The organism is Candidatus Enterococcus ikei (genome assembly GCF_017316105.1).
GTDB lineage: Bacteria > Bacillota > Bacilli > Lactobacillales > Enterococcaceae > Enterococcus_L > Enterococcus_L ikei.
The window spans coordinates 1-57,671 of sequence record NZ_JAFLWD010000021.1 but is presented as its reverse complement, the minus strand read 5'-3'; the positions used below and the strand labels follow the sequence as shown (position 1 = coordinate 57,671).

Annotated in this window: 49 protein-coding genes, 1 riboswitch and 1 other annotated feature (1 of these 51 running past the window's edge); of the genes, 13 read left to right on the top strand and 36 right to left on the bottom strand. The window is 35.9% G+C overall.

Translation table 11 applies throughout. The features are described from left to right. The 3 genes from JZO69_RS09705 to citG all read left to right on the top strand — a co-directional run. Positions 1-220: the 3' end of a CitMHS family transporter gene (locus JZO69_RS09705; RefSeq protein WP_207112673.1), read on the top strand. Its footprint begins 1,124 nt before the window's first position; only the last 220 of its 1,344 coding nucleotides appear in the window; its start codon lies beyond the left edge, outside the window; its stop codon occupies positions 218-220. Positions 221-451: 231 nt separating this feature from the next. Next, positions 452-1,156 carry a GntR family transcriptional regulator gene (locus JZO69_RS09700; protein ID WP_207112672.1) on the top strand — a complete coding sequence of 235 codons (705 nt, stop codon included), beginning with the start codon at positions 452-454 and terminating at the stop codon, positions 1,154-1,156. Beyond that, positions 1,140-2,027, top strand: coding sequence for a triphosphoribosyl-dephospho-CoA synthase CitG (citG, locus tag JZO69_RS09695; RefSeq protein ID WP_207112671.1), 888 nt, complete (start codon positions 1,140-1,142; stop codon positions 2,025-2,027). Before JZO69_RS09700 ends, citG begins: the two co-directional genes overlap by 17 nt. An 87-nt stretch (positions 2,028-2,114) precedes the next feature. On the opposite strand, the gene JZO69_RS09690 is transcribed toward citG, so the two are convergent. Next, entirely contained in the window at positions 2,115-2,846 is a 732-nt protein-coding gene (locus JZO69_RS09690) for a response regulator transcription factor (protein ID WP_207112686.1), read from the bottom strand. Between the two features lie 111 nt (positions 2,847-2,957). Here JZO69_RS09690 and JZO69_RS09685 point away from each other — a divergent pair, with 111 nt between their 5' ends. Both JZO69_RS09685 and JZO69_RS09680 read left to right on the top strand, forming a co-directional pair. Continuing rightward, positions 2,958-4,808, top strand: coding sequence for a sensor histidine kinase (locus JZO69_RS09685; protein WP_207112670.1), 1,851 nt, complete (start codon positions 2,958-2,960; stop codon positions 4,806-4,808). A 251-nt stretch (positions 4,809-5,059) separates the two neighbouring features. Continuing rightward, entirely contained in the window at positions 5,060-6,274 is a 1,215-nt protein-coding gene (locus JZO69_RS09680; protein ID WP_207112669.1) for a YdcF family protein, read from the top strand. Positions 6,275-6,432: 158 nt separating this feature from the next. Here the strand turns inward: JZO69_RS09680 and JZO69_RS09675 are convergent, their stop codons facing one another. Further along, positions 6,433-6,774 (bottom strand): hypothetical protein, encoded by a 342-nt coding sequence (locus JZO69_RS09675; RefSeq protein WP_207112668.1) that lies wholly within the window; start codon positions 6,772-6,774, stop codon positions 6,433-6,435. Next, positions 6,771-8,069 (bottom strand): Y-family DNA polymerase, encoded by a 1,299-nt coding sequence (locus JZO69_RS09670; protein ID WP_207112667.1) that lies wholly within the window; start codon positions 8,067-8,069, stop codon positions 6,771-6,773. Before JZO69_RS09670 ends, JZO69_RS09675 begins: the two co-directional genes overlap by 4 nt. A gap of 359 nt (positions 8,070-8,428) precedes the next feature. Between JZO69_RS09670 and JZO69_RS09665 the strand changes: the two genes are divergently transcribed. Next, positions 8,429-9,472, top strand: coding sequence for an AI-2E family transporter (locus JZO69_RS09665; protein ID WP_347401584.1), 1,044 nt, complete (start codon positions 8,429-8,431; stop codon positions 9,470-9,472). A 352-nt stretch (positions 9,473-9,824) separates the two neighbouring features. Here JZO69_RS09665 and JZO69_RS09660 read toward each other — a convergent pair whose 3' ends face one another. After that, positions 9,825-10,343 carry a DUF5067 domain-containing protein gene (locus JZO69_RS09660; protein WP_207112665.1) on the bottom strand — a complete coding sequence of 173 codons (519 nt, stop codon included), beginning with the start codon at positions 10,341-10,343 and terminating at the stop codon, positions 9,825-9,827. 153 nt (positions 10,344-10,496) lie between these two features. Next, on the bottom strand, positions 10,497-11,723 hold the full coding sequence (locus JZO69_RS09655; protein WP_207112664.1) for a serine/threonine protein kinase: 1,227 nt from the start codon (positions 11,721-11,723) through the stop codon (positions 10,497-10,499). A gap of 119 nt (positions 11,724-11,842) precedes the next feature. Here JZO69_RS09655 and JZO69_RS09650 point away from each other — a divergent pair, with 119 nt between their 5' ends. Then, positions 11,843-12,274 (top strand): helix-turn-helix domain-containing protein, encoded by a 432-nt coding sequence (locus JZO69_RS09650; RefSeq protein ID WP_242586688.1) that lies wholly within the window; start codon positions 11,843-11,845, stop codon positions 12,272-12,274. A 60-nt stretch (positions 12,275-12,334) separates the two neighbouring features. On the opposite strand, the gene nhaC is transcribed toward JZO69_RS09650, so the two are convergent. The 3 genes from nhaC to tyrP form a co-directional block, all read right to left on the bottom strand. Continuing rightward, positions 12,335-13,705: a Na+/H+ antiporter NhaC gene (gene nhaC, locus JZO69_RS09645; RefSeq protein WP_207112663.1), complete on the bottom strand. Its 1,371-nt coding sequence runs from the start codon at positions 13,703-13,705 to the stop codon at positions 12,335-12,337. Positions 13,706-13,932: 227 nt separating this feature from the next. Beyond that, on the bottom strand, positions 13,933-15,786 hold the full coding sequence (gene tdc / locus JZO69_RS09640; RefSeq protein WP_207112662.1) for a tyrosine decarboxylase: 1,854 nt from the start codon (positions 15,784-15,786) through the stop codon (positions 13,933-13,935). Positions 15,787-15,849: 63 nt separating this feature from the next. Further along, complete coding sequence (gene tyrP, locus JZO69_RS09635; RefSeq protein WP_207112661.1) at positions 15,850-17,256, bottom strand: tyrosine-tyramine antiporter; 1,407 nt, start codon at positions 17,254-17,256, stop codon at positions 15,850-15,852. Between the two features lie 384 nt (positions 17,257-17,640). Beyond that, positions 17,641-17,843 (top strand) — a binding site (T-box leader). 52 nt (positions 17,844-17,895) lie between these two features. On the opposite strand from tyrP, the gene tyrS reads away from it, so the two are divergent. Further along, the gene (gene tyrS / locus JZO69_RS09630) at positions 17,896-19,164 is read left to right on the top strand and encodes a tyrosine--tRNA ligase (RefSeq protein WP_207112660.1); all 1,269 of its coding nucleotides are present in this window, start codon (positions 17,896-17,898) and stop codon (positions 19,162-19,164) included. A 491-nt stretch (positions 19,165-19,655) separates the two neighbouring features. Next, a complete protein-coding gene (locus tag JZO69_RS09625; protein ID WP_069638713.1) occupies positions 19,656-19,970 on the top strand; it encodes a YerC/YecD family TrpR-related protein in 315 nt (104 codons plus the stop codon). Between the two features lie 158 nt (positions 19,971-20,128). Here the strand turns inward: JZO69_RS09625 and lpdA are convergent, their stop codons facing one another. From lpdA to JZO69_RS09545, 16 genes are all read right to left on the bottom strand, one after another. Further along, complete coding sequence (gene lpdA / locus JZO69_RS09620) at positions 20,129-21,535, bottom strand: dihydrolipoyl dehydrogenase (protein ID WP_010760823.1); 1,407 nt, start codon at positions 21,533-21,535, stop codon at positions 20,129-20,131. A 7-nt stretch (positions 21,536-21,542) separates the two neighbouring features. Beyond that, positions 21,543-23,189 (bottom strand): dihydrolipoyllysine-residue acetyltransferase, encoded by a 1,647-nt coding sequence (locus JZO69_RS09615; RefSeq protein WP_207112659.1) that lies wholly within the window; start codon positions 23,187-23,189, stop codon positions 21,543-21,545. 136 nt (positions 23,190-23,325) lie between these two features. Next, the gene (locus JZO69_RS09610) at positions 23,326-24,303 is read right to left on the bottom strand and encodes an alpha-ketoacid dehydrogenase subunit beta (protein ID WP_010760821.1); all 978 of its coding nucleotides are present in this window, start codon (positions 24,301-24,303) and stop codon (positions 23,326-23,328) included. Positions 24,304-24,305: 2 nt separating this feature from the next. Beyond that, the gene (pdhA, locus tag JZO69_RS09605) at positions 24,306-25,421 is read right to left on the bottom strand and encodes a pyruvate dehydrogenase (acetyl-transferring) E1 component subunit alpha (protein ID WP_025869280.1); all 1,116 of its coding nucleotides are present in this window, start codon (positions 25,419-25,421) and stop codon (positions 24,306-24,308) included. A gap of 557 nt (positions 25,422-25,978) precedes the next feature. Next, a complete protein-coding gene (gene mgtA, locus JZO69_RS09600) occupies positions 25,979-28,591 on the bottom strand; it encodes a magnesium-translocating P-type ATPase (protein WP_207112658.1) in 2,613 nt (870 codons plus the stop codon). Positions 28,592-29,327: 736 nt separating this feature from the next. Beyond that, positions 29,328-29,496: riboswitch (M-box (ykoK) riboswitch) on the bottom strand. 65 nt (positions 29,497-29,561) lie between these two features. Then, on the bottom strand, positions 29,562-29,933 hold the full coding sequence (locus tag JZO69_RS09595; RefSeq protein WP_207112657.1) for a DUF6483 family protein: 372 nt from the start codon (positions 29,931-29,933) through the stop codon (positions 29,562-29,564). Between the two features lie 116 nt (positions 29,934-30,049). Next, positions 30,050-30,442 (bottom strand): DUF1398 family protein, encoded by a 393-nt coding sequence (locus tag JZO69_RS09590; RefSeq protein WP_207112656.1) that lies wholly within the window; start codon positions 30,440-30,442, stop codon positions 30,050-30,052. A gap of 88 nt (positions 30,443-30,530) precedes the next feature. Then, positions 30,531-31,463: a thioredoxin-disulfide reductase gene (gene trxB / locus JZO69_RS09585; protein WP_207112655.1), complete on the bottom strand. Its 933-nt coding sequence runs from the start codon at positions 31,461-31,463 to the stop codon at positions 30,531-30,533. Between the two features lie 392 nt (positions 31,464-31,855). Then, positions 31,856-32,584 (bottom strand): trypsin-like serine peptidase, encoded by a 729-nt coding sequence (locus JZO69_RS09580; RefSeq protein WP_207112654.1) that lies wholly within the window; start codon positions 32,582-32,584, stop codon positions 31,856-31,858. Between the two features lie 136 nt (positions 32,585-32,720). Continuing rightward, positions 32,721-34,064 carry a carbohydrate-binding protein gene (locus tag JZO69_RS09575; protein WP_207112653.1) on the bottom strand — a complete coding sequence of 448 codons (1,344 nt, stop codon included), beginning with the start codon at positions 34,062-34,064 and terminating at the stop codon, positions 32,721-32,723. Positions 34,065-34,336: 272 nt separating this feature from the next. After that, on the bottom strand, positions 34,337-36,121 hold the full coding sequence (locus JZO69_RS09570) for an ABC transporter ATP-binding protein (RefSeq protein ID WP_207112652.1): 1,785 nt from the start codon (positions 36,119-36,121) through the stop codon (positions 34,337-34,339). Beyond that, positions 36,121-37,872 (bottom strand): ABC transporter ATP-binding protein, encoded by a 1,752-nt coding sequence (locus tag JZO69_RS09565; protein ID WP_207112651.1) that lies wholly within the window; start codon positions 37,870-37,872, stop codon positions 36,121-36,123. Before JZO69_RS09565 ends, JZO69_RS09570 begins: the two co-directional genes overlap by 1 nt. A gap of 163 nt (positions 37,873-38,035) precedes the next feature. Next, the gene (locus tag JZO69_RS09560) at positions 38,036-38,257 is read right to left on the bottom strand and encodes a YneF family protein (protein ID WP_010764461.1); all 222 of its coding nucleotides are present in this window, start codon (positions 38,255-38,257) and stop codon (positions 38,036-38,038) included. Between the two features lie 444 nt (positions 38,258-38,701). Beyond that, the gene (locus JZO69_RS09555) at positions 38,702-39,595 is read right to left on the bottom strand and encodes a deoxyribonuclease IV (RefSeq protein WP_207112650.1); all 894 of its coding nucleotides are present in this window, start codon (positions 39,593-39,595) and stop codon (positions 38,702-38,704) included. Positions 39,596-40,057: 462 nt separating this feature from the next. Beyond that, on the bottom strand, positions 40,058-40,510 hold the full coding sequence (locus JZO69_RS09550) for a DUF1801 domain-containing protein (protein ID WP_207112649.1): 453 nt from the start codon (positions 40,508-40,510) through the stop codon (positions 40,058-40,060). Continuing rightward, positions 40,503-41,195 (bottom strand): YdeI/OmpD-associated family protein, encoded by a 693-nt coding sequence (locus tag JZO69_RS09545; protein WP_207112648.1) that lies wholly within the window; start codon positions 41,193-41,195, stop codon positions 40,503-40,505. Before JZO69_RS09545 ends, JZO69_RS09550 begins: the two co-directional genes overlap by 8 nt. 159 nt (positions 41,196-41,354) lie before the next feature. Here JZO69_RS09545 and JZO69_RS09540 point away from each other — a divergent pair, with 159 nt between their 5' ends. Continuing rightward, a complete protein-coding gene (locus tag JZO69_RS09540; protein WP_207112647.1) occupies positions 41,355-41,693 on the top strand; it encodes an iron chaperone in 339 nt (112 codons plus the stop codon). 210 nt (positions 41,694-41,903) lie between these two features. After that, a complete protein-coding gene (locus tag JZO69_RS09535; protein WP_207112646.1) occupies positions 41,904-44,363 on the top strand; it encodes a transglycosylase domain-containing protein in 2,460 nt (819 codons plus the stop codon). Positions 44,364-44,416: 53 nt separating this feature from the next. On the opposite strand, the gene JZO69_RS09530 is transcribed toward JZO69_RS09535, so the two are convergent. Together JZO69_RS09530 and ccpA are read right to left on the bottom strand one after the other, a co-directional pair. Then, the gene (locus JZO69_RS09530; protein WP_207112645.1) at positions 44,417-45,046 is read right to left on the bottom strand and encodes a sugar O-acetyltransferase; all 630 of its coding nucleotides are present in this window, start codon (positions 45,044-45,046) and stop codon (positions 44,417-44,419) included. 147 nt (positions 45,047-45,193) lie between these two features. Further along, on the bottom strand, positions 45,194-46,195 hold the full coding sequence (gene ccpA, locus JZO69_RS09525) for a catabolite control protein A (protein WP_207112644.1): 1,002 nt from the start codon (positions 46,193-46,195) through the stop codon (positions 45,194-45,196). 212 nt (positions 46,196-46,407) lie between these two features. On the opposite strand from ccpA, the gene JZO69_RS09520 reads away from it, so the two are divergent. After that, positions 46,408-47,508, top strand: a complete 1,101-nt coding sequence (locus tag JZO69_RS09520; RefSeq protein ID WP_207112643.1) for an aminopeptidase P family protein — start codon at positions 46,408-46,410, stop codon at positions 47,506-47,508. A 59-nt stretch (positions 47,509-47,567) separates the two neighbouring features. Here the strand turns inward: JZO69_RS09520 and JZO69_RS09515 are convergent, their stop codons facing one another. From JZO69_RS09515 to JZO69_RS09480, 8 genes are all read right to left on the bottom strand, one after another. Further along, positions 47,568-48,158: a YtxH domain-containing protein gene (locus tag JZO69_RS09515; RefSeq protein WP_207112642.1), complete on the bottom strand. Its 591-nt coding sequence runs from the start codon at positions 48,156-48,158 to the stop codon at positions 47,568-47,570. Between the two features lie 23 nt (positions 48,159-48,181). Continuing rightward, complete coding sequence (locus JZO69_RS09510) at positions 48,182-48,622, bottom strand: DUF948 domain-containing protein (protein ID WP_207112641.1); 441 nt, start codon at positions 48,620-48,622, stop codon at positions 48,182-48,184. Between the two features lie 184 nt (positions 48,623-48,806). Continuing rightward, a complete protein-coding gene (gene galU / locus JZO69_RS09505; protein ID WP_207112640.1) occupies positions 48,807-49,709 on the bottom strand; it encodes a UTP--glucose-1-phosphate uridylyltransferase GalU in 903 nt (300 codons plus the stop codon). 20 nt (positions 49,710-49,729) lie between these two features. After that, positions 49,730-50,746 (bottom strand): NAD(P)H-dependent glycerol-3-phosphate dehydrogenase, encoded by a 1,017-nt coding sequence (locus JZO69_RS09500; RefSeq protein WP_207112639.1) that lies wholly within the window; start codon positions 50,744-50,746, stop codon positions 49,730-49,732. Positions 50,747-51,137: 391 nt separating this feature from the next. Then, positions 51,138-51,968 (bottom strand): prolipoprotein diacylglyceryl transferase, encoded by an 831-nt coding sequence (gene lgt, locus JZO69_RS09495; RefSeq protein ID WP_207112638.1) that lies wholly within the window; start codon positions 51,966-51,968, stop codon positions 51,138-51,140. Positions 51,969-52,217: 249 nt separating this feature from the next. Beyond that, positions 52,218-53,156 (bottom strand): HPr(Ser) kinase/phosphatase, encoded by a 939-nt coding sequence (gene hprK, locus JZO69_RS09490; RefSeq protein ID WP_207112684.1) that lies wholly within the window; start codon positions 53,154-53,156, stop codon positions 52,218-52,220. Positions 53,157-53,494: 338 nt separating this feature from the next. Beyond that, the gene (locus JZO69_RS09485) at positions 53,495-54,472 is read right to left on the bottom strand and encodes an ETX/MTX2 family pore-forming toxin (RefSeq protein WP_207112637.1); all 978 of its coding nucleotides are present in this window, start codon (positions 54,470-54,472) and stop codon (positions 53,495-53,497) included. 48 nt (positions 54,473-54,520) lie between these two features. Further along, positions 54,521-55,489 (bottom strand): ETX/MTX2 family pore-forming toxin, encoded by a 969-nt coding sequence (locus JZO69_RS09480; RefSeq protein ID WP_207112636.1) that lies wholly within the window; start codon positions 55,487-55,489, stop codon positions 54,521-54,523. Positions 55,490-55,850: 361 nt separating this feature from the next. Here JZO69_RS09480 and JZO69_RS09475 point away from each other — a divergent pair, with 361 nt between their 5' ends. Beyond that, the gene (locus JZO69_RS09475; RefSeq protein ID WP_207112683.1) at positions 55,851-56,819 is read left to right on the top strand and encodes a GIY-YIG nuclease family protein; all 969 of its coding nucleotides are present in this window, start codon (positions 55,851-55,853) and stop codon (positions 56,817-56,819) included. Positions 56,820-56,858: 39 nt separating this feature from the next. Here the strand turns inward: JZO69_RS09475 and JZO69_RS09470 are convergent, their stop codons facing one another. Continuing rightward, a complete protein-coding gene (locus JZO69_RS09470) occupies positions 56,859-57,218 on the bottom strand; it encodes a phage holin family protein (RefSeq protein ID WP_207112635.1) in 360 nt (119 codons plus the stop codon). Then, a complete protein-coding gene (locus JZO69_RS09465; protein WP_207112634.1) occupies positions 57,218-57,541 on the bottom strand; it encodes a PspC domain-containing protein in 324 nt (107 codons plus the stop codon). The genes JZO69_RS09470 and JZO69_RS09465 overlap by 1 nt, the downstream gene beginning before the upstream one ends. Between the last annotated feature and the right edge of the window lie 130 nt (positions 57,542-57,671).

Here is a 57,671-nt window from a genome sequence, read left to right as displayed (position 1 = left end):
CGGCTTTACCGATATGCAAATGGCATTAGCTTCATTGATGGGACAAGCATTCCACTTGTTAAGTCCATTAGTTGCCTTCATTTATCTATTACTTCGTTTAACAGGTCTAGATATGGGGCAATGGCAGAAAGAATCAGCGAAATGGGCGTTAGGAATCTTTATTATCTTTGTTGTAACAATCGTCCTAACTGGTCATATGCCGCTGTATATTCCACAATAAAACTTAATCCTTGAAGAGGTTGGGACGGAAGTGTTTATTTCCGAAGGTGTTGCTTCTGTTCCCACCGTTTATTCAAATTTTAAGTGAGTGAGACGTGACTCAGAGAGTTTTATCCCACTCACTTCTATTTAAAAAGAAGATTTTCTTATATTTTTTAGCCTATTCTTAGCAATAGTCAATAGAAATATTCAGTAATTTTTCCTACTATTTAATTAGCAGAGGAGTGATCCGATGAGCACAGTATCAGAAGCAGTTGGAAAAAATTTGGATCTAAGCGTAAATGAACCATTAAAGGAACTTGTTTATAAAGCCTTTCGAAAAACAATCATTCTTGGTGAAATTCCAGCGGGACAACGAATCAATGAAAAAGAATTTTCTGAGATAATGAATATCAGCCGTACGCCGATTCGCTATGCTTTACAAAAACTAGTTGAAGAAGGCTTAGTTGATCATGTACCAGGAGTTGGAATTATCGTAAGAGGGATTTCACTTAACGATGCAAATGAAATCTACGCTATTAGAAAATCGCTGGATGTCTTAGCAACAATCACAGCGATGAAAGAAATGTCTTCTGAAGATTTTGAAGAGCTAAAGATACTTTTAGAAGAAACCGAAAAGCTGAATGAACAAAATGAAATCGATCAAGTGCTACAAAAATTTTCCGATTTTAATGAGTTGATCTATGAAAAAAGCAAGATGTTGCGTTTAAAATCAATCGTCATGAAATTACGTGAGTACCTAGTTTACTTCCGCGATATTTCTATACGATCTAAAGATCGCCGAGATAAAGCGTTACATGAACATTGGCTGATTTATAAATGCATGGTGAATCAAGAAGAAGAGCAATTAGAGCTATTGATTACAGAACACCTAGATTATTCGCAAACATTTATCATTAAAGAAATGGAAAAACATTTAAATGAAACAGCTAAATAAACAACCCATTCCACAAGAAATTGGTGCATTTGCTTTACAAGCTTTATTATATGAAGCTGCTCTTTACCCTAAACCTGGTTTGGTCGATCCTGTAAGTTGCGGCGCACATGTAGACATGAATTATTTTACTTTTATTGATAGCAGTGCCGCTCTTGCTCCTTTTTTTACTGAATATGTATCTTTGGGTTTAGCTCATGACGGAACTCCATTTGACTTGTTTAAAAAGGTTCGTTTATTAGGACAACATGCTGAAACAGCAATGCTAAACAAAACCAATGGCATCAATACTCATAAAGGCGCAAATTTTTCTTTTGCTTTGTTATTGAGTGCCACAGGAAAAATCATTCAGGAGAAAAAACGAGTTATCCCCTTTTCAAAAAAAGATACCTCTGAGGTTTTTGACTATGTAAAACAAATGACAAATGGTTTGCTTGCAAAAGATTTTGCTGATCTCTCTCAAAAACCCCAGTTAAGTTATGGCGAGCAGCTTTATTTAAAACATGGCATCCTTGGTATTAGAGGTGAAGCAGAAGCAGGCTATCCTGCGCTTAAAAATACTGCCCTACCATTTTTAAGAAAAAACTGCGAAAATGAACAGCGCACTACCTTTTTATTATTACTGTTGCATTTAATGGCTACGATCGAAGATTCTAACTTGATCAAACGCGGCGGCATCCAAGCTTGGCACAGTGTCAAACAGCAAGCAGCTGAGCTATTACAGGATTTTTCTGCAAACTTTTCCGAAGAAAGACTGGAAAAGGAATTAGTGTTTTTTGACCAAGTACTAATTGAAAAAAATCTCAGTCCTGGCGGATCAGCTGATTTATTAGCATTAAGTTTCTTTTTTGGGCGATTGGAAGGTCTATTTTGAGGTGTTACATAGTTAGTAATACAAAAATAGGGCTGAGATATAACTCTTCACGTTATATCTCAGCCCTTTAAAATATAGTCTTCTTCACTATTCAATACTCGTTCCAGCCTCTTTGCCTTCTGGATTAAATAGATATCCGATCCCCCAAACTGTCTGTAAATATTTTGGTTTTTTAGGGTCATCTTCGATTTTATTTCTTAGATAATTAATATATACAGTGATCAGATTTTTATCCATATCTCCGTCACTCCAGACACTAGCATAAATCTGTTCTTTGCTAAATACTTGATACGGATTCTCCATGAAAAATAAGATCATCATGATTTCTTTAGAGGTCATATTTACAATTTCACCATTTTTACTAAATTGATATTGGTTTTTATCAAACGAAAAAACACCCTCTCTCAGCATTGTTTCTTCACGTTTTTGACTTAGTGTGAGCAATTGCTCTGTTCGATTCAAGGTACTGATGACTTGTGCTCGTAAAACATTCGGCGCAAATGGTTTCGAAAGATACACGTCTCCCCCTGATTCTAGACCACTGATAATATCTTGCTCGCTTTTTTTCCCACTGACAAATATAATCGGTGTCAAAGGTTGCCGTTCCCGAATTAATTGAGCCAAATGATAGCCGTCATTTTCATGTTCCAAGCTCACATCTAATAAAAACAATTGAAACGTCACTCGGTTCATGATATCTATTGTTTTTTCGATCGTATCACTCTGGTACACCAACAATCCCGTTGACTGAAGCGACTTCCAAATCAATCGGCGAATTGCAGGATCATCATCTACCACTAAAATTTTTTCGTTTCGCAACATGCACACCTCATTATTCTTTATACATTATCTATACAATAGCGGAATTATCTTTAAATTTCAACATGAACTTGTTATGATATGAACAGACTTTTAAAAGGAGCTAGACCAATGAAACGAACGACTAGAATTGTGAACATCATGATCGCTGCAATGATTATTTTTATTGTTGTATCCGTTTTCTTTGCGATCCGTGGTTTTTCCGTCATTCGCAAAACCACAACTGCTAGCGGACAAGACTTCTTATTGCAGTCAACAGAGTATGTGGGGAAAGTGATTCAGCTTTCTATGAAAAATCGACACCAAGCGTTAAACTACTTGGCTATAGACGGGAATTTAAAAAATAGTGATGATCCAGCTACTTATTTAAAAACCAGCTATTCTTCACTCAATACGTTTTTTGACTCGCTTAACAATGAAGCAAATGCGCTTTTTTATGTAGAACCAGACGGTACTCCTTTGTACGCCTTTCATTGGGACTCGGAAAAAAAACAGGTATCAATTGCTGATACTCAAACTATTCGTCCATTCATTAGCCATGATTTATCCTTAAAACAACTACTTGACAAGCCAACCGCTCAAAATGGTGATTCTTATTTTATCGATAAAAAAGCCTATATCAATTTTTATCAAGAAATCAGAACAGCATCTGGTGCTATCGATGGTTACTTGATTTTACCGTTAAATTTAGAAGCTTTCTATAAAAATTTTCTACAAGATTTTGAATTAGACTACAAGGGCTATCCTATGATTAAAGATCGCTCGATGACGGTTGTTATGCACCCTGTAAAGCAGCAAGTAGGCTTAGATATCATCAACGACCGTGAAAAGCTCTATCCAGATTTTGATTATTCTGATTTAAAACGATTAGAAAAATACCAGTTAACCCATTCCTCTGGAAAATTAACTTATAAATCCTACTGGTGGGATGAAGATACGCCCTCAGAAGTAGTAAAAATCAGTGCATTTGAATGGATCGATGTTGGCTTAGCACGTTGGGTTGTTGCTCTTAATGCAGATTATAACGAACGAAACGATGATATCATCAACTTCGTCATTGTTTTATCTTTCCTTTTAGTTTTACTGTTACTATTGCTTATCATCTGTTCGCTATTTATTCATAATTTTAGAAAAAAAGAAACGATTGAAGAAGAAAATCGCCGCTTGATCGAAAAGCAAAAGCAACAAAAAATGCAACATCAACTAGAATTAGAACTTTACCAACGAAATAAAATGGAAACAGTCGGTTTACTCACAACTTCGATCGTCCATGATATGAACAATTTCTTAACACCGATTATCGGTAATACACAGTTACTTCTGGAAGAATACACAGATAATCCTGTATTAGAAGCAGATTTAGAAGAAATTTTACATTCTGCCCAAAAAGGAAAACAGCTCTCATCGAATGTACTACGTTTTTCTAAAACCCAAAAAAGTATTCAAGAATGGATGGATATTTCGGCTGCTATCGGAGTGGCAACACATTTGATTGGAGAAATTATTCCTAGAAAAGTCCAACTCTCCCTCTCCATCCAAGAAAATTTAGGCACAACCAAATTGGAAGAAATCGATTTACAGAATTTAATCTATAATTTGATCACTAATGCCTATCAAGCAACAAAAGACAACGCAGACAAACAACAAAAAATTCGAATAACTGTTGCGCCTGCATCAAAAGAACTAACAGATTTGCTTAAAAAAGACAGTCACCGAATGAATCAGGCTGAAGGTTTTGTGACATTGGAGATTTCTGATAATGGTCCAGGAATTCCTGATGAATTAAAAGAAAAAATTTTTGAACCCTTCTTTACCACAAAAACTGCAGATGAAGGTACGGGTCTTGGTTTGTTCGCAGTTGCCTCGATCGTTGCCAAATACGAATGGCATTTGTCATTAGTTTCTGAAAAAGGACAAGGGACAAGTTTTTTCATCACTTTTCCAGTTTGTTCTTTAAAATAATCAGCTTAAGATGAGAGTGTGAGATTGAGATAGAAGTGCTTAATCTCGATAAATAAGCAGGATTGCTTCTGCTCCCACCGTTTATCCGGATTCCACGTGAGTGGTATATGACTCGTAGAGTTATATGACAGCCTCGTTCTCGTTTATTTTTATCCAGTAATAAATAGATCCTATTTATCAGGCTTTATAGTACTTTTTTCTCTCATTTTTCGTTATACTGATAAAGAAATCATTTTTGAAGGAGTTCTATTATGGGCAGTTATTTTAGTATTATTATTGGCATTATTTATCTAGTTGGCATATTTTTAATTCCAAAGTGGCGCAAAAAAAAAGAAGCTCAAGATTGGAAATTCTATGAATTACTTTGGTTTTCACTCTGTTTTATCTTTTATGTTATTTATTTGGAAGTCCAACTTCACACTTATTACTTTTTGATTCCGTCAAGCTTTTTGCTACTTTTTCTTTTCAGTTATTTTAAGGAAAAACGTAGGTTAGTAAACGGGTTATTATTCAACTTATTTCTAGTTGTTGGTATGACTTATTTGGCTTCTTTACTTGTTAGAACCTATAATCCACTATTGATCTTTTTGGCAGGAATCACACTTGTTGTCGTACTTCTGCTTATATTGATTGGACTTTATGCTTTACTTGTTTTCTTGTATTGGAATGCGATTGTTGTGATGCGTAAAGAAGGTCATTCTTTAGCAAACTTATTGACGTTACTTTTAGCAATTGGTTTAACGGTCTTTCTGATTTTCAATCATTATTCAACAAAAATTTTACCAGAGTGGGCTTCTTTATTATTTGGGATTTTACCGGTATCTATGTTATATTTTTCTATCGTTTTCTATAATTTTTTAACGATTTCAGTCATTTATCAATTCAATCAGCCTAAATATAATCAAGATTTCATCATCGTTTTAGGTTCAGGTTTGATTGATGGGAAAACAGTACCGCCACTTTTAGGAAAACGAATTGAAAAAGCGATTCAATTTTACAAAGCTCAGTCCCAAGCTACCTTAAGTCCACCTAAAATTCTTATGTCTGGCGGTAAAGGCGATGATGAACATATCGCTGAAGCTCTTGCAATGAAAAATTACGCACTTGAAAAAGGAATTCCAGAAGAAGATATTTTAGTTGAAACAAATTCAACAAACACTTTAGAGAACATGAAATTTTCTAAAGAAATCATGGAAACAACTTTTGGTGGAACAGACTTTCATGCAATCTTCACTACCAATAATTTCCATCTGTTTCGTGCAGGTCTTTTTGCGAAAATGGCCAATCTTAAGGCAGAAGGAATTGGGGCAAAAACAGCCTTTTACTTTCTGCCAAATGCGTTTTTAAGAGAGTTTGTTGCAATCGTAATGATGCACAAACGTCGCCACTTGATCATGTGCGGCCTAATCACTTTGATGATGATCTTCTTAGCATTAATTCAATACTTTGTAGTCTCACCTCACTAAAATTAAAACAACGAGGATGTGACACAAGCCGTTTAGGTTCGAGCAATTGAACTAAAAACCGCATGTTGCGTTTTATGCAATGTGCGGTTTTTAGTAAATTGTCGAAGATCCTAACTTTTTCACACCATATATCCAAATTTTTGGTGACGTTCTTTTCTTTAATGAAACTGGACATTGCGAATCTCGTCATAGCCAATTTTATGTCCATCCACATAAATCCCTAACTCATCATGTCCTTGAAGCATTCCGATAATATCTGCTCCATAATTCCCTTCACAATCCAATTCTTCTTTTTGAATAATCACCTCAGACTGACGTTGAAAAGCCAGCGCTAAGACTTCATCGATTTCTGCCCAGCTCATTTGTATTTTCTTTTTAGCTGGTTGTATTTTTTTCTCTTGTTCAATAATTGCAGTATGTTCAGATAAATAAAAGCCTGCCCATTTTTTCATTTTTCGATCTTGATACTGTTCAAAATAATAATCTCGTTCTTTACTCATTGTAAGCCCTCCATTCCCCCTGCGTGTCCGCCAACTAATGATGCTCTAGAAATTGCTGTACCACCAGCTGAAACTGAACTTGCATGGACCAAAGAAACATAGCCAAAACGCTGGCGAATTTCATCAATTAGCTGGTCTAATTTTAGTTCCTTCATTTGTTCATCTGGTTCATGAAATAAATCCAATTGTACATAAGTATTGTAATTTAATTTGGAATAAGTAATTCCAATATGTCGTACTTCTTCTCCGTGCCAATGCTGCCTAAAAATTGTCAAACAGTATTCGATCAATAACTTGCTGCTATTAGTTAATGGCACCTTCATTTGTCTTGAAAAGCCTGATCCACCCGACTTACCCGCTTTGGAAAATCCCACAGACAAATGAACGCATTCCGTCTGACAATGTGCTTTTCTAAGGCGCGCTGCCACTTGTTCTGCCATTTCTCTAATCACAACTTCGATCTCATCTTGCCTCAGGTAATCCCGCATCAATATCTGAGAATTGTTATAGGAACGTTCTTCAGGTATATATTTTTCAGATAATCGGCTACGGTCGATGCCATGTGCATGAGCGTATAATTGTTCACCAATGATTCCTAAATTTCTTTTGAGGCTGTTTAGATCTGCATGAGCTAGATCATATACAGAACGAATTCCTAGATTGTTTAAACGTTTGGCTAATCGATGACCGATTCCCCACATATCTGTCATCGATTCAATTGCCCAGACTTTTTCAGAAACATCTTCATAATGCCACTCAGCTAACCGCTCTTCATTGTGTTTCGCTTCGATATCCATTGCTAATTTGGCCAATAAGGGATTATCGCCAATTCCGATCGTAATCGCTAGCCCCGTCTCTTTTTTGATTCTTTGCTGGATGGCTTTAGCTAATTCTCTGGGTGTTTGTCCGAACAATCTCCAACTAGCTGTTACATCTAAAAAAGATTCATCGATAGAATAAATATGTAAATCTTCTTCTGCAACATATTCTTTATAAATTGCATTTATCTTCATATTTTCTTTGATATATTCATTCATCCGAGGCGGCACGATCATTAATTCTGGATGATTAGGCACATCATATTTTCGTGTAACATTGGTGATCCCTAGCACTTCTTTTGCTTTTGGAGAAGATGCCAGAACAAGACCACCAGTATTTTCAGCATGACTCATCACAACCAGCATTTTTTCAAGTGGGTCATATCCTCTAGCAACACATTCGACTGATGCATAAAAGGATTTTACGTCAATACAAAAAAGCACTCTTCTAGGTTCTTTTTCATAATCAAAAATCATAGCTATCCTCTCCTTATTCTATTCCATAACCAATTATACGAACGTACGTTCTTTTTGTAAAGGGGAACAACTTTTTAAATTTTCAGAGTAGATAAAGTAAAAAAATAAATGTTTTTTCTTAATATTTATTACTATAAATCTATTAATAAAGTAGTAAGAGCTATTCTAGCTTTCCAGAATCCATTTTTTTCAACATTTCTAAGAACTTGACTATCAAAAAACAGAAAAAAGGATTATAGTTATCTCATAAGAATTTTTGTGGTTGAAAAATAGTCTTGTTCTAGAAAGCAAACTTATTTTTAAGTAGTTTGAAATTTGACCTAAAAAACTTAGACAATTATCTGTTAGGAGTGATGTGTGTGACACTGTATCAAAAATTTCTCCAGAATGAACGCCTAAGACGTTTTTTTGTTTTAGCTGTTATTATTTTAGTTTTATATCTTGCTAGAAGTATGATCACAATGATTTTATTAACATTTATTTTCACTTTTTTAGCGCTTCATTTCGTGAAATTTGTTCAGCAATTTCTTAAAATCCCAACGTTCATACTAGTTTTGGTTACGTATTCTTTGATTGTTTTCTTTGTCTATCTAGCCATTACAAAATACGTTCCAGTGCTGATTCATCAGTCTGTGCAAATGTATAATTCTGTTGTTCATTTTTATCAAAATCCAACAGATGATCATAACCAATTATTAACGATCATCAATGACTATATCGAAAAATCAAACTTGATGACACAAATTCAAAATGGTGCAAGTATGATTTTACGTTATATTCAAGACCTTGGTTCCCTCGGGCTTTCTTTTGTTCTTTCATTCATTTTAAGTTTCTTCTTTATGATTGAGAAAAAGCAAATGGCTGAGTTTTCTAAGTTATTTTTAAAGAGTGATTTTGACTGGTTCTTTCAAGATATTTACTTTTTTGCAGATAAGTTTGTGAATACCTTTGGTGTCGTCATGGAAGCTCAATTTTTTATTGCTGTCGTTAATACAGGGATCACAACGATTTGTTTGGCTTTGATTGGGTTTCATCAGCTACCGAGTCTAGCAATTATGATTTTTATTTTAAGCTTGATTCCAGTTGCTGGAGTGATTATTTCTTGTATTCCATTAACTTTTATTGCCTACTCTCAAGGTGGGATCAATGATGTGATCTATATTTTAGTCGTGATTATTGTTGTTCATCTCTTTGAATCTTATGTATTGAATCCTAAATTTATGTCCAGTAAAACAGACCTGCCTATTTTTTATACCTTTGTTATTTTATTGATCAGTGAAAGATTATTCGGTGTTTGGGGATTGATCGTTGGGATTCCAATTTTCACTTTCTTTTTAGATATATTAAAAGTCAAACCAATTCAACCCTTAAAAAAACTACCTACAATCAAAATGAAAAAGTAAAGCTGTGACAAAAGTCGTTTAGACTTAATCAATTAGACTAAAAAACCGCACAATGCATACAACGCATTGTGCGGTTTTTAGGAAATTGCCGATGAACTTGGCTTTTTCATATTTTTTTGTGGCTTTGGCTATTTTTGTATTTGGAAAATCAGTCAGACAGCAAAGACTAATTGATTTCGGACCAAATAACTATGTCTTAACAGCAGCCTGTTCCGACAAACCTAATACACGGCCATATATAAGGAATATTACTCAATTCCTCTGCTTTCTTTAAAGCTAAAAACTAGCGCTTTTCTAATCCAAGAAAAAACTAGCTGAACCACCTTTTACACCCTTTTTTTATTTTCCTCATTTACTGCAAGTTAAACTCTTTTGTCAGCTTCACTTTATCGCTGAATAGTTTCGTTGCTTCAACAGATACTGGTGTTGTCATGTCTGCTAATTTGTACGGTACTTTTAAATTCAACGTTGCTCCTGGCTGGATTTCAGTCATTGAATCTACATACCCTTCTTCTCCCATAATTGCTGAATCTAATGCAATGCCATTTTGAAAAGCTTTAGTTGTAATCGACGTTAAAAACATTGCATTTTTATCACTATTATTAGTAAATTCATAAGAAATGACCCCAACATCTGCTCCATTATAATCTTTCGCAAATGTCATTTCCTTGATCACAACATGATAATCGCCTAAATCACCCGCATCAGTCACATCAGGTGTAGCTTCTGATTCTTGGCTTTTTACAACATCACTTGCCGGTGCTTCTTTTTTAGATTTTACTTCGTCTTTAGAATCAGATCCTAGATTTACTAGAACACCACCTACTACTAAAATACCGACTCCGATCAAAACAATTTTCTTCACGTTCATTTTTTTGTCTCCTTTGTTATTTAGTCCGTTGATACACCTTGATATTACCTAATAAACAAAAAAGAATCTTATGCATTTTGCATAATTCGATAACAAAAAAACTCATTCTGTGAAACGAATCATAAACATCCGTGACAGAACAAGTCTACTTTATTAGTTGAAACTTCTGTATATAAACGAATTAAGCTCTAAACCAACTTTCGTAATCAAAAACCAAAATAAAAATAATAATCCATAACCTATAAAGCGATAAATTTTATTTTCAGAATAGAATAAAGGCAACTTTCTTTGATAATCTAAAAAATTGGTAAATAAGACGAGCGGCAACCAAAACATAAAAAGATAGTCGATAAATTTCAGGATTTTCAGACTTCCTGTTGGCTCATCCCATACATTTCCTATTGTCCCGATCAATAAAAGAATATACCAAGACAATGCAATCGCTCGCTTCCACAATGTTTCCGTTCGAAAACCTGGAATATACTTTCTAAAAAAGCTAGCAATCCTTTCTTTCCAATGACTGCCTGTGATAGCAAGCTGTCTCATATATTTATTTGTCACCCAAATAGTTGTAATGGGTCTAGTATTCGTATACATTCTTATTGGGCTATTTTTTGAAGCAACAGTCCGAGACTTCGCTTGTTTTTTAGCATTTATTTGTTTTGACCGTTGTTCTCTAAGTGCCAAATGCATTTCTAGAGCGGATTGATAACGTTCTGCCGGCTCTAGTTTGGTTGCTTTTCGAATAACCGCTCTTAAGGTCCGGTCTTCTGTTAACTGTTTTTTGGGATACTCTTTTACTGAACAAATATTCATTACAACACCCAGAGAATACAAGTCACTTCGTTCATCTGACTCAGCAAAACCAAATTGTTCAGGTGAAGCAAATCCAACTGTCCCTAGCTGAACAGTGTCGCTTTCTTTTTCCCCATCAAAAACCCGAACCGCATCAAAATCGATTAGCTTTACAACACCATCATTAGTCAACATAATATTTCCCGGTTTAATATCTCTATGAACCAAGCCTTTATTATGCAATGCCCCTAAAGCTTCTAAAACAGACATTGCTATAGTTAAAATTTGCTCTGTTTCTAAAATTTCAGAAGTCTGAATCACTTCGCTCAATGTTCTTCCGTGAATAAACTCTTCATACAACCATAGTTTTCCGTCTTGAACAATAAGATCTTGAATTTGTGGTAAATGAGCATGTTTGATTTTTTTGAGCGTGACTAAATGCTCTTCTAAATATAATGGATAGCATTTTCTTACAAAAAATTTTTTGGTATTAATTTCCCGAACAAGAATCGGTCCATTTATTTTATCCGTTAAAGGCTCAATTTCTTTATATAACAGAGCCTTCTCACTATTGATCTTTTCCATGATTACACTCCATTGATTTCATTTACTTTTCAATTATAGCAAATAAAGTATTGTAATAGGGACTATCTTTGTTAAAATCGATGTATAATAGATATAATAATTTAAATTAGGGGATAAGTATGATGCAAGAAAAAGATACAGACAAGCTATTGCACTCGCTTAAACAAGCAGATAATTTTCAAACGATTTTTTCCGAAACTCGTCAATATGTCATTGATCAAACATTGAAAAATTATTTAGCTTATTGGTTAAATGATAAACAGCTTTCAAAAAGTAGCGTGTTAAAAAAAGCTGGTATAGCAGAAGCCACAGGCTACCAATACTTCGATGGTAAACGAAATCCTTCCAGAGAGAAAGTCATAGCTTTAAGCATTGGTTTAGAGCTAACCTTAGAAGAAACGAATGAACTGATGAAAAAAACAGGTTATGCTCAACTTTATCCGAAACATCCCTGGGATGCGGTAGTTATTTATGGTATCTCCCACAAATTACCTATTCCAGAAATTGATGATTATTTATATAGCGAAGGTCTCAAAACATTCGGTGAATAAATGAAATTCATAAAAAAATACAACCTATCCCAGTAAGAATAGCGTTGTATTTTTGTTTTATTATTTTTTTGCTTGTTTTTTACTAATAATCGTAACTAAAAATGACAATAGCGGTAAGATATAACAGAAAACCGCATATGGCAAATAACTTGTTGTAGCAATTCCTAAAGTTCCTGAGATAAAGACACCGCTCACGCCCCAAGGAATCAGAGGATTCACAACCGAACCAGCATCATTTAATCCTCTAGACAACAATGTTAGGGGAACTTCTTTTTCTTTAAATTTATTAATAAATGATTTTCCTGGTAAGATGATCGACAAATACTGTTCACCGATTAGAACATTGATTCCAATCGAGCTCATCATTGTGATAAAAATCAGTTTTTGACGCGAATTAATTGCTGTCTCAAAGCGTTGCAACAAGCAGTCGATAATTTCCATTTTCACTAATAACCCACCTAAGGCTAAAGCCAAAATAATCAAGGATACCGACCACATCATACTTTGAATACCACCTCTAGAAAGCAGTTCATCCACTTGTGTGTTACCTGTATGAGAAACAAAACCATTTTGAATCATATCTGCCGTCTCCATAAATGAAAAGTGCCCATTCATAAAAAACATCAAAATCAAGGATGTACAAATACTCAGTAGCAATGTCGGAATTGCCGGGATTTTCTTCCAAGCGCAAACAAACAAAATTGCTAGAGGAATCATCTCAACAAAGGAAATCGTAAAATGATTATTTAACGTATTTACAATTTCGTGAATACTTGTATTATCCAAAGCACCATCATATTGCAGTCCCATGACTAAAAAGTAGCCAAACGAAAGAATAGCAGCTGGAATCGCTGTTTTATATGTATTTTTCAAATGATCAAATAAATCAACTTCTGAAATTGCTGCAGCCAAATTCACTGTATCTGACAAAGGAGAAATCGAGTTACCTAAAAAAGCTCCAGAAACAATTGCTCCTGTTGTTAATGCAGGATCAACGCCAATCAAACTACCCATTCCTAAAAAAGCAATCCCGATCGTCGAAATGGTTGTAAAAGAACTCCCAACAGCGCCTCCTACGATTCCGCACACAATAAAAACAGTCGGGATAAAATATTTCACTGATAAGAAAGAAAAACCTAAAACCATGATTGTTGGAATTGTCCCAGCAGCAATCCAAACACTGATCAACGCACCAATTAAAATGAAAATCACTATCGGGATAATACCGGAAGAAATGCCTTCGACCAACGCATCATGAATAAAATCCCAAGAAAACTTTTTATACACCGCAAACAAAAGTAAATAACCAATAGCAATCAATATAGCAACATGAGCTGGAATACCAAAACCAATAATACTGATACCGATCATCAACAATAATGTTATTAATAAGAACACAGCTTCGTTAAAATTCACTTGATATTTTTTCATACATTGTACCTCACATTTTTGTAGAAACCGATGAAAGACTCCTTTCATCTTTTCCTATTTATTTGTTTTTAAAGAAAATCTGCAGCTGCGGTAAAGCTTGAATAAACGCTTTACCACACCCACAGTGGTCAAATCACAGTCGTATAAAAAGTTACTTATCAGGAATTTTTATGTTCTTAATATCTTGCGCAGCTTTTAGATACTTCTACCTTGACCATCCTTTTCTCTTATTCAGCGTAGATTGCTTCTAGTTTTTCTTGGATCGCTGTTTTGATTTTTTCTGCATATTCATCAAATACTTCTTTATCATTCATATATGGTGACATACCAGCAGCACGTAAGATCGTTACTTTGTCTGCACGTTCCCATTCAGCACGAGAAAATCCTAAGCTGTTCACAAATTCAAATGGGCTGTGTCCATATTCTTCGATAGCAAAATCTGTATGTGAAGTAATGAATTCGTTGTTATATAATCCACCTTTTGCATAAGATGCATAGTCGTAGAAATCATGGTTTAATTTGTTCATTTTCACAAGATCTGTGTTGCCTTTTTCGTTAAATACATAGTCAACCATGTTAAAATCAGGTTTTGTTAATGCATGGATTTCGATTGTTTTATCGCCAACTTTAAATTCTAATCCATCGATAAAGTGATAGAAATGATACGCTCCTTCAATACTTGCGCCCATTAATTTACCATAACCAGTTACGTTTAATGGCAATACTTTGTGAGCAGTCCAAACAGCGGCAGCCGTTGCACCAGCTTTTGATCCTTCAAGAATATAAGCACCTAATAAGGCTGGAATATCTGCTCCTTTTTCAAATACATACGTTGCAAAGTAAGAAATCACGTCACGCATACGGATATCTTTGATTACGACACCACCAGCTGAATAAGGGATGTAACCCATTTTGTGTGGATCGATTGTTACAGATTCAGCTTGTTCGATTGCTTTGAATGATTCATAAACTTCTCTTGTCAACCAATCATTTTTTTCTTGGAAGATGTTATGTTTAGCATATGTTTCTTCAATTTTATCCCATTCGATAAATTGATCATTTTCATCTAAGAAAATTGAACGTCCATAACCGCCGTAAGCTGCATCAACGTGTACATAGAAGTAAATGCCTTCTTTAGCTAATTTATCACGTAAAGCAATGATTTGATCGATACGGTCAACTTGTCCTTCTTCTGTTGAACCGACAACACCAACTACTCCAAGAGTAGGAATTCCTTGTGCTGCCAGATCACGGATTTGTACTTCTAATTTATCAATATCCATACGGTATTCGCTATTTACTTCACCAGCAATTACTTGATCTAAACCAATACCGATGATGTCAGCGGCTTTTAACCATGAATAATGTTTTGTTTGTGGTACGATCCATTTACCTAATTTGTCTAAGTTTTTACCACTACGAGCTGAGTTAGCTTTGATATCATCAAATTTATCTTGTAATTGATCTAAAATATCCAAAACTTCAGAAGTAGACATATTTAGTAATTCCCAATCAGATTTTCCTGCAACCATTTCTGGTGCAACGGCTTGAATAGCCCATGGTAATGATTTCATGTTACGTGCATACCATAAACCTTCTAAGTTAGCAATCGAACCATCTGCTGCAATATGACCCCAGCCATTTTCATAGCCCATTAATGTAGCGAATTCAAGTCCGACTTCTTCTTCCATTTGTGAAGTTGCTGGTGATGACTCATAAGCCACGTTATTGCCGTTCCAAAGCATTGCAGTTGTATAGGCAATAATTGATGGCATTAATGTTTCAGCGTTCATATGACCCCAGAAACGACCTGCTGAGTGCCATGGAAGTGATTCTGTACGTAAACGTGAAGATAACACATTGAAAACACTTCTCATATTGTCTGCTGTTTCTTGGAAACTTTTAGAGTTTCTATCTTGTGGTGAAATAACTGGTAAATCTTGTGGCATGTAGTTTTGTCTCCAGCCAACATGTTCATCGATCATTTTGTTTAATAGTTCTTTGAATAAATCTACGTTTTCACCTTTGTCGCCTATAAATAATGCTTTTAAATTTGTATCGTCAGTGTTGAAATTTTTCATGATATTTTCCTCCAATAGTTTCATAATTGATCATACTGAAAATTCTATTTTTAATCGTTATTGTTATTTATCTATTTTCTTCCATTCTGGTTTCTTTCTCTTATAAATGATCAATGCAATACCGATCATAATCACAGTTGCCGCCACTTGGAAAATAATATAGGCTACGTGTCCATTTTGAGGAACAGAGGTTGGCGGAATCAAGCTGACTAAAATTGTAACAACCACACTAACGATTGCTAAAATTGAGACAAACCACATCAAACCATTGCCTTTACTTCCTAATCTAAATGGACGCTTCACATCCGGCATGCTGTAGCGCAACTTGATTGCTGAAAGTGAAATCAGTAGATACACCACACAATAAAGAATCGTTGTTGTGATCGTAATAATCAAAAATGCTGCACTAATATCTGGCACAACAACATATAAGAACGAAACTAGTGAAATAACAATTGCTTGGATCATAACAAACACAATTGGAATTCCTTTGGCATTACGTTTTTGGAAGAATGGTGACAAGTTTCCTTCTTCTGCAACTTTGATCATTGATTTACTTGGACCTAAAACCCAAGCACTTAATTGAACTAATACCCCAACTAGAATCATCAAGGAAATAATATTGTTGAAAATAGCTGGAATCCCAAGATCTTGTGTCATGATCACAAATGGTTGTGTGATATTGGCAAGTTCCATTTTTCCAGCCGGTACGCTATCTGCTACACTTAAACCAGCTGCTAAGTTAAATACAACTAATAGTAAAACAGAAGCAATTACAGCAATTGGATAATTACGTTTTGGATTATCGATATTGTTTGCATGAACAGATGAAATTTCTACTCCAGCAAAAATGAAGATGATCCCTGTCAACGTTGGTAAGCTACCTAAATCGCTAAAGTCAGGTAATAACTTGCTCGCTTCAAAATGACCTAAGTAACTAGCTTGATTGATTCCATGTTTTGCCATGTACATCATGCCTAAAATAACTAAAGCAACAAATGGAATATAAACACCGATCACAGCACCCCAGTCGCCAGCGATTTTTACCATATCAAATTTCAAATTAAGCAATGTAATACCCCAATAAGAAATCAAGATCATGATAAAAATGAATAAATTATTATGTCCTAAATCCGGACGATCGATCACGTAACCAAGTAATACACCTACGGTTGAAGCAACCATTACCATTCCGAAAAACATTTGTACCCATAATAACCATGAAGTAACAAAACCCCATTTTTCTCCAAAAGCATTACGTACCCAAACTTGAGGGCCGCCTTCTTCTGGCCAGCCAGTTGAAAGCTCAGCTGAAATCAATGCAATTGGTAAAGCAAAGCAGCAAGCTGCGATCAACATATAGAAGATTTGTGCCCATCCTGTTGAAGCTAATGTTGGAACACTACGAACCGTTCCAAAAAAGGCCATGGTAATTCCAATTAATCCAAATAATGATAATTTCTTATTCATGTTTCTGTTTGACCTCCTGATTAAAAATTATTTTTTGTTTCCCACATGTGAAATCACTTCCAAAGTATAGGTAGCTTTAGGCCTTAAGTCAAAAAGAGGAGAATTAAAAAAATAGCCTGTTATTTAACATTTTTGCACTCTATACAGCGCGTCAATACTGCGCTACGCTAAAGTATTTATGTGAAAAAAATCGCATAAAACAGCTTTTTGTAAAATGGTCGTTCGCAATTGTCAGAAATTCTATTTGCCTCTTCCGACTTTCGAAAAACCTAGATTAAAGTGAAAGTTGATTATATGAGAAATCCCTCATTTAAAAATAATAAAAGAAAAAAAGAAGTATTTGACAAGTCAGCAGATTTGTCGTAGAATTGCTACAAAATAACATATCAAACTTTGATAAAGCGAAGTAGCAAGAATGTCCCTATTTCAGAGAGTCAGCATTTAGTGAGAGTTGACATATACATTTTCTGTGAATTACACTTTTAGTTTCCTACCGTAAGTAGGCGTCTATCTACGATACAGATTTGAGAGGTATATGAGTTTTCATATACAATTTGGGTGGTAACACGGCGGAGTTCGTCCCATAGGCTAATAGCCTATGGGGCGTTTTTTATTTTATTTAGGAGAGGAAGAAGAGACATGACAAACATTATTGATGAATTAGAATGGCGTGGCGCCATCAACCAACAAACAGATAGCGAAGGTTTACGTGAGTACGTTGAAACCAATAGCATTTCACTATATTGCGGTGTTGACCCTACAGGAGATAGCATGCATATTGGGCATTTAATTCCTTTTATGATGCTAAAAAGATTCCAAGCTTTTGGACATCATCCATTTATTTTGATCGGTGGCGCAACAGGAACAATTGGTGATCCAAGTGGACGTACGACAGAACGTCAATTACAAACAATGGAGACAGTTCAACACAACGTTGATTCTTTAACCAGACAAATGGAAAAATTATTTGCAGTGGACACAGATAATACGCTAACTTTAGTGAACAACTACGATTGGACACACAACCTTACTTTGTTGGATTTCTTAAGAGATTACGGTAAATTCTTCAACATCAATACGATGCTAGCTAAGGATATCGTGGCAAGCCGTTTAGAAACAGGAATTTCATTTACAGAGTTTACGTACCAAATTCTACAATCAATGGACTTTTTACACTTGTTCCAACACAATAACGTCCGCATGCAAATCGGTGGAGCTGATCAATGGGGCAATATTACAGCAGGGCTAGACTTGATCCGTAAAAAAGAAGGCGCTGATGCAAAAGCCTTTGGTTTAACGATTCCATTAATGCTAAAAGCAGATGGCACAAAATTTGGTAAAACAGCTGGTGGTGCTGTTTGGCTTGATCCAGAAAAAACAACACCTTACGAGTTCTACCAATTCTGGGTAAACCAAGACGACCGTGATGTAATCAAATACTTGAAATTCTTTACCTTCTTAACCAAAGAAGAAATCGATGCGCTAGAAGTCAAAGTCCAAACAGAACCACATTTACGCGAAGCACAACGTGTACTAGCTGCAGAAATGACAAAATTTGTTCATAGTGAAGAAGATTTAAACGATGCTTTAGCAATTTCTGAAGCCCTATTCTCAGGTAATGTAAAAAATCTAACTTCAAAACAAATTGAAGAAGGCTTTAAAAACATGCCTACTGTTGAAACAGAAACACTTGATCAAAACCTTGTGGATTGGTTGATCGAACTTGGTATCGAGCCTTCTAAACGTCAAGCGAGAGAAGATATCTCAAATGGCGCGATTTTAATCAATGGTGAGCGTATTAAAGAGTTGGACTTTATTGTTACAGCAGAGCACAGCTTTGACGGAAAATTCATTATTGTTCGTAAAGGTAAAAAACAATACACTTTAGTGAAATTACTTTCTAAATAAAAAAATAATTGATTTATTTTTAAAAGGTGAAGCAAAACAAATTTTCAGTTTTGCTTCACCCTTTTTTTTGATCTTTTGCATTTATCCATATAATTTACTGGACAAAATACAAAAAAGTTTTATAATAAAAAATGCTTGTTATAAAGTATACGACGTAGTAATGTGAAACGTTGTTGCTATACAGTCTCTAAGAAAAAAATTGAGTTGATGATGAACAGTACAAGTCTTTCGGAGAAAGTGTTTATCATTTGTATTATCTAGCTGCATGAGCCAGTCTCTCGAGAAAAAGATAAAACATGAATGAGGCAAAAAGCGCCTCAGTCATGTTTTCCTATTTTCTAGTCGAGACTAAATGAGCTCATTCCGCTTTTATTACTATCTAGCTGCACAAATCAATCCTTAGGAAAATAGACAAATTGCGTCTCAATGCTAATTTCCTAATTTTCTACAGGATGAAACGATTTGTTCCGCTTTCAAATTAGGAGGAACTTATGAAAATCGACAAGATACAAGACGGCCACGGCGATGAGTTTTTCCGTTCTCTATTAGCTTTAGAAACATTGGAGGATTGCTACAATTATTTCGATGACTTAATGACATTAAAAGAGCTGGATTCTATGATTCAGCGATTTGAAGTCGCAAAACTACTATTACTAAATAAAACATACAGTGATATCGCTGAAGCCACTGGCAGTAGCACTACAACGATTTCTAGAGTGAAGAGGATCATTGATGAAGGAAACGGTGGATTGCTTGAGATGGTCCATAGAATCGATGAGCAAGATGATAGAGAACTTCATCGTTAAACATGAAGATAATTATCAACATATATAAAAAGATCTTTAATTGTATATTCTTACAGATTAAAGATCTTTTTAAATTTCCATAAAGATACTACTTATTAAGCAAAACAAAAGACCGAGCTTGGCTAGCTCGGTCTTTCTTTGTGTGACAAATATGCTATTTAAATATGAATTGGCAAACCTAAAGCCAATTCAGAAGCATCCATAGTAATTTCCCCTAAAGATGGGTGTGGATGGATCGTTAATGCAATATCTTCAGCATTCATGCCAGATTCAACTGCTAATGATAATTCAGAAATCATATCACTTGCGCCAACTCCGCCGATTTGTGCTCCGATAATCACATTGTCTTCGTTAGTAGTTACTAAACGTACGAAACCTTCAGTTTTACCTAAAGAAATAGCACGGCCGTTACCAGCGAATGGGAATTTGTAGGCAGTTGCTTCTAATCCCGCTTCTTTAGCCTCAGCAATTGTCATACCAACGCTTGCTAATTCTGGATCAGTAAAGGCTACAGCAGGCATTGCTTTGTAGTCTACTTCTACTTTCTTACCAGAGATTGCTTCTGCCGCAATTTTAGCTTCGTAGCTTGCTTTATGAGCAAGCGCCGCGCCTGGTACGATATCACCAATAGCAAAGATGTTAGATACGTTTGTTCTACCTTGTTTGTCAACTTTAACTAAACCACGTTCGCCAACTTCAACACCGGCTTGTTCTAAACCAAGATCATCAGTATTTGGACGACGTCCAACTGTTACCATTACGTAGTCAGCAGTTACTGATTCTTCTTTGCCATCTACTTCATATTTTACAGTTACGCTGTCGCCGTTGTCGATTGCTTCTTTAGCCATTGCTTTCGTTACAACTGTTACATTTTTCTTCTTGAAGTCATCTGTAACTAGTTTAACCATGTCTTTTTCATAAGTTGGTAAGATTGAAGGACTACCTTCTAAAATCGTTACTTCAGAACCAAGGTTCGCATATGCGCCACCTAATTCTGCACCGATAACACCGCCACCGATGATAACAAATTTCTTAGGTACTTCTTTCAAGTTCAAACCACCAGTAGAATCTAAGACACGTCCGCCAAATTTAAATCCAGGGATTTCGATTGGGCGAGAACCTGTTGCTACGATTGCATTATTGAATGAGTAAGTTTGAGCTGAATCTGGGTGGATCACACGTAATGTGTTTTCATCAACGAAGAAAGCTTCTCCTTCAATAATTTCTATTTTATGTTTTTTAAGAAGGAACCCAACACCGCTTGTCAAAGTATTAACAACTTTGTTGTCTTTCCATTCTTGTGTTTTTGTAAAGTCTAACTCAACATCTTTAGCTGTTACACCAAACATAGTTGAATCTAATGATTCTTGATAGTGATGTCCAGCTGCGATCAATGCTTTAGAAGGAATACATCCAACGTTCAAACATACACCGCCGATAAACTCACGTTCAATGATCGCAACTTTTTGACCCATTTCAGCAGCACGAATCGCTGCAACGTATCCTCCAGGGCCTGAACCAATTACGACTGTATCTAATTCAATGGCGAAATCTCCTACTACCATGTGATAATCATCCTTCCATTAATAATAATTCTGGATCAGCTAATAAACGCTTGATGTTGTTCATTGCTTTTTGAGCAGTTGCGCCATCAACGATACGGTGGTCAAAGCTCATTGAAAGTTTCATTACACGTCCAACAACGATTTCACCATCTGCATTTACAACTGGTTGTGTAGCGATCGTACCAACACCTAAAATCGCAACTTCAGGGTAGTTAATAACTGGTGTGAACCAGCCGCCGCCAACTGAACCAATATTACTGATTGTGATAGAGCCATCACGCATATCCGCACCAGTTAATTTGCCTTCAATTGCAAGAGCTGCTTTTTCGTTGATTTCATCAGCGATTGCAAACATGCTCTTAGTGTTCGCATTTTTAACGTTTGGTACATATAAACCATGATCAGTATCTGTTGCGATACCAATGTTATAGTAGTTTTTATAAACGATTTCTTGTGCTGCATCATCAATTGATGCATTCAAGATTGGGAATTTTTGAACAGTTGCTGTCAATGCTTTAACAACATATGGTAAGAATGTTAATTTCGTACCGTTAGCTGCCGCAACATCTTTAAATTTCTTACGGTGATCCCATAATTTAGATACTTCAACTTCGTCATGCAATGTAACGTGAGGTGCAGTGTGTTTACTGTTAACCATCGCTTTAGCAATTGCTTTACGAGTTGGTGTCATTTTCTCACGAGTTTCAGCTTCACCTAAATCAGAAACAAATGGTTTAGCAGGTGCTTTTGGTGCAGCTGATTCAGTTGTAGCTGTTGCTTGTGGTGTTGCTGCAGTTTGTTCAGCTTGTGCTGGCGCTGCTGCTTGTCCGCCACCTGAGATAAAGCTTTCGATATCTGCTTTTGTCACACGTCCGCCTTTACCAGTTGGCGCAACTTGTGTGATATCAACATCTTTTTCACGAGCAAATTGGCGTACTGATGGCATAGCCAAGACACGTTTGTTTGGATCAGCCGCTGCTACTACGCCTGTTGACGCTGCAGGTGCCGGTGCTGCTGGTTCTGTTTGAGCAGGAGCACTTGGTGCTGGAGCTGAACTTGGTGCAGAGTTATGTCCTGGTGCATCGATTTCGATCAATACATCTCCAACGTTTGCTACTGTACCTTCTGGAACAACAATGTTTTTAACTGTTCCTGTAACTGGTGAAGGGATTTCTTCAACAGATTTGTCGTTTTGAACTTCCAATAAAGTATCATCTTCATTAATTGTATCGCCTGATTTAACGAACCATTTTACGATTTCGCCTTCTGCAATACCTTCACCGATATCTGGTAATTTAAATTGGAATACTCCGCCACCATTGTCTGCTGCTGGTGCTTCTGGAACAGCTGCTGGTTGTGCAGGTGTTTGTTCTTGAGCCGGAGCCGCTGTTGGCGCTGCATCATTTTCAGGATGTCCTGGTGCATCGATTTCGATCAATACGTCTCCAACATTTGCTACTGTGCCTTCTGGTACTACGATTGATTTAACTGTTCCTGTAACTGGAGATGGAATCTCTTCTACAGATTTATCGTTTTGAACTTCTAATAATGTATCATCTTCATTGATGGTGTCTCCTGCTTTAACGAACCATTTTACGATTTCGCCTTCTGCAATACCTTCACCAATATCTGGTAATTTAAATTGATAAGCCATTTTTTAAGCCTTCCCTTCCTTTATCGTATCTGTCTAACTCGCAAATTGCGGAAAACAACAACTCTAAATTTCCACATGAAAAATATCACGTGAAAATTCAGGCATGCCGTTTAAAGCAAATTTATTCAGTTTTTAATTAAAATTCTGCGATTTCTCTAGCTTTCGCTTCGATATCTTTAGCATTTGGCAACCAAATGTTTTCTGCTTGTCCAAATGGGAAGATTGTATCTGGAGCAGATACACGGCCAATTGGCGCTTCTAATGATAAAACTGCACGTTCAGAAATTTCAGAAACAACCATAGCACCAACGCCAGCTTGTTTTTGTGCTTCTTGAACAACAACTACGCGACCAGTTTTTTCAACTGATTTAATGATTGTTTCAACATCTAAAGGAGCGACAGTACGTAAGTCAATGATTTCAACAGAAATATTGTCTTTCGCTAAGTTGTCAGCAGCTTTGATTGCTTCACGAACCATTGCACCGTAAGTAATGATAGAAATATCAGTACCTTCACGTGTTACAGCGGCTTTATCTAATGGTACTTCATATGCTTCATCCGGCACTTCCTCACGGAAAGAACGGTAAAGTTTCATGTGCTCTAGGTAAACAACAGGGTCATTGCTTCTGATTGCAGAAATCAATAGTCCTTTTGCATCATATGGATTTGATGGGATAACAACACGGATACCAGGAGATTGAGCAATCAATCCTTCCAAGTTATCTGAGTGAAGTTCTGGTGTATGCACGCCACCACCAAATGGCGCACGAACAGTAATAGGCATGTTGCGTGTTCCGCCCATACGATAACGAGTACGAGCCATTTGACCTACGATTTCGTCAAAGACTTCAAATACAAATCCAAAGAATTGGATTTCAGGAACTGGACGGTAACCTTCTAAAGCTAAACCAAAAGCTAAACCACCGATTCCAGATTCTGCTAAAGGAGTATCGAAGACACGGTCTTCGCCAAATTTTTCTTGTAAGCCTTCAGTTGCACGGAAAACTCCGCCGTTTTTACCAACGTCTTCACCGAATACTAATACATTTTCGTCTTTCTCTATTTCAAGAGCTAAGGCATCTGTAATTGCTTGGATCATTGTTTTTTGTGCCATGATTATTTCGACTCCTTCGCTTCATAGAATGCAATTTGTTCTTTAATGTTTTGAGGTTGAACTTCAAACATGTTTTTCAAGAAATCAGAAACTTTTTGTTTTGGAACTTTATCAGCTTCTGCAATTGCTACTTTGATTTCTTCTTTTGTTTTTTCGATGACTTCGTTTTCTTTTTCTTCAGACCATAAGCCTTTGTCTTCTAGATATTTACGGAAACGAACTAATGGATCTTTTTGTACCCATTCGTCATCCATGTCTTTTGAACGGTAACGAGTTGGATCGTCACCTGATAATGTATGTGGACCATAACGGTAAGTTAACGTTTCGATCAATACAGGGCCGTTTCCGTTTGCAGACCATTCGCGTGCTTCTTTTGCAATTGCATACACTGCTAATGGATCCATTCCATCAACGACGATTCCTGGAATTCCTGCTGCTACAGCTTTTTGTGCTAATGTTTTAGCAGCTGTTTGTTTTTCACGTGGTGTTGAAATCGCAAAACCATTGTTTTGGATGATGAACACGCCGTTTGCATGATATGCTCCTGCAAAGTTGATTGCTTCATAGAAATCACCTTGTGAAGAACCGCCATCACCTGTATAAGTGAAGACAACGTTTTTCTTGCCGCGTTTTTTCATTCCTAAAGCAACACCTGCTGCTTGGATGTATTGCGCACCAATAATGATTTGTGGTGGTAGAGCATTTAATTCTGGTGCATAGTGGTTACCTGCTACATGTCCACGAGACCATAAAAAAGCTTCTGTTAATGGTAGGCCGTGTTGAACTAATTGAGGTACATCACGGTAACCTGGTAATAGGTAATCTTCTTTTTCCATAGCAAATTGGCTTGCTAATTGGCTTGCTTCTTGTCCAGCTGTTGGCGCGAAGAAGCCTAGACGACCTTGACGGTTCAACGCAGTTGAGCGTTGGTCTAACACACGTGACCAAACCATACGAGTCATTAATTCTACTAATTCGTCATCTGATAAATCAGGTACTGCATCTTCGTTTACGATTTTCCCATCTTTATCTAAAATTTGAAATGTTGGGAAATCAGCGTCGACTTTTTCCATAAGTGCTTTAAAGTCAATAGGTTTTTGTTTCTTTGCCTTTGCCATTTTGTCACACAATCCTCTCTGTTACGTTTCTTTTTTTCGAAAAAAGTAAAACAGCGTTAAAAACTGTATTACTTTTTATCGACTACACTTACAAATTATCACTAAACTGATAAAAGAGCAAGTAAAAAGTTATCATTTCTTTAAAATTCATTAAAATACCAGAAACCTTTCGTATCAAAGGTTAGTGATTAAAATCACAAACAAGAAACCGTTTTATAAAAAGCCTTCCTAATCATATCTTTTGACAATCGTCTGTTATAGTCCTTTTAATCATTGTTATGCTACAGAAAAATCATGTGTGAGAAATTATTTACCGAAATATAAGGACTTATTTTTTGAAACAAATAAAAGAACAAAGACAAATGTTCGGATTTTTTGTCTTTGTTCTTTTTAAAATGACTATTTATAGTTAAATTTTTATTTTTTCCGTTTCATCACGAATGAGATTATCCGTTGCAAAGAAAATTTTCGTTATTTGTTTTATAAAAATTTTAGTAGAACGTCTTAATCAAACAGCTTTTTTTATTAAGTGAACAATTATTCACTATTTTAATCATTTAAATCCACTCTTTAGTGATATGAATATATAGTCTTTTAGCTACTTCTACTGTAATCAAATATAGTACAATGATCAAAATGAACCAGCCCCAATAATTAGCTGGAAGTTTCACAAAGTCGAAAACCTCCCGGATTGGTGTCAAGACAATCAATAATCCTAAACCAACTGCTCCTAGACTTGAAAGAATTACAGCAGGTGATGCGATACTTTGAATAAATGGTAATTTTCGAGTCCGCACCATTTGAACAACTAACGTTTGACTAACTAAACCAACCACAAACCAACCTGTTTGGAATAAATGTTGACTGCCGATCGTATTAGCGCTAAAGACAAACCACATCACAACATACGTCATAATATCAAAGATACTGCTTACTGGTCCAATACATAGGGTAAATTTCATCAAGCCATTGGTTTCCCAACGAACAGGTTTCAATAAGTCTTCTTCATCCACGTTATCCCAAGGAATGGCCAATTGTGCGATATCATAAATCAAGTTTTGGATCAATAATTGAATGGATAACATTGGTAGAAATGGTAAAAAGGCACTTGCAATCAAAATAGAGAAAACATTCCCAAAGTTTGAGCTGATCGTGATTTTAATGTATTTCATCATATTACTAAAGACTTTTCGACCTTCGATTACGCCATCTTCTAAAACGTTTAGACTTTTTTCTAGTAAAATAATGGAGCTGGCATCTTTGGTAATATCCGCCGCCGTATCTACAGAAATTCCAACGTCAGCTTTCCGAAGTGCTGGCGCATCATTGATTCCATCTCCCATGAAACCTACTGTATGACCATTGCCTTGTAGAGTTTCAATGATTCGAGATTTTTGCATCGGATTCAATTTCGCAAATAAATTGGTTTTTTCGACTTCTTCTTTCATTTGTTCATCAGACATGTTGTCGATATCTGACCCAAGTACTACATGTGAAACTTCGATTCCAACGTCGCTACAGACTTTTTTGGCCACAATATCATTATCACCTGTAAGAACTTTCACATTGACGCCATGTTCATGTAAGGATTTAATCGCTGTAATCGCTGATTTTTTAGCTGGATCTAAAAAGCCCATAAAACCAATCAAGGTCATTCCTTGTTCATCTTCTACACTATAAATGGCTTCATTATGAACATCTTTTTTTACCGCAACTGCTAACGCACGCATGCCATGTTCATTCATCCGAATATTGACTTCACGCATTCTTTTTTGTAATTCTGGTGTTAGCGGTACAATTTCACCATTGATTTCAGCATGCGTACAAACAGCTTCCATCTCCTCCACAGCACCTTTTGTGATCATAAATTGATGACCATCCGCATTAACAACCACAGTTAAACGACGACGAGAAAAGTCGAAGGGAATTTCATCCAGTTTTGTCACTGAGTGATACGGACTTTGACTGTTGTTTTCTTCGTAAAAATTGATTACCGCAATATCCATCAAGTTTTTCCAACCTGTTTGATAATGAGAATTCAAAAAAGCCATATCTAATACTTGGTCATTGACTTCACCTAATGGATCTAGATGCTGTACTAAAACGACTCTGTCTTCAGTAATTGTTCCTGTTTTATCCGTGCAGAGAATATCCATACTACCTAAATTTTGAATAGAAGGTAATTCTTTCACGATCACTTTATGTTTTGATAAACTTAACGCACCTTTTGCTAAGTTACTGGTTACGATCATTGGCAACATTTCTGGTGTCAAACCAACCGCTACAGCAATCGCAAAGAAAAAGGCTTCGCCCCATTCGCCTTTAGTGATCCCGTTGATCAAAAATACGATTGGAAACAGAATCATAACCATTCTTAATAAAAATTTGCTGACTTTAGTAAGACCGATATCAAAAGAAGTTTTTCCGCGTTGGGTTGTGGCACTTTTAGCGATATCACCAAAGAAAGTATTTTGACCTGTCTTTAAGATAATCGCTTTACCTTGCCCACTTAATACGTCAGTTCCCATAAAAATCAAGTCCTGCATATCTAACGCTGAAACAGAATCTGAATTCTTATCGATACCAGCATCTACGAATTTTTCTACTGGCATTGATTCACCCGTCAAAGAAGATTGATTGATAAATAAATCCTTGGTCCAAATCAACACAGCATCGGCTGGAATCATATCACCTGTTGCTAGTGTTACAATGTCTCCTGGTACAACTTCGTCCATCGGAATTTCTTTGGTTTGACCAGCACGTGTCACAGCTGTTGTATTTTCAATGAGTTCTTTTAAATTCAAACTCGCTTTTTGGGAACGGTACTCTTGAATAAATGCAATAATCACACTAGCTAAAATCATGACTCCCATAACAAGCGCTGCTTCAAAATCTTTAGTTGCAGCTGATACCACCATCAATAAAGCTAGTACATAAACAAATGGATCTTTAAATGCTTCTAAAAACATAATAATTGCAGGGGTTGGTTTTTGTGCGGACACTTCATTTGGTCCATATTCTTCTAAACGATGTTTAGCATCTTCTTCGGATAACCCTTTTTCTGAAGTACGCAACTCCATCATCAATTCTCGTTCCGATAACATCGCTAATTTTCTTAATTCTTGGTCTTTTGTTGTTTTCTTTATATCTGCTATTTTTTTGTTCATCATTTTCTTTTCCTCCTAGTTCTAGCTCGCTTCATCTTATCTAGGAAGGGAAAGGAAAATTCATTCCAATTCCATCGTTTCCAAGATGAAGGCTACATTTATTTTTCTCGAATGACTGGGGTCTTCCATGTGACTCTTCCTCTCTTTTGTGTATTTTAAAACGATGGATTTTTTGAACTGTTGAGTTAGCATTTTGCTTTCTGGCTGTTTGTTCTTTTTTGCGGTACTTCGCTCCCTTTGGTCGCCAAGTACTGTTCATCATCAGCTCTGGCGGAGCCAGTCGGATCACTCCAAGTCTTAGAGCTTTTACTATCTAGCTCTTGTTTTGCTTTTAGCTGCTTGTTTCTTTTTACGGAACTTCGCTCCCTTTGGTCGCCAAGTACTGTTCATCATCAGCTCTGGCGGAGCCAGTCGGATCACTCCAAGTCTTAGAGCTTTTGCTATCTAGCTCTTGTTTTGCTTTTAGCTGCTTGTTTCTTTTTGCGGAACTTCGCTCCCTTTGGTCGCCAAGTACTGTTCATCATCAGCTCTGGCGGAGTCAGTCGGATCACTCCAAGTCTTAGAGCTTTTGCTATCTAGCTCTTGTTTTGCTTTTAGCTGCTTGTTTCTTTTTGCGGAACTTCGCTCCCTTTGGTCGCCAAGTACTGTTCATCATCAGCTCTGGCGGAGCCAGTCGCTGTGATTCACAGCAAAAACGCACACTCAACAATAGAGTGTGCGTGAAATAGCAACTTAAATAAAAGTTTCTCTATCGTTGAGCTTTAGCACTATAGGGCGTAGATAATTTCTTATCAGCTACGTTATGAATGACCTTCACGATCATTCCTGTTCAACCAACTAAGAGTCTCTCGATTCTTTCGCGGCAGCAGCATGTGTCCAAATAGGAGCCTCACCTAACAATTATTCAATTCTTAATCCGTAACCATCATAGTTCATATTTTGTTAATTGTCAAAAGAAAAAATTTTGTTCCAATTAGTTTACCTCTGTGTGTTGTCCTAGATCTATTTTTCCTTGACTGATTTCTGCTCTTGAAAAATTTGCGGTTGCTAATTCTGAATCAGACAGGTTTTCTAAGCATTCGTAAAACCAATTACCTAGTTCATAAAATTGTTCATCTGTCATATTTTCTGATTCAGCAAACAATACATTTTCAGCCTGATTGATCTTTAACTTCAAAATAAGCTCTAAAAGATAATTTTGAATCGGGATCGAATATTGTTCTCCAGTTACTTCATCTGTTACATAAATCATCGGCATGATTTGTACTTCTTTTGTTTTTCTGAACGGATTAAATACAGCCGCTTTGATTTGTCTCATAAACCAATCCTTTTCATATTCCATCATTACAATCCACTCCTTTTTATTTAGCTTTTAAGATAATGATTAGATAAATACTCATTTCTTCTTAATCTTTATTTTACCACTAAACCAAATAATTTACATAAAAAGTGTTAGCTTTTCTAAACTTCTGGAATTGGCTCACTTAAAAGAATTTGACCGCTTTTTCCAAAATAGTCTACCTGCATAGTCCTTAAATTCGTCCGCCAATAAGCTATACCCGAATTTCCCGCAAGTTCAGTAAAATCCTCAAAAGTTATCAAACCGGCTTGCGCTTTTAATACGGCTTCTTTAATCTTTTTAGCAGATTCTTCTGCTACTACTTTTTTAGGATTCCCATTAAATTGAACCTCGATATATGCTGTTTCATCGTAATATCGATAAACGCCTTCTTCCACCAAATAATCGTATTTTTGTACACCGATCTTTTTAAAGGCACGAATCAACTTGGAAAATCCACCAGCATTTTTCTCATTATTAATGATTTCTTCAATTGCTTTCAAATCTAGACCCATTGTCTTCACCCCCATTCTTGGTTTAGAAAATAAAAATAGACCTAAATCAAAACAAATCACATTTTGACTCAGGTCTTCTTAACAAACATTATTTTACTTCTTCAACTTCTGTCATATCTTCAATATATTTGTAGACTTGTTGCCCAGCAATTCCGCCTTCGCCAACAGCTGTTGTAATTTGACGTAATGTTTTTTCACGAACATCACCAATGGCAAAAACACCCGGTATGCTTGTTTTCATATCTTGGTCTGTTTCGATCCAGCCTTCTGCATTGGTCAAACCAGATTTTTTAAATGGTTCAGTCAATGGATCAAGTCCAACATAAATAAAGACACCGTCAGCTGAAATCTCTTTGACTTCATCAGTCAAGGTATTTCTTAATTGTCCACCAGTTACGACCATATCATTTCCAACGATTTCTTCTAAAACAGTATTCCATTCGAAAGAAATTTTTTCATTGGCAAACGCACGATCTTGAATGATTTTTTGTGCACGTAGCTCATCACGACGATGTACGATCACAACTTCTGAAGCAAATTGTGTTAGGTAGATTGCTTCTTCAACCGCTGAATCGCCGCCGCCAATCACTAAAAGTTTTTTATTGCGGAAGAAAGCTCCGTCACAAACTGCACAATATGAAACCCCGCGCCCAGCAAATTCTTCTTCACCTTTAACACCTAATTTACGATGTTCACAGCCTGTAGCGATAATTACTGTTTTAGCCTGATAGGTTTTATCATCACAAATGACTTCTTTATATGCACCTTGATCTTTGATATCCATTACAATACCATATGCATTTTCAGTACCAAATTTCTCAACATTCTCATACATTTTATAAGCCAATTCAGGTCCCATGATCGAATCAAAGCCTGGATAGTTTTCCACTTCAGCGGTATTGTTCATTTGTCCGCCTGGCGCGCCGCGTTCAATCATCAATACTGAAAGATTAGAACGTGATGCATAAAGCGCTGCAGTCATCCCAGCAGGTCCGGCACCAATTATAATTACATCATACATATGTCTTTTCAACCTCCGAATTTTTCAAGTACATTCACTTTACAACTTAAGTAGTTGATTGTCTATCTTTCTGCCCAACCTGATTATTTATAAAAAAAACCAAATCTATTCTGAATGTCTTCATTTCGTTTTCCATTATATCATGCTTTTTTCTGGATATCATCTCTTTTATACTTACTTATAATAAGAAAAAAGATAGTAAGGAATAACTAAAAATTAGTTTTCCCTTACTATCCTAAATTGAATACCATGCAAAGCGGTGAACCCAAGTTTTATTGATTTACTATCTTTAAAAACGATGCACTAGTTTTGAAACATTATACTTCCCCGATTTTAACTAGAACTTTAAGAAGATGCTTAATAGATGTTTGATTTTTTTAGATTGCTACTTCTTATTTTACAAGATTTGAAATGAAATCATAATTACGTTCTGTGAATTTTGCAGCACTTGTTTGAACACCTTTTGAATATTTCGCAAATGTACGAACTCCGATTAGATTCCCGTATCTATCGAAAATTGGGCTACCATAATTGCCAGCTTTACTTGCTTGGTTAAACCAAAAACTTGAAGCAGTATTGTAACTAATTGTTGCTTGGCTTTCCCACATTTCACCTTTTTTATCAGCATCATATCCTGGCATAGTCACATCTCCACAAACGATAATTGTTGGATTTTGTGTAACAGGAACTACAGGAACTACTTCACCAATATTTTGGCCCTGCTCATTAGGTTTAACTGTTAAAACAGCCAAATCTCCCCAACTTTCTTCAAAGTCCACTGACTCAACTTGGAATGAGCCAAAAGGAGCATTTTCGCCATCTTTCCCTGGTGTAACGAAAGTTTTATCAAGATTTTCGCTATTTTTTAATCCTTCAACAACATTATAAGAAGTTAGTACTTTATTGTTAGCAATAACTGTACCAGTACCAGTTGTACCATTAGCATCGATAAATGCTACACTTTGGAAACGTCCCTTTGTTGTATCATTAACTTTTGTTTTGTTTTCAGTTAATTTTTCTCTTACTGGATGAGCGGCTTCTACTTGAGGTGTTGCTGTAACTGCTGCAGTAGATAATACAGCTGTGCAAAGTAAAACGGTGATTAAATTTTGAATTTTCATTGATTTACCATCCTTCATTTTTTTTGATAATTTGTATAAACTGAAAGTTATTTCAGTCTGTCACTTCATTACTTGGGTCCACCGCTTTGCATGGTATACAAGTAAACTTAAAATTAGGATGTTTATTGTGTCCGAATTACATTTTTTCCCAAACAGGTGACTTACCTGGTTCTTCTCCACGATTCCACCATTTGGCTTTGTATTGTACTCCCTTGAATGTAATAACATTACCGCCAGAGTAGGCTAGTTCTGATTTCCATTCCTCAATAGTGCCTGTACTTAGTTTTTCCCAAACATCTGACATTCCTGGCTTATTTCCTTTTGTCCACCATTTTGCCCGATACTCAATTCCGTCATAGAAAACTTTATCTCCAGCAACATATATTTTTTCTTGTACCCAAGTTGTTTGATTTTCAGATGGTTTTTCCACTTCTTTTTCTGTATAAAAAATTAAGGCAGTTGATAAAAATGAGCGATTTCCTGCTTTATCTAGCGCTGCAATCGAAATTGTATAGGACGTATTCGCTGTTAAACCACTCAATTCAAAACTTGTTGTTCGACTTTCGCCAATTCTTGATCCATTACGATATACTTCATATTTTTCTACCCCAACATTATCAGTTGAAGCATTCCAATTTAATTGTGCTGATGTGCTAGTAATATTGCTTGCTTTTACACCTGTTACTTGGTTTGGTGCTTGTGTATCAATTTCTTTTTGCTCTAAATGTTTGGCAATAAACTCATAGTTAGAACCAGTAATTTTTGACCCGCCATTTTTGTATGCAACATTGCCCATACGATATTCAGAAGTATGGACAGCAATTAATTGATTGTTTTCGTCGTATACAGGAGCACCCGAAGTTCCACCAATAGAATCCATATCGTAATATACTCGTGATTCAGTTTGTGAAATAACAGAGCCTCTTGCTTCCCATAATTGCCCATGTTTATCTTGACTATATCCTGGTAAAAGTCCTTTGGTTCCTCTCGGAAGATTAGGTACATTATTCACGGATATGATTGGTACAACATCTCCAATATTTTTTCCAGAACTATTAGGTTTCAAAGTTACAACTGCAATGTCATGATCTCGGTTATTTTCAACCGTCCATCCAGTGTGCATATCAATTGATTCTATTGAAAATGAACCAAATGGATAATAATAGCCATTTCTGGCTGGAGTTACACTTGCCTTGCTAATATCTGCACTTGTTTTTAAGCTTGTTACAACATGAGCTGCCGTCAACACTTTGTTCTTTCCAATAACTGTCCCTGATCCGAATCCACCATCAGCTTTTAAAAGGTAAATAATGCTAGAGTATGGTGCTTTAGTAGTGTCCATCACTCTCACTCGAGTATCTTCCCCAATAATTGCTCTTCCTTCTAGTACATTTGTTTCTGCATAGCTCTTCTCATTTAATGAAACGATTGATAAAGAAACCCCACAAATCAATAATGCTGTAAATTTTTTTACTTTCACTATTTCATCCTCCTAATTCTATAACCTTGTTTCTCTATCATTTTATAAGTATTCTTCTAATTTTAAAGTTCATTAACTGCTAAAAATAAGAAAAAAATGAGTAAAACAACCCTAAAAAACATTTCCCTCTAATATGTTTTTTTATATTCATGATATATTTTTTTAATTATTTTTACATTTTATTTAACATCTACGTAAGGAAAATGCTCTATAAAATCAGAAAAAAGCGTTAGAAGTAGCCCATAAGAGCTACTTCTAACGCTTTTTTACTTCTAATTTTCACTATTTTGTAACTTATACATATCTGCATACAGACCATTTTTGGTCAATAAATTTTCGTGATTCCCACGTTCCACGATACGGCCTTTATCTAATACTAAAATCAAATCAGCATCACGAATCGTAGATAAACGGTGAGCGATTGCAATCGTCGTTCTTCCTTGCCGCATATTAGCTAATCCTTCTTGAATCAACCCTTCAGTCTCGGTATCGATATTAGCAGTTGCTTCATCCAGTACAAGAATTTTTGGATCCGTTACAATCGTTCGAGCAAATGAAATCAATTGTCTTTGCCCGCTTGAATAACTTGCTCCCCGTTCGATCACTTTTGCATGATATTTTTTCGGCAATGTTTCAATAAACTTATCTGCTTGAACAAATTCAGCAGCTGCTTTGATTTGCTCATCCGTGATCTCTGGATTCAACATCCGAATATTTCCAGCAATATCACCATAAAACATAAATGCATCTTGCAAAACTAAGCCTAACTTTTGTCTTAACTCAGATAGAGGATACTCGCGAATGTTGCGATCATCAATCAAAATCTCCCCTTCATAAAATTCATAAAAACGCATCAGAACATTGATAATTGAACTTTTTCCACTACCAGTATGTCCGATCAACGCCACAGTCTCACCCGGGTTAGCAATAAAACTGATATGATTCAATACATTGTTCTTGCCATCATAAGAAAAACTAACATTACGAAATTCGATCTTGCCACGAAGGATTTCCGCGTTAGCTCCAACATTTTGTTGCGGAGTCAATTCATCGTTATCAAATATTTTCAAAATTCGACTACCTGCTACCATGCCATCGGTAAAAACACTTAGAAAATCCATCATTTGAGTCATCGGATTAAAGAATGCTTGCACATAAGTAACAAAAGCATAAATCAAGCCAACTTCCACAGGCGAATGCAATGCGTCATAACCGAACAAAGTCAACGTCAAGCCAATTGCTAGTGTATAAAGGAAGTTAATGATTGGACCTAAAAGCAATGAGTTGGTTTTGATCATTGAAAAACGCGTACGTAAATAATCATTGTTCGTCTCTTCAAATTCTTTTTCCAAACGATTTTCTTGTCGAAACTGCTGAATAATCTGCATACCAGAAATATACTCATTCAATTTCGTGTTCAATTGACTTAATTTCTCCCGCATACTCCGATAAATTCTTGAACTAAATTTTTGATAGTACCAAATTACGATCAATAAAATCGGTAAGAAAATCAAATTATACAACGCAATTTTTCCACTGATCTGAAACATCGCAATAAAAGAAGAAACTACTGCAAAAATTCCTGTCAAGACCATCAAGAATACATACCAAAACTCAAACAATGTTTCCGTATCATTGGTTACACGAGAAACGATCGAACCAGCTGGTGTTTGATCGAAATAACGCATACCGAGTGTTTGGAGTTTTTCAAATAATTTTACACGAATATATTGATAGGTTTTTAGTGAAGCGGTCGAATATAAAAACCATTGGAAAAACCAGATAATACTTTTAACAATCACACCAAACAAATACAATCCCGCAAAAAAGAAAATCACTTGGTTTGTCGCGGTCTTTGGTGTTAAATAATCATCCATAAACGTTTGAATGATTCTTGGTAATAGAATGTTAATAATCGACAGAATCAAAGCAAACAAAATTGCTGACAAAAACGTGCGACGAAATGGTCGAGCAAATTTAAGCAATCGTTTAACGATTGAGACTTGTTCTTTTAGTGGTACTGATTTTGTCCATTCAGATTCGTATTTTTCTTCCATTATACTTCACTCCCTTCAATTTTCGCTTCTAATTGTTGTTTATCCCACATCCGCTTGTACCAGCCAGCCAATCTTAATAGCTCTTGATGCGTCCCACGTTCAACGATTTTCCCTTCATCTAAAACGATGATTTCTTTGGCGTGCATCACACTGCTTAACCGATGTGCTGCAATGATCGTGGTTTTTTCTTTTCTGGCAGCTTTTAAATTTGAAAGAATCGCTTCTTCCGTTTTAGCATCAACAGCTGATAAAGCATCATCTAAAATCAATAGTTCAGGATTTACGATCAATGCTCTGGCAATCGAAATCCGTTGTTTTTGACCACCGGATAATGACACGCCACGTTCCCCAACTAACGTATCATACCCATTAGGAAAAGCTTTTATTTCATTATTGATAAACGCCATTTCAGCCGCTTGCTCAACTTCTGTTTCTGTAAAATCAGGATTGGCAAAGCGAATGTTGTCCCGTATCGTCATTGAAAATAGAAAATGATCTTGAGGAACATACCCTAGTGAGTTCATCAAAGCATCTAAAGAATAATCTTTGATATCATGTCCGCCAAAAGTAATACGTCCTTTATAATGATCGTATTCACGCATCAATAATTTTAAAATAGTTGTTTTACCAGCACCTGTTTTTCCGACGATTCCCAATGTCTCCCCTTCATTGATGGCAAATTTTATCTGTTCTAACGTTGCCTCTTTGTCCTTTGGATAAGTGAATTGGGCAATTTCCATTGATAATTGACCTTTTGCTGGTGTTTGGATCGCGTCTTTTTTCTCGACAATATGTGTTTTTTCATGTAAAAGTTCATTCACACGATCATAACTCGCATTCCCACGCTCTAATACATTAAACAAACGCCCAATCGCAAACATCGGCCAAACCAGCATTCCAATATAACTTATAAATGAAATTAACTGACCAATCGTGATCGTGTCATCCATGATAAAACGGCCGCCGATAATAATCGTCAATACATAAGAAATCCCGATAATCAGTGTAATAAACGGATCGAATAACGCATCCAAAAAGTTCACTCGCTTATTTTTAACGATCGCATCATCAATTTTCTCTGTAAAATCTTGAAGATCTTCTTTTTCTTGTCCAAAGGTTTTGATAACCTTCATCCCTGTAATACTTTCTTGTGTCTTATCATTGATCGTTGAAAAAGCAGCTTGTGAATCACGGAAAGCATCATGTAATTTAGAGCCTAACACTCTTGATGTCACTGCCAATAATGGTAATGGAATCAATGCAATCAAGGTTAAACGCCAATCAACGAATAAAATCATCGCCACAATGGTTGCACCACCAGTGATCATAGAGTCTGCAAAGGTTAAAATCCCCGCTCCAGCTACATTTTGGATCGCATTTAAATCATTCGTTGCATGTGCCATCAAATCTCCTGTTCGATACTTCTGATAAAACACATTATCCATTTTTGTGAAATGATGGAATAGTTGCCGTCTTAAATCTTTTTCCAGCCTTGCTGCACTTCCCCAGATATAAATTCGCCAAATATAACGAAAAATATACTGTGCTAAAGCTGCCAACAATAATATACCCACCCAAAATAAAATAGGTTGAATCGCCAAATCCTTTTCAGCAATCTTATCAACAACGATCCCAATAACTTTAGGCGGAACTAATTGAACAAGTGCAACCATAACCAATGAAAATACACCAATAATATAACTTTTTTTCTCCTGTTTGAAAAACCACCCTAATTTTTTAAATATAGACATGTACATTCTCCTCTTCTAATTTAACTCCTATGCGCTCACACCATTCTTTTGTTGTTTTCCCATTTCTGTACAACTCCTTTCATTCATAAAAATAAGCACAAAAAAAGCGGACCAAAAAATCGGCCCGCTTGTGTGTTTGAATTCTGAATAGCAACTAAGAACCTTACTTATCTCCTTGGTTCTTCATTTGCTGCATCATTTGACGAATCTTCTTCTCAGAAGGTTTTTGCCCCATAGACATCATCATCATTCGTAACATATCCTCATTAACGGGAGGATTCTTTTTGAAATAGTCTTGCATATATTTGCGCGCAAGGAAAAATCCGCCTGCTGCACCTGCTAATAAAGCGATAATCGCGATTAATACTACTAAACCTGTTGACATATAAATCTCTCCTTTCTACCTAGAAAAGCCAAACAAGAACTTCTGCTAAAGGTATCTCATGCAGTCATTATTCTTGTTGAACTTACCATTTTTAAATTTATAGGGATATTTATCCCTTTTTTATATAATTGCTCTCAAGAAACTATTTTACTAGAAAGAAGCGGAAAAGGAAAGGTCTTTTGTCAGATTCCTCACAAGAAATTTACGAAAGATCATTTCCTCAGCTAGGCTCTCGAAAAAAAGATAACATCTGACTGAGATAAAAAGCATCTCACTCGTTTTTCCTATTTTTTTGTCGAGCCCGAACAAGCTCATTCAGCTTTTAATTTTATCTAGCTTCAAGAGCTGGGCTCTCGGAAAAAAGATAAAACCCGACGGAGATGAAGAGCATCTCACTCGTTTTTTCCTATTTTTCTGTCGAGCCCGAACAAGCTCATTCAGCTTTTAATTTTGGGCTTCTATTTTTTCTAATAAATCTGGATCAAATTTTTGTGATTTTAACATGGCTATTTCATAGCCATATGGTGCTTTACTTGTTTTTTTATCTGCACCAACATAAGGTGTTTCTAAAATTTTAGGCAAGTCTTTTAATTTTTCATGATGAACAACTTTATTCAACGCATCAAAACCAATAGTTCCAAAACCGATATTAGCATGGCGATCCTTGTGTGAGCCCATTGGGTTTTTAGAATCATTCACATGGACAACTTTCAAGCGATCTAATCCAATGATTTTATCGAATTCTTCTAGAACACCATCAAAGTCCTCTTTAACATTATATCCAGCGTCATTGATGTGACAAGTATCCAGCGTTACGGATAGCTTTTCATTTAACTTAACACCTTCAATGATTGTTGCCAACTCTTCAAAGGTACGACCTAATTCAGTTCCTTTACCTGCCATTGTTTCCAATGCAATTTGTGGTACTTGCTCTTTCCATAAAACTTCATCTAGGCCTTTGATGATTTGTTTTAAACCTGCATCAACTCCAGCGCCAACATGGGCTCCAGGATGTAAGGTGATTTGAGTTGCACCTAGGGCATGCGCACGTTCAATTTCTTGACGTAAAAATGAAGTAGCAAAGCCAAAATTTTCTAATTTGATTGTATTTCCTAAATTAATGATATATGGCGCATGAACCACAATATTGCTTAAATCATGCTCGGCCATAAACTTTTGACCTGTTTCGATATTCATCTCTTCAATTGGTTTACGGCGTGTATTTTGAGGTGCTCCAGTATAAATCATAAAAGTTGTCGCCCCATAACTAGCCGCTTCTTCCGCTGAACCTAACAACATTTTTTTACCACTCATACTAACATGTGAACCTAATAACATAATGATCCTCCTAATTTTAAAAGTTGAACGAGCTCGTTCAGCTCCGACTGAAAAATAGGAAAATCAGAAGGTGACGCTTTTCGTCACATTCGGATTTTATCTTTTTTCCTAGGAGCTAGCCTGTGAAGCTAGATAATTTAAAAGCTGAACGAGCTCGTTCAGTCTCGACTGGAAAATAGGAAAATCAGATTGAGGTGTTTTTTACCTCATTCAGATTTTATATTTTTCCCGAGAGATTAGCTCGTGAAGCTGAATAATATAATAGCCCTGTTTAGCTTTTTTCACATCACATCAATCCTACTTAAGAATTTATATGATCAAAGCAAAACATAGTGTTAACCCAAACAGCTAAACAATTCAAAAATGAATAATTGTAAACATATTAGAATTTTCCATCCTTTAAAAGAGTACGTGAAAGAACTGGAAAAAACAATCTTTTTGCCTCTTTGTTCTAACAAAATTTTACTTCTTATTTCTGTTATGAAAATGCGAATAACTATCGATCCATTCTTTCATCGAAATTTTACCAACTAGTTCTCCAATCAACTCATAAGGAATATTTTTTGGATTACTAAACCGTATACAACTTTTGCCCATATTCAACTTAGTCGGAACAACCTTTTGATATTCATCTTGAAACCACGATAAGAGAACTTTGTTTCCCATAATTCCCATATGATACAAGGATAAATGCTTTTTTTGAGCACCTAAGCTGATAAACGGTAATGGTTCATCTTTTCTATCTAAGTACCCATCTGGAAAAACATTTAAAGGAACAACATAAGTCGGCATCCCATATTGCAAACATAACTCAAAACCTTCAGGTATGTTTTCAGCAATGATCTTCGCTAATTTTTGATACGATTCCTGCCATTTTTCATCAATATTTTCTACGTATTCTTGTACTTCATCCACGCAAAGTTCCTCCTCCGTTTGCTAAAGATTGACGATAGAGTTCTTTAGATTTAAATCCTTTTTGTAAAATATCGATCATTTCATTTTTTCTTTTTGCTTGTGTTGTTTCTTGTTTAGCACTATAAATATACCGTGCCCAATCTTTTTTATAGCCAGGTGTGAGTTGATTAAACATAGCTTTCGCTTCTTTGTGATCCTCAATAAACGATTCTACAGCTGGTATAAATTGAATGTAATCATCGACACGGGCACTACTTACATTAGTTGATTTTGTTGTTCGTTCAACATTTTTCATACCAGTTACTGTAAAGGTCTCATCTAGACTAACCATCCGATTGAATTTCAACGTGCTACTTCCTATATAACCATCACTATCATCTACTTGAAGCGCTGGAAAAATTTCATCTCGATGAACAAATGTTGAATACACCGTGTTGCCTTTTTTAGGATAAGCTACAAAAAGCACACCATTTTTGTGAAGCAGCTGCTTTTCGATTACTTCTGTTACAATTTTTTTTAATTCTTCCATCGTCATGACAAATACAAAAATCATATCCGTAGGCTCCACTGGAAGTTGGCTCTGATCCTCTTTTAGCTCAGGTAAATACTCTTGACTTGGTCGATTAACAATTACTTTATTTGAATAAGTCATTAATTTTAACTTTTCAACAATCGATTTCCCCATTTTTCCCAGCCTTTCCGTCTATTTTACAAGCTACTGGTAGTGTACCATAAAATGATAGCGCTATTCACTTGCTAGCTTCTTTAAAAATCATATCAAATCCGCAGTTCCTCTCACCATGGTATACTAAAAGAAAATCCACTAAGAAAGTAGGCAGCTATCATGACACTTATTGAAAACTATATTTTAGAATGCCCGAAAGATCGCCAAGAAAAACTACAACAACTATACACCATAATCAAACAACTCGTTCCCCAAGCAACAGAAAAAATGACCTATGGAATGCCCACCTTCTATTTAAATGGTAATTTAGTTCATTTTGCTAATATGAAAAATCATATTGGCTTTTATCCTGCACCGACTGCTATTAAAGCATTTGAAAATGAACTGATACCTTTCAAAACAAGTAAAGGTGCTATTCAATTTCCAGTGGATGGTGAATTACCAACAGATTTAATTAAAAAAATCGTAGCTTTTCGAGTAAATGAAAATACGAAATAATAATGACTAAGAATAGATGCGTTGACTTCATTTGGATTATGTTTAGAAGCTTTTAGATAAGTACATTTTTCCATAACATAACGTATAATTAAAAATTTTCTCTATCAGTCAAAGTTTTTCTACTTATTTATCTTAAGTTTTCTCGATTAAATAGTTGTAAATAGCTGAACAACTGTTCATAGGAGTTTTTTTTTGCTATAATATCACGGAATGTATCATTATATTGAGGTGAAGCTTTTGGACAATCAGAATAACTCCCGTCAAACGGAACAACATTCTAAAAAAGTACCAGAAAAGAAGAAGATTTTTTTAATTATAAATGTAGTGATTCGTGTAATACAATCATTATTTGTCTTTGCAGTCGTTATCCTACTTTTAGGCGGCGCTTTAAGCCTTGGGATCGGTATGGGATATTTTGCTTTTCTAGTTGAAGATACGCAACCACCAACAAAAGAAGAACTCCAAACAGAAATCAGTGATATCACTGAAGTTTCCCAGATGACTTATGCGGATGGTACAACTATTGCTAAGATCAAATCAGATCTTATTCGAACAAGAGTCGATTCAGAACATATTTCTCCATTGCTCAAAAAAGCAATTATTTCTACCGAGGATGAATACTTCGAAGAACACAAAGGTGTTGTTCCTAAAGCGGTCATTCGTGCCCTTGTTTCTGATGCAACAGGTATAGGTGGGTCATCCGGAGGATCTACACTAACACAACAATTAGTGAAACAACAAATCTTGACAGATGAAACAACCTTCAAACGAAAAGCAAATGAGATTTTATTAGCCTATCGTATTGAGAAGTATTTCTCAAAAGATGAGATTGTGACTACTTATCTAAATGTTTCGCCATTTGGACGTAATAACAAAGGTGAAAATATTGCAGGGGTTGAAGAAGCGGCTAAAGGATTATTTGGCAAAAGCGCTAATGACTTAACACTACCGCAAGCAGCCTTTATTGCAGGTTTGCCGCAAAGTCCAATCATCTATACGCCATATAGCAATACGGGTGCCTTAAAAGCAGATGAAAACATGGCCTATGGAATGAAACGAAAAGATTTTGTTTTATTCAGTATGTATCGTGAAAAAGCCATTACTAAAGAAGAATATGAAGCAGCCAAAAATTATGATTTGAAACAAGATTTCCAACCGCAACAAGAATCCAATCAAAACACCGAAAGCTATCTTTACAATGCTGTATTAGAGCAAGCAACTAATGTAGTGATGGATATCAATATAGAAAAAGCGGGTGTAAAAAAAGAAACGCTTGATGATTTAGGACTTTCTCAATACAAAGATCAAGCACGAAAAGAAATTCAAAATCGCGGTTATACAATCCAATCAACAATTGATCAAACGGTTTATGATACCATGCAAAATGCTGTAGCAAACTTTGGCTACATGCTAGACGATGGGTATGGTGTCGGATTTGTTGAGACCGGAAATGTTTTGATGGATAATAAAACTGGTAAAATCATAGGTTTTGTAGCGGGGCGTGACTTTAATGTTAGCCAAAGTAATCATGCACTAGATACAGTCCGACAAGTTGGTTCTACGATTAAACCGATTTCTGTCTATGGACCGGCTATCGATCAAGGTTTGATCGGTTCAGAAAGTCGCTTAGCCAATTATCCTACCACATACAGTAGTAGTGGCAAGCCGCTAGAGAATGCAACAAATTCTGGAACAAATACATTTGACACCGTCCGTCATTCATTAGAATGGTCGTATAATATTCCAGTTTACCATCTAAATGAAGCCATGAAAGCACAGATGGGCGATGAGAATTTCTCTTACAATAATTATCTAAGTAAAATGAATTATCCTGCTAGCGATGCTTGGGCTTATCAATCCGCTCCTTTAGGGTCTGTTGAAACCACCGTTCTAACACAAACAAATGGGTTTCAAGCACTTGCTAATAAAGGCCAATATCAAAAAGGCTATATGATCGATAAAATCACAGATAATAGCGGAAAAGTTATTTATGAACATAAAGATGCGCCCGTTCGTGTCTATTCTGAAGCGACCGCTTCGATCATGAATGACATGATGCGTTCTGTCTTAGATTCAAAAATAACAACGCCTTTTAAAAATATGGTCAATGGACTTAATCCTGCTTTTGGAAATGTTGACTGGATCGGTAAAACAGGAACAACCGATTTGTACAAAGATGCTTGGTTAGTTGTTTCGACACCGACGATTACCTTAGGTTCATGGACAGGCTATGATAATCCAACAGCTATGAGTCCAAATAGTGGAGATCAAAATAGTGCCTACTTAGCAAATCTAGCAAATGCAGTCTATTCAGTCAGACCTGATTTATTCGGCACTGGTGAAAAATTCACTCTTTCAAAAGACGTAATCAAGTCAACTGTCTCAAGCTTTACAGGAGAAAAACCAGGTACTTTCACCTATAACGGCGGAACTTATACAGCTCCTGGACCAAATGTCGAATCTTTCTATGCGAAAGATGGCGCTCCGAAAAGCCAATATAAATTTGGATATGGCGGATCAGATGCAAACTATAGCGCTTATTGGGGACGCTATGCGACAACGCCTTCCTCTTCAAATGCAGGCTCAACAACGACACCTTCTTCTGAAAAAAAAGAAGATAAGAAAAAAGAAAACACAACCCCTTCTTCAAGTGAAAAAAACAATAACTAATCTCTAGAGGCTCAAACAAAACGGCAATATGTTTTGTTTGAGCCTCTTCTAATTTAATGTGTATTATTTAAACGATATACCTCTTCTAAATCTTCTTCTAAAAACGGCTGATCTTTATAATAAAATTTATGATCTTTTTCATTGATTTCACGGATTACTTTGCAAGGGTTTCCAACTGCAACCGAATTTTTTGGAATATCCTTTGTCACAACGCTACCAGCGCCAACAACACTATTTTCACCGATTGTTACACCAGGACAAACTGTCGTATTTGCTCCAATCCAACAATTATCCTCGATCGTTACTGGATTGCCATACATCAAACGCCGATAAGCAGGATGAATGGGATGCCCTACCGTTGCGATTGTCACGCCCGGACCAAAAGCAACTTTATTTCCGATCTTAATCGGCGCATCATCAATAAAAGTGCAGCCCATATTTAAGTAACATTCTTCACCAAGCTCAATATTACTGCCATAACAAAAATAAAAAGGCGGTTCGATCCACGCATTTATTTTTGTTCCAAAAATTTCATCTAAAAGCTGAAATTTTCTTTCTACTTCGTCAGGTGACGTTTGATTAAAAGCCCTCATTCTCCTTTTTGCCTGTAATCGCTCCTCAGGCAATCCTTCACAATCATCTAAAAATAATTTACCAGTCATGATTCTTTCTCGCATATTCATTGAAATTACTCCTTTTAGTAACTATAGTGAGAACCGATTTTTTTCAATAAAAAACACTCCCTAATGTAAGTATACTAGCTTTGAACTCTAGTTTCTACTTTATAGGGAGTGTAGCTGATAAGCAAGAATACTTACAGCTAGGCTATGTTATTTAGTTGAACCTTTTTGATCCATACCATATGGTAAGATAACTGTCTTATCTTCAATTTCTTCTTTGTTCATTAATTTTGTCAATAAACGCATTGAAACTGCACCAATGTCATACAAAGGCTGTGTTACGCTTGAAAGACGAGGACGAGAAACTTCTGTCAGCAATGAGTTATTACTTGTAATGATCTCGAATTCTTCTGGTACTTTCACACCAGCATCAATCATTCCATCTAATAAACCAATTGCTAGTTCATCATCAGTCACATATGCAGCTGTCGCACCACTATTACGAATACGTTCAGCCAATGAAATACCTGCTTTAAATTTATATTCAGACTCAAAAATCAAGCCTTCGTTGTAAGATAAACCATTATCAGCTAGCGCTTCTTTGTAACCTTTGATACGATTTTGACCATTGATAGGATCGATCAATGCACCACTAACAAAGGCAATTTTCTTATTGCCGTTTTTAGCTAATAAATTCGTTGCATCTTTCGTCGCTTCAGTATAATCAATGTTTACACTACCTACTTGTTCATCAGGATCGATCGAACCTGCTAAAACAACAGGTGTTTTAGAGCGAGAAAATTCCCCACGGATCTCATCAGTGATATGATGCCCCATGAAGATGATTCCATCTACTTGTTTTGCCAAAAGGTTGTTTAATACATTGACTTCTTTTTGATCATTGCTATCAGAATTCGCTAAAATAATATTGTATTTATACATTGTTGCAACATCATCGATACCTCGCGCTAACGAAGCAAAAAAGATATTACTGACATCAGGGATAATAACACCTACAGTCGTTGTTTTTTTACTTGCTAAGCCACGGGCTACAGCATTGGGACGATAATCTAAGCGGTCAATTACTTCTAACACTTTTTTTCGTGTAGCAGGCTTCACATTCGGATTGCCATTGACTACACGAGATACAGTCGCCATGGATACATTTGCTTCACGAGCAACATCATAAATAGTAATTGTTTGTTTTTCCATGTTAATTCTCCTAAGTATTTATATTTGTTTTCATTTTCTGAAAACGCTGTTTACATTTCTCACTAAGAATAGCAGAGTTTTTTTATTTTTGCAACCGTTTTATCCCATTTTCATGAAAATTTACTCCATATTTCAAAAAGCGCTTTTTCTCATTTCGTGGTATGATAAAGATAAGTTTTTTAGCGTATAGCTTTAAAGAAAGAAGGATATCTATGAATCAAGAAAAAATGAATGAACTAAAAAAATGGATGGCCAATGAAAATATCGATCTGACTTATATTAGTGATCCTGGACATATTGCTTATTTTTCCGGCTATAAAAGCGACCCTCATGAACGAGTGTTAGCTTTATTTATCTCATTAAATCAGGACCCTTTTTTATTTACTCCAGCTTTGGAAGTTGAAGATGCTGAAAAAAGTTCATGGGCCTACCCGGTTTACGGCTATCTTGATAGCGAAAATCCTTGGGAAAAAATTGCTCAATTAATCAAAAAAAATGGTAACCCAAGTAAAATTGCTACTGAAAAAGAAGCCTTGACTGTTGCCCGCTTTGATATGTTAAATAATTATTTCCCAGCTACTGATTTTTCAGCTAGCGTTACCCCCGTTATTGAAAAATTACAACTCTTAAAAACGCCATCTGAAGTATCTAAGCTGATGGAAGCTGGCGATTGGGCCGATGTTGCTTTAGAAATCGGTTTCAAAGCAATTAAAGAAGGCGCTAAAGAGCAAGAAATTCTAGCTGAAATCGAATATCAGCTAAAACGTCAAGGCATACGTTCAATGAGCTTTGATACCTTAGTCCTAACTGGAAAAAATGCTGCTAGCCCTCACGGAAATCCTGGAAATACAGCAGTTGCTAAACAAGATTTAGTACTATTTGATTTAGGTGTTGTTTATAACGGCTACTGTAGTGATGTTACACGGACTGTTGCATTCGAAGAACCAACAGATTTCCAAAAAGAAATCTATTCTATCGTTTTAGAAGCACAATTAAAAGCAATGGATGCAGTAAAACCTGGTGTTACTGCTGGAGAATTAGATGAAGTTGCTCGCGGCGTTATTAGCGACCATGGCTATGGTGAGTATTTCAATCACCGTCTTGGGCACGGTATCGGAACAACGGTTCATGAATATCCATCTTTGGTCACAGGAAATGATCTAGTTATTGAAGAAGGTATGTGTTTTTCAATTGAACCAGGAATTTATATTCCTGAAAAAGTTGGCGTGCGTATCGAAGATTGTCTACATGTGACAAAAACAGGTTGTGAAGCTTTTACAAAAACACCAAAAGAATTAATCATTATCGACTGATCACTATAAAAAAACAAAGCCCGCATTCTTTTTTAGAATGTTGGCTTTGTTTTTTCACTCTATTTACCTTTAACATTTTCAACTGTTTCTTTAACAGCTTTCTTTGTATCATGCTTTGCTTCTTCTGCTTTTTCAGGTACATCTTTCGTTGCTTCTTTTGCTTCAGCAACACCTTCTGAAACTGTTTCTTTTGCTTTTTTCGCAGATTCTTTAACATCTATAAAGATATCATCAGATGCATCTTCAGCAATGTCACCTAATTCATCTACTTGATCATTTACGTCTTGTGCAGTCTTTTTAAAACGATCAGATAAATCTCCCGTTTGTTTTTTAAATGATTCTAATACTGTATCAGATACGCCTTGAGCCTTATCTAAAGAATCTTTCGTTTTATCTTTTACATTACCAGCTAAATCACCAGCCTGCTCGCCTAGTACATTCGCTTTATCTTTAGCGATAGATGATAACTCAGAACCCTTTTGTAATGCGTAATCTGTGTAATCTGTTGCTTTATCTTTAAAATCGTCTGCTTGGTTTGCTAAATCTTCGCGTAATTCTTTACCCGATTTTGGTGCTAATAAAAGTGCCGCTACCGCTGCTGCCGTTCCACCAATGATTGCTCCTAAGAAAAATCCACCTTTTTTCGCCATGTTTATTCCTCCATTATCTATTTTTATTTGATTGTTTCGCTTGTTGATGATTTTTTAGGTCGAAATGCTCTAAACGCTGCTCCGCCGACCTTACTTACAACACCAGCTTTTGCTGTCGTTTTTCCTACAGCCCCAACTTTTCCAAGTAAGTTTCTGCTAGAATAATTTAACTCAGAAACACTTTCACTTAATTCTGCTACAGCTTCAAATAAAGGATCGATCGTCGCTACCTTCTTATTGACGTCATCTAACAATTCGTTACTTTTTACTAAAAGTCCCTCTACTTGTCTAGATAATATATCTACATCTTTCGTTACGACCTCAATCGTTTTATTTGCTTCATCAACCGTGGTAGTTACTTTATCTACCGTTTTGCTGATTTTCATCAATACTAAAACAATAAATACTACTAATACAGCAAACGCCACTGCAGCAATAATCGCTGCAACCTCTCCACCTGTCATCTTCTTGCTCCTTCCATCAATTATTCCATGCTCTTAGAATAACACCAACTGCTATTTTTCACAAATTATTCAATTAGCTTTGTTGTCTTAATTATAACAATTTATAAGCGACACCACTAGATTTTATAAAAAAAGACAGAACAAATTTTGCTCTGTCTTCAAATGAAAAAAACCTATAAAATGTCTAGTCTATTTCTTTTTTAGTAGCGTCTTCTTTAGCAAGCTCAGCTCCTAATTCAATGATATATTCACGTAAGTTGTCCTTCACTTCTGGGTGAACTAAGCCATATTCAATACTTGTTTTCATAAAGCCAAATTTATCACCTACATCATAACGTTTACCTGTGAATTCTCTAGCAAACACGCGTTGTGTTTTGTTCAACGTATCAATAGCATCTGTTAACTGGATTTCACCGCCAGCTCCTGGTTCTTGTGATTCCAATACGTGGAAAATTTCCGGTGTCAACAAGTAACGGCCGATGATGGCTAAATCACTTGGTGCTTCTTCCGGTGTTGGTTTTTCAACAAAATTATTTACGTTATATAGTCCTTTAGAAACTTCAACTTCAGGATTAATGATTCCATATTTTGATGTTTCTTCATGTGGAACTTTCATAACAGCAATCGTTGATGCATGTGTTTCATCATAATCATTCATCAATTGTTTTGACAAAGGTACTTCGTCTTCCATGATATCATCGCCAAGCATTACAACGAATGGTTCGTTTCCAACAAATGCTTTTGCTTGTAAAACTGCATGACCTAATCCTTTAGGGTGAGATTGACGAATAAAGTGAAGATTAACATCTGTTGTTTCTTCTACTAATTTTAATAGATCCGTTTTATTTTTCTCACGTAGATTACTTTCTAATTCAAAGTTTGCATCAAAATGATCTTCGATTGGTCGCTTTGCTTTACCTGTCACGATCAAAATATCTTCGATTCCTGAAGCTAGAGCTTCTTCAACGATAAATTGAATCGTTGGTTTATCTACGATCGGCAACATTTCTTTTGCCATTGCTTTTGTTGCTGGTAAAAATCTTGTCCCCAGTCCAGCTGCTGGAATAACCGCTTTTTTTACTTTCATGCCATTAGGCCTCCTAAAAATTATATAGAAAATTCATTTTCTGTTTTACCATCACGCAACATAATTTCTTTTGCTGCTTGTTTTACATCTTTACCTTCATACAAAACCTTATAAATTGCTTCAGTGATTGGCATATCAACATTCAACTGCTGTGAAAGCTCATAGGCAGCTTTTGTTGTAGAGACGCCTTCAACAATCATTCCCATGTTTTCAAGAACCTCGTCTAGACTATGTCCTTTGCCCAAAAGATTTCCAGCTCGCCAATTACGCGAGTGAACGCTGGTACACGTAACAATCAAGTCACCGACTCCGCTCAAGCCAATAAAAGTTAAAGGATTCGCTCCCATCGCCACACCTAGACGGCTTATTTCCGCTAAACCACGCGTCATAATTGCAGCTTTCGCATCATCACCAAAACCTAAGCCATGGATTGCACCTGCACCTAAAGCAATAATGTTTTTCAACGCAGCTCCTGTCTCAACTCCGATTACATCATCATTTGTATAAATTCTAAAGTAATCATTCATAAATAAGGATTGAACATATGTCGCCTCTGTTAAATTCTCACTTGCAGCAGTGATCGTTGTAATATCATGAACAGCAACTTCTTCTGCATGGCTAGGTCCAGATAAAACAACGACACCCCGCCTTTTTCCTGACGGAATTTCTTCCATCAAAACTTCAGATATTCGTTTATGACTTCCTTGTTCTAAACCTTTACTAGCGTGTATAATCAATGGTTGATTTTTGCATTTTGCTGTAAATTCATGAGCAACTGTCCGAATTGCCTTTGTTGGAACTACAAACAAAACTGCATCTGCATCTGCAATACATTCTTCTAAGGACATCTTCCCTTGAATTGACTCTGGGATAACTAGGTCTGGAAGATAGTGATGATTCGTATGGTAGGTATTGATTTCATCAATTTGCGCCTTATTATGTCCCCATATGCGAACCTCATGACCATTTTCTGCTAAAACTTGGGCCAATGCAGTTCCCCATGAACCAGGACCTAAAACAGCAACTTTTTGTTTCATTGGTGAAAATCTCCTTTCAAAATAAGAAAAGCTGAACGAACTCGCCAGCTCTGATAGAAAGATAGGAAAAATTGATTGAGTCGCTCTTTGACTCCTTCAATTTTTATCTTCTTTCCGAAGAGCTAGTTTGGTAAGCTAGATCATAGAAAAGCTGAACGAATCGTTTAGCTCTGACAGAAAAATAGGAAAAACTAACTGAGTTACTTTTTGACTCCTTTAGTTTTTATCTTTTTTTCGAAGAGCTGATTCAGTTGAGTTAGATCAAAATACTTCTATTATCACTATCTACCATTCAACTTCTTATTTCTATAACTAAACACATTAGTCTACTAAATTTATAACTTTCATACCCATCTAACATTTTACCATAGCTTAGCTATAATAGGCAGACTTAAAGAGCCTTTTTTACTGTTCCTTTTTCACGGTCATAAAATTTTAATGACCCTTTTTTACGACGAATGATCACGAGCGCAATTGCCCCGAAAAATAACACTAGAGAAACAAGTTGAGAAACTCGAATACTTCCAAATGCATATAGACTATCTGTCCGCATCCCTTCGATGAAGAAACGTCCGAAAGAGTACCAGATGATATAGCCAAAAAAGACTTCGCCTTCTTTTAAGAAATTTTTCTTTTTCCTTAAAATGATTAATACAATAAAGCCTAAAACATTCCAGATAGATTCATATAAAAAGGTTGGTTGATGATACGTTCCATCAATATTCATATTATCGATAATAAATTTAGGCAAATGCAAACCTTCTAAAAATGATCGCGTTGTAGCTGGACCATAGGCTTCATGGTTCATAAAATTACCCCAACGTCCAATTGCTTGTGCCAAAATAACACTTGGTGCGGCAATATCCAAAAAGGTCCAAGTTGAAATAAAACGATGCCTTGTAAAGAAATATAATGCAAGACCTCCGCCGATCAATCCACCATAGATTGCTAAGCCGCCATTTCTGGTCAAAATAATTTCAATTGGGTTATCAACATAATCCTGCCATTGAAAAATAACATAATACAAGCGGGCACCAATAATGGCACTAGGCAACCCCCACAACATAAAGTCAATCACGTCATCTTCTTTTAACCCGACCCGAACTGCTTCTCTACTACTTAGCCAAACAGCTAGTACGATTCCTGAAACAATAATAATTGCATACCAGTAAACAGCTATCCCAAAAAGATTAAGCGCTACTGGATTTACTTGTCCTAACATTGGCTTCCTCCTAATTTAAAAGCTGAACAGACTCGTTCAGTTCCGACTGAAAAATAGGAAATTATGATTGAGACGCTTTATGTCTCACTCTTATTTTATCTTTTTTCCGAGGAACTAGCCTGTGAAGCTAGATAATATTACAAACAGAATGGGCTCGCTCAGCTCTGACAGAAAAATAGGAAATTATAGCTGAGGTCTTCTTTACCTCAGTCATAATTTATCTTTTTTCCGAAGTGCTAGCCCGCGTATCTAGATATTCCCTGAATTTTCCTCAATCAAACGAGTCAAACGGTCTTCAAATGCTTTTGTTGCATCATAACCCATCGTTTTTGCCCGGAAATTCATTGCAGCAACTTCAATAATGATTGCCACGTTCCGCCCCGTTTTAACAGGAATCCGAATCTGAGGAACATCAACACTCGCAATTTCAACCATTGCATCATCTGATCCTAAACGGTCATATTTCTTGTCTTTTTCCCATGCTTCTAAATAAACAACAAGTTGGACTTGCATAAAGCCACGAACCGCACTTGCACCAAATAAATTCATTACGTCGATAATCCCAATACCACGAATTTCAATCAGATGCTGTAAAATTTTAGGTGGTTCACCAACAACTGTCAATTCATCTTGCTGATAAACATCCACTCGGTCATCTGCAATTAATCGATGGCCACGTTTGATCAACTCTAACGCAGTCTCACTTTTACCAATACCGCTATCCCCTTGAATCAAGACACCCAGTCCATAAACGTCAACTAAAACACCATGTACGCTAGTTCTTGTTGCTAAACGACTGTCTAGGTAGCTAGATAACTCTCCTAATAATCTAGATGTAGAAATCGGCGAGCGTAAAACGGCTAAGCCTTTTTCTTTCGCTGCTTGTACCATTTCTTCCGGTGCTTCTAATCCTCTAGAGATAATAAAAGCCGGCGTATCCTTCTCACATAAACGACGCATCACCATCAAACGTTCTTCAGGTATCATTCGTTCAGAAAATGTAATCTCCTTACTACCAAATAACTGCAAGCGATTATGAGGATAATAATTAAAGTAACCTGTCAATTCCAGTCCAGGACGGGAAATATCTCCTGTTGTGATTTCTCTATTTAAACTTTCTTCATCGCCATAAACGACTTCTAAAGAAAGCTTCTCTACCAGTTGATGAATTTTTACAACTTCTTCCATCTTTATCATTCATTCCTTTCCAGTTCTCTACTCGTTCCATTTTATCATTTCAGGTGGGAAGTTTCTAGCCATTAGGAAGATCTCAGGGGTTTATTTGATTTTCTTTATATCTTATTATTTATTTTGACTAAAGAAACATTATAAATATGCAACTTTGTTAAAGTCTAAATGTAATTACCTGTTCTTTCAATTTTTCGATAGTAATATGCTTCACTCAATGATTCTATGTTACTTTTCTCTTTTAAAAAATAAAAAAAGGTGACTGATGTACCACTCTCATCAGTCACCAAGCCTAAAATAGGCCAATTATTTTACTATAACGTTTCAACACTTATGACTTATTGTCGAACTAGTTCTAACTTTTGTTCGTTGACAATTACAGCATTCTCCTCTCCATTTGTTACATCAAGTGTCCGAACATTATACTCACTACCGTATACCGCTTCAACATGACCGAATCCTCCATCATATAGAATAGCATCTCTAAGGTTATAAACTGCTTCAAAATTGTCTGCGAAACCACTTGGTACAAGTTCAGGATACATTCTTTCTGCAAATTTGTACTCATCGTACGCAATTCCTACATGCTTAAGATACCAGAGACTACCGTTTGATTCTGCAAAATAGACCTTTGCCTTAATTTTAGAAGTTAATTTGATAGCCGCTTTTGTTGACACTCTACTCACTACGAGTTCTAATCTATATTTTTTATGTGCTGGTACTCTTGTATTTTGAGCTGGCACTGTAAAAGTCTCCGTGTGAGACTTTGTACTAGAATCCTCTTTGTTAAAATCAGCTTGAAAACGGATCGTTGAGGAAGCGTTCACCATAAGATCAAAACTGACACTGGATTCTGCTCCTAGCGAATAATTTTGCGTGATGGTCGATGTTTCTGACTCTTCAATGACCTCATTACGAGATACTGAGGTAAATACCTGTTCTTCATCGGAATCGTTTACAAAAGTGTTCATATCAATATATTTGGGCTGGAGATTATCGTGTGTGATATCGTATACTCTTACATGATTATCATAGGCTTCAAAATCACCTGGATATGTTAATGTTGGCACTGAACCAGGAGGTAACGAATTAATCGCTTGACGATAAATACCAATACATTGTCCCATCATCATTAACTGATACTTTGGCTGTTCCAGACCTGATAATCTTGTACCAGTATCTTGTTTGACCAACAGATTATTTTGAACTGGTGTACTATTTTGTTTTTCAACTTCTGCTTCAGCAATACTTGCAACTGCTCCTACAGACGATAAACACATAATTGAAGTTATCATATAATAAAATATTTTTTTCATTTTTATCCCTCCTATGCTATTTTTATAAACGACTCTCCATCTTTTACCTTATTGCCTAATTAGTTCTATTATTTTTTCACTGACAACTACTGCTTTATCTTCACCGTTAGTTATGTCTAATATATGCGCACGAAAATCAGAACCATATACAGCCTTTACATGACCACGTCCTCCATCGTATAAAACAGGCATATCTTGATTACTCGCATCTGCTTGTACTTCCCAATTTTGTATAAGATTCGGCAAACTAGAATCATTTTTTTGCGCTTGACGATAATGATTTATTAGTGGATTTACTTTTTCAAAATCTCGAGTTCCGTTTGCTCTTAATGCTTTATAAACATCCGCATTTATTTTAGAGGTAAGCTTGATATCTGCTGTTGTCGCTGTTTTTGCCATTATTAATTGCAGTTTATATTTTTTATGGGCTGGTACTTTAACAGTTTGAGAGTTCAAAGTAAGTGTCTCAGAATGGCTCTTCGTATTAGAATCAGCTTTGTTAAAATCTACTTGAAATTTAATGGCTCCACTAGCTTTTACTATAAGATCAAAACTAAGTCTTGATTCTACTCCCAAAGCATAATGTTGCGTAATCGTCGATGTTTCAGATTCTTCAAACGTCTCTGAGTGCGCAATTGAGCTATACACTTGTTCTACATCAGTTTCATTCGAGAACGTATCCACATCAATATACTTAGGCTCATAGTTATCATGTGAAATATTCTCTACTCTTATATGGCGATCAAAAGCTTTAAATTTTTCTACTGCACCTATAGGGACTGTATCCTTATCTATTTCACCATTTTTTATTTGATATTGACCATAGCAAAAACCAATGTACAATAATTCGTTCATTGCTTCTGCATCTCCTTCTGGTGTTTCCTGGTTCAGCAAAGGACTATTTTGTACTGGAGTAATATTTTCTTTTTCACCTACGGCTTCGGCAGCACTTGCAATTGACCCTACAGACGACAAACACATAACGGTTGCTAAAAAACAGCATAATTCTTTTTTCATTTTTTAACCCTCCTATCTTATTTTTATAAAAAATAGTTCATTTCGATAATCATCAGCCCTCGCTTTCTTTTAGAACTATTCACTAACTCTATTAGTGATTCCATCTATCTAAAAATATATATTTCTTCTTGTATTTTCACATTCAGTAAAACATTTATATGTTTATTAATATATTAATACATTAATAAAAATAAGAACATACGACATATGTTATACTTGCATTACTTAATGTCGTCAAATTATATAGTGTTACTATATTGACTAGATTCAACCATGCTTACTTATTGACTATCTCTATTTAATTCGTATACTTAGTTTGTACTATTTCCAGTGATAAAAACATGTATTGGATGTGTTTTTCATAAAAAATAATTTAAAAGAACAAGCAAGAAATCTACCTTTAGCCCCCGGTGTCTATTTAATGAAAGATAAACATGGAGTAATCATTTATGTAGGTAAGGCAAAAAAAATGCGTGAACGTGTGGGCAGCTATTTTGTTCAGAACAAACAACATTCAAGCAAAACAATTCGGATGATTCAACAACTAAATAGCTTCGATGTGATTGAAGTAGACTCTGAACTAGATGCTCTTTTGCTAGAATGCCAATTAATTCAAGAATACCGCCCAATCTATAATCGACAGATGAACTCTTTTGAAAAATATAAATATATTGAAATCAATATAGAAAAAGAAGACATTTCAATCAATATACGCACTGTCCCAACGAAAAAAAATTGCTTTGGTCCATTTTCCATCAATAGGAAACTTTCAGAACTAAAACAAATTTTAGAAAACCTATATGGATTAAACCAAAATAATTATTGGCAGCAGTCTTTCTCTGAAAATGCCGCACCTCCATTAGACCCAAAGACTGCTGCCGCAGAATTACTTGGTGCGTTTACACATGATAATCAGCTGCCTCAAAAGCGTTTAGAGAAAAAAATGATTTTAGCTTCTGAAAGTCAATCTTTCGAAAAGGCATTAAAATTACGCGAAGATTGGCACTTTCTCACACGCTTTTTCAATCAAAATAGAAAACTGGTTCTAGCAACTCAAACAAATTGGCAACTGCTTTATTTTCCTATTGATTCAAAAATAAAATATTATCTGATCTATCAAGGACTCGTGATTAACAGCCGTACAGTGACCAAACGAACCTTTACTAAATATGCACCAGATGAACTGGCAAAAAAGATTCTCCCCAATAATAGACCAGACAATAACAACACATTTTCGAAAGAACAAGTTGATTTTATTAATATTTTATACAGTTATATTAATCGACATAAGGAATGTCGATTACTTGATATTGCTGATCCATTTGCATAAAAAAAGGATAAGACCCAACTTACCGTTTGGGTTTTATCCTTATTCACTATATTTATCCAAATTACGTTCACTAACAATCGTATTGACTAATGACATGATTACAGCCATCAAGATTGCTGCACCAAAGCTAGAAAAACCGAAATTCATTTCTCCAACAAACGATGATGTCATTTTTAAAATTGCTGCGTTTACAATAAAACTGAATAAACCAAATGTAAGTAAAGTAAATGGCAGAGATAAAATCGTTAACACTGGTTTTACCAACATATTTAATATGGAAAGCACAAATGCTGCAATCACTGCCATCCAAATACTTCTTACAAAAATCATATTCGGAAAAATCACTGAGAGTGAAACAAATGTCAACGTATTAACGATCAAACGTTGAAAGTACGTCATTAAAAGTCACTCCAGTCATCATCATTCACTTTTTCCGCTTGTTTTCTTTGTTTTTGCCCATTAGCGTATGGGTTTGGATTACGGGTATTTCTGTTATATGGATTTTGATTGCCGTAGTTATTGTAGTTTTTGTTTTTACCAGAAGGAAGCAATACAGCTAACGCAATGTAAAGCAAGAATCCTGGAAATCCTGCAGAGAAAATAGCAAGAATAACATAAATCACTCGTACTATGGTAGGATCGACACCGATCCACTCAGCAATCCCTGCTAAGCTTCCTGTTAATACCACATTATTAGGAGATTTTGTCAATTGTTTTTTCATCTCTTTTCACCTCTCATCTTAAGAATTATACACTAGAATGGATATTGAGACAAAAGTTTTTTCTTTAAAAAAACTGAATCGTTTCCTGTTTGACCATTCTTTTTTTAGTTTCCTCTGATCAAAAGTTAAG

Coding starts and splice junctions, on each gene's coding strand:
- JZO69_RS09700 (WP_207112672.1), top strand. CDS start 452: ATGAGCACAGTATCAGAAGCAGTTGGAAAAAATTTGGATCTAAGCGTA.
- citG (WP_207112671.1), top strand. CDS start 1,140: ATGAAACAGCTAAATAAACAACCCATTCCACAAGAAATTGGTGCATTT.
- JZO69_RS09685 (WP_207112670.1), top strand. CDS start 2,958: ATGAAACGAACGACTAGAATTGTGAACATCATGATCGCTGCAATGATT.
- JZO69_RS09680 (WP_207112669.1), top strand. CDS start 5,060: ATGGGCAGTTATTTTAGTATTATTATTGGCATTATTTATCTAGTTGGC.
- JZO69_RS09675 (WP_207112668.1), bottom strand. CDS start 6,774: ATGAGTAAAGAACGAGATTATTATTTTGAACAGTATCAAGATCGAAAA.
- JZO69_RS09670 (WP_207112667.1), bottom strand. CDS start 8,069: ATGATTTTTGATTATGAAAAAGAACCTAGAAGAGTGCTTTTTTGTATT.
- JZO69_RS09660 (WP_207112665.1), bottom strand. CDS start 10,343: ATGAACGTGAAGAAAATTGTTTTGATCGGAGTCGGTATTTTAGTAGTA.
- JZO69_RS09655 (WP_207112664.1), bottom strand. CDS start 11,723: ATGGAAAAGATCAATAGTGAGAAGGCTCTGTTATATAAAGAAATTGAG.
- JZO69_RS09650 (WP_242586688.1), top strand. CDS start 11,843: ATGATGCAAGAAAAAGATACAGACAAGCTATTGCACTCGCTTAAACAA.
- nhaC (WP_207112663.1), bottom strand. CDS start 13,705: ATGAAAAAATATCAAGTGAATTTTAACGAAGCTGTGTTCTTATTAATA.
- tdc (WP_207112662.1), bottom strand. CDS start 15,786: ATGAAAAATTTCAACACTGACGATACAAATTTAAAAGCATTATTTATA.
- tyrP (WP_207112661.1), bottom strand. CDS start 17,256: ATGAATAAGAAATTATCATTATTTGGATTAATTGGAATTACCATGGCC.
- tyrS (WP_207112660.1), top strand. CDS start 17,896: ATGACAAACATTATTGATGAATTAGAATGGCGTGGCGCCATCAACCAA.
- JZO69_RS09625 (WP_069638713.1), top strand. CDS start 19,656: ATGAAAATCGACAAGATACAAGACGGCCACGGCGATGAGTTTTTCCGT.
- lpdA (WP_010760823.1), bottom strand. CDS start 21,535: ATGGTAGTAGGAGATTTCGCCATTGAATTAGATACAGTCGTAATTGGT.
- JZO69_RS09615 (WP_207112659.1), bottom strand. CDS start 23,189: ATGGCTTATCAATTTAAATTACCAGATATTGGTGAAGGTATTGCAGAA.
- JZO69_RS09610 (WP_010760821.1), bottom strand. CDS start 24,303: ATGGCACAAAAAACAATGATCCAAGCAATTACAGATGCCTTAGCTCTT.
- pdhA (WP_025869280.1), bottom strand. CDS start 25,421: ATGGCAAAGGCAAAGAAACAAAAACCTATTGACTTTAAAGCACTTATG.
- mgtA (WP_207112658.1), bottom strand. CDS start 28,591: ATGATGAACAAAAAAATAGCAGATATAAAGAAAACAACAAAAGACCAA.
- JZO69_RS09595 (WP_207112657.1), bottom strand. CDS start 29,933: ATGATGGAATATGAAAAGGATTGGTTTATGAGACAAATCAAAGCGGCT.
- JZO69_RS09590 (WP_207112656.1), bottom strand. CDS start 30,442: ATGGGTCTAGATTTGAAAGCAATTGAAGAAATCATTAATAATGAGAAA.
- trxB (WP_207112655.1), bottom strand. CDS start 31,463: ATGTATGATGTAATTATAATTGGTGCCGGACCTGCTGGGATGACTGCA.
- JZO69_RS09580 (WP_207112654.1), bottom strand. CDS start 32,584: ATGAAAATTCAAAATTTAATCACCGTTTTACTTTGCACAGCTGTATTA.
- JZO69_RS09570 (WP_207112652.1), bottom strand. CDS start 36,121: ATGGAAGAAAAATACGAATCTGAATGGACAAAATCAGTACCACTAAAA.
- JZO69_RS09565 (WP_207112651.1), bottom strand. CDS start 37,872: ATGTCTATATTTAAAAAATTAGGGTGGTTTTTCAAACAGGAGAAAAAA.
- JZO69_RS09560 (WP_010764461.1), bottom strand. CDS start 38,257: ATGTCAACAGGTTTAGTAGTATTAATCGCGATTATCGCTTTATTAGCA.
- JZO69_RS09555 (WP_207112650.1), bottom strand. CDS start 39,595: ATGTTATTAGGTTCACATGTTAGTATGAGTGGTAAAAAAATGTTGTTA.
- JZO69_RS09545 (WP_207112648.1), bottom strand. CDS start 41,195: ATGGGGAAATCGATTGTTGAAAAGTTAAAATTAATGACTTATTCAAAT.
- JZO69_RS09540 (WP_207112647.1), top strand. CDS start 41,355: ATGACACTTATTGAAAACTATATTTTAGAATGCCCGAAAGATCGCCAA.
- JZO69_RS09535 (WP_207112646.1), top strand. CDS start 41,904: ATGTATCATTATATTGAGGTGAAGCTTTTGGACAATCAGAATAACTCC.
- JZO69_RS09530 (WP_207112645.1), bottom strand. CDS start 45,046: ATGAATATGCGAGAAAGAATCATGACTGGTAAATTATTTTTAGATGAT.
- ccpA (WP_207112644.1), bottom strand. CDS start 46,195: ATGGAAAAACAAACAATTACTATTTATGATGTTGCTCGTGAAGCAAAT.
- JZO69_RS09520 (WP_207112643.1), top strand. CDS start 46,408: ATGAATCAAGAAAAAATGAATGAACTAAAAAAATGGATGGCCAATGAA.
- JZO69_RS09515 (WP_207112642.1), bottom strand. CDS start 48,158: ATGGCGAAAAAAGGTGGATTTTTCTTAGGAGCAATCATTGGTGGAACG.
- JZO69_RS09510 (WP_207112641.1), bottom strand. CDS start 48,622: ATGACAGGTGGAGAGGTTGCAGCGATTATTGCTGCAGTGGCGTTTGCT.
- galU (WP_207112640.1), bottom strand. CDS start 49,709: ATGAAAGTAAAAAAAGCGGTTATTCCAGCAGCTGGACTGGGGACAAGA.
- JZO69_RS09500 (WP_207112639.1), bottom strand. CDS start 50,746: ATGAAACAAAAAGTTGCTGTTTTAGGTCCTGGTTCATGGGGAACTGCA.
- lgt (WP_207112638.1), bottom strand. CDS start 51,968: ATGTTAGGACAAGTAAATCCAGTAGCGCTTAATCTTTTTGGGATAGCT.
- hprK (WP_207112684.1), bottom strand. CDS start 53,156: ATGGAAGAAGTTGTAAAAATTCATCAACTGGTAGAGAAGCTTTCTTTA.
- JZO69_RS09485 (WP_207112637.1), bottom strand. CDS start 54,472: ATGAAAAAAATATTTTATTATATGATAACTTCAATTATGTGTTTATCG.
- JZO69_RS09480 (WP_207112636.1), bottom strand. CDS start 55,489: ATGAAAAAAGAATTATGCTGTTTTTTAGCAACCGTTATGTGTTTGTCG.
- JZO69_RS09470 (WP_207112635.1), bottom strand. CDS start 57,218: ATGACGTACTTTCAACGTTTGATCGTTAATACGTTGACATTTGTTTCA.
- JZO69_RS09465 (WP_207112634.1), bottom strand. CDS start 57,541: ATGAAAAAACAATTGACAAAATCTCCTAATAATGTGGTATTAACAGGA.